Genomic DNA, 57,671 nt, shown 5'->3' with positions numbered 1-57,671 from the left:
GCAGCCCTTGTTTGACAAACTGCGCGAGAAAATAATCGATCGTGTTAAGGCGCTGGATGGTGCCGTAAACAAGTTCGGTCGCCAGCGCCGCATCGGGTCTGGACAACTCGTGTTTTTGCAGCGTCTGGTGCAGCAGCAGGTTGCTGTACGAGCCGTCGCGGTCGACGCGGACGAGCACGTCCAGGGCGATTTGCCGCGCGGACAGCTGCTTGTTTTTGCCTTCGATTACGGTGTTCACGCGGCTGGGACCTCCCACTCGATTACTCACGGCTTCTACCTACCGCCGCTGGCGTCTCGCCAAGCACCGTTCCCGCACTTATGTGGCTGCCCCGCAAAAAGGTGGCGGCGTCCATCGTTTTTTTACCGGATGGCTGCAGCTCCGTGATCCATAACGTGCCTTGCCCGGTCTGCACTTCGATACCCGTCTCCGAGCTTCGCAGCACGGTTCCCGGCGCAGCTCCGGATGGGGATGCCGCCTGCGCATGAACGGCCTTGCCGTCAAGCTGGCAGCCCCATATTTTGAGCACGTCGCCGTTCCACCACGTGTATGCGCCCGGACGCGGATGAAGCGCCCTCACCAGATTGCGGATGCGTACGGCCGGCAGCGACCAATCGATCCGTTCGTCCTCGCGTTTAATCGTCGGCGAATAGACCGCCTCCGCGTCGTTTTGCGGCTGTGGCTCGATACGTCCGGCCAGCAGGTCGGGCAGCGTGCGTTTCAAGAGTGCCGCGCCTTCCGCGGCAAGCGATTCGAACAACGTCCCGGTCGTATCGGAATCGGCGATCGGAACCTCCACCTTGCTGATCATATCCCCGGTATCCATACCTTCGGCCATATACATGATGGTTACGCCCGTTACCGCGTCGCCGTTCATCACCGCGTAATGGATCGGCGCGCCGCCGCGGTATTTGGGCAGCAGCGAAGCATGAATGTTGATACATCCGTGTTGTGGTATGTCCAGCACCGCCTTGGACAATATTTGCCCGTAAGCGGCCGTGACGATCAAGTCCGGCTGCAGTTCGCGCAGCGCTTGAACAGCTTCCGGGCGGCGCATCCGTTCCGGCTGAAGCACGGGAATGCCGTGCCTTTCAGCTTCCGCCTTAACCGGCGTCGGCGTCAGTACCCGCTTGCGGCCCGTAGGACGGTCCGGCTGCGTGATGACGCCAACCACGTTGTAGCCCTCTTCGACAAGCGCGCGCAGCGAAAGTACGGCGAAATCGGGAGTACCCATAAAAACGATACGGACATCCTTGCTCATGCTTGATCGTCCATCTCGGGAGCATCGTTACGATACATTTTTTCCGCTAAGTCCGTAAATAAAACCCCGTTTAAGTGATCGATCTCATGCAAAATGCAGCGGGCCAGCAGCTCCGTGCCTTCAATCACAATTTCATTGCCGTCGCGGTCAAGGCCCTTCGCCGTCACCTTGGCTGCGCGCCGCACATCGCCGGACATTCCCGGAATGCTGAGGCAGCCTTCCGGCCCGAATTGTTCGCCTTCCTGCGAAACCACTTCGGGGTTGATCATTTCGATCAATCCGTGCTCATCCCCAACATCCATCACGATCACCCGCTTCAAAATGCCGATTTGCGGAGCAGCGAGGCCGACGCCCTGCGCGTCGTACATCGTATCGGCCATATCCTTGAGCAGTTTGTGGATGCTCGCGTTTAATTTCGTCACCGGCTTTGCTTTCTCTCTGAGCACCGGATCCGGGTCTTTCACAATAATGCGTATCGCCATCGTCCATTCCCTCCATCTATATTCATCTGTATGTATGGATCACATTAATAACTGCGGGTCCACATCCACGCTGATCTGCAATTTGTGTTTGCTCACCGTGTCCTGCAGCGAATCTGCCGTTTGTCGTACAAGGCGGGCTGCATCCGCCCCTCCACGATATTTTATCATGCATTGAAACCGATATCTATCTTTGATTCGCGCAAGCGGCGATGCGACAGGGCCTAACACGTCCATTCCCGGCACATCCCGGCCCGATTCCTTCAGACGCGAAACAAACGTTTCCGCCGTGCGGACCAGCAGCTGCAGCTGCTCGTGCGAGAACGTAACAAGAATCAAGCGGCAATAGGGAGGATACCCGCCCGTACGGCGCATCGCCATTTCTTCGCGCATAAATGCGGCGTAATCGTGATGGCTGGCGCTGATGACGCTGTAATGCTCCGGCGTGTACGTCTGCACGAACACCTCGCCCGGCAGCTCATGACGTCCAGCCCGGCCCGCAACCTGCGTCAGCAGTTGAAACGTCCGCTCGGCGGAGCGAAAATCCGGCAAGTTGAGCACGGAATCGGCAGCCAGCGCCCCGACAAGGGTCACATAAGGAAAATCCAGCCCTTTGGCGACCATTTGCGTGCCGAGCAGCACGTCGGCTTGACGGTTTTTAAACATGTTCAGCCATTTTTCGTGCGAGCCTTTCTCCGTTGTCGTATCCATATCCATCCGAATGACCCGGATGCCGGGAAACAGCTTGCTCAGCTCTTCCTCCACCCGCTGCGTTCCGGTTCCGAAATGCCGGATATGTTCGCTTTGACAGCTCGGACAAACGACGGGCTCCCGCTCTGCATAACCGCAGTAATGGCACCTGACCGAATGGGCTTGCTGATGATAAGTCAGCGAAATGTCGCAATGCGGGCAGCTTGCCACATATCCGCAAGTGCGGCACATCACAAACGTAGAGTACCCTCTGCGGTTGAGCAGCAAAACGATCTGTTCTTTCTTGTGTAACCGTTCTTCAATCGCTTTATACAACGGTCTGCTGAACATGGAGCGATTACCCGCCTTCAGCTGGTCGCGCATGTCGACGATATTCACCTTTGGCAGCGGCCGGTTCTCCACCCGCGACTTCATGGAAAGCAGCCGGAAATAACCGCCTTCCTCGGTTGTCCGGTACACGCTTTCGAGCGACGGCGTGGCCGAACCAAGCACTACGGCCGCCCGGTGCTTCCGCGCTCTGGCGATCGCCGCATCCCTCGCGTGGTATTTGGGGCTCTCTTCCTGCTTATACGACGTCTCGTGCTCCTCGTCGATAATGATCAACCCGATATTGGAAAAAGGGGCAAAAATCGCCGAACGGGCGCCAATCGCCACCTTGGCTTGCTTCAGCATGATTTTGCGCCATTCGTCGTACCGTTCGCCTTGCGACAAACGGCTGTGCATGACCGCCACCTCGTCACCGAACCGGCCCTTAAACCGTTCGACCATCTGCGGCGTGAGCGAAATTTCCGGCACCAGCACAATCGCCTCGCGCTGCATGTCCAAACATTGCTGAATGGCCTGCAGATACACTTCGGTTTTGCCGCTGCCGGTTACGCCCTGCAGCAAAAATACAGCATGGCGCTGATCCGCAACGCTTTCCTTGATTTCGCCGAACACGGCCTGCTGTTCGTCTGTCAAAGACAGCGGCGACGTTTTCTGAAAATGACGTCCCGCATAGGGATCGCGGAATATTTCAACTTCCTTGATGGCGACGATGCCTTTTTCCGCCAGCCCTTTGACAGTGCTTGCGCTGATCTTCAACTGCGCCACCAATTCAGACAATTTAACGGGACCCGGATGATCGGCAAAATAATGAAGCACATCTCTTTGTTTCGGGGAACGCGCGGGTATTTGCTCCACATATTGCAGCGGCTGTTCCGGGGGGAAAACGGTCAAGGCGGTTTTTGCAGGCGCGCTGCCTTTTATAAATTGGAATTCGACAAGTGTTCCTGAAGACAACATGTCTTTCACGGCCGCTCCGGATGAACGGTATTTTTCAAGCAGGGCGTTTAATTCGACGGAACCTTTCGACTGGACAAAAGCGATAATTTCGTCGTACACCGGCAGCCGGAACAAGCCGTCATCATACGAAGGGTCGCCGGATAACTTCACATGGCGCTCGTACTTCGACTTCAGCGCTCCGGGAACCATCGCTTGAAGCGCGATAATATAAGGGCATAAATACGTTTCGCTGAGCCAGCGCCCTAGCTCGACCAACTCCGGTGTCAACGGCGGATATAAGTCCAGCACTTGTTCGATCGGTTTCAGCTTAGCGGCGGATAAATCGCTGCTTTCCTGCAGCTCCACCACAAAACCTTGCAAAACTCTCGGACCAAACGGCACCCCGACACGCGAGCCGACCGCAACCCAATCCCGCAGCGGCTCCGGCACGATATAATCGAAAGGACGGTCCGTCTGTTTAGCCGGCACGTCCACGATGACTTTTGCGTACATTCAGCCAGCCCCTTTGTTTGAGCCCAAACGCGAGGCCACCAATGTTAAAATGCGTGTCGCCACGTCCGTTTTGCTCATGATCGGCAGCTGCAGGGCAAGACCTTGCGCGTCATAGATGCGGACAATATTCGTATCCGTGCCGAATCCTGCTCCGTCTGCGCTCACATCGTTGGCCACCACCAAATCGCAGTTTTTTTTGCGCAGCTTGCCCATGGCATATTCTTCGACACGTTCGGTTTCCGCGGCGAAGCCGACCAGAAACTGTCCGTGCTTTTTTTGACCGAGCGTCTGCAAAATATCCGGGTTTTTCACAAAAGTGATCGTCAGCTCGTCATTGTTTTTTTTCAGCTTTTGCGGCGCTTGTTCCGCAGGACGGTAATCCGCGACGGCAGCCGCCTTGATTACGATATCCGTCTGCTCGAACCGGCTCAGCACCGCTTCGTACATATCCAGCGCCGATTCTACAGTTACAAACTCGACCCCATCGGGAACGCGCTCCGTCGTTTTGCCGCTTACCAGCACTACGTCCGCTCCCATACGCTTCGCTTGAGCCGCAATGGCATAGCCCATTTTACCGGAGGAATCGTTGGTCAAATAACGCACCGGATCAATCCGTTCCACCGTCCCGCCGGCGGTCACCAGCACTTTCTTCCCCTGCAGCAGCTTTTTCTCGGCAAAAAAGCCGGATACTTCCAGCATAATTTGCTCAGGTTCGGCCAAACGGCCTTTGCCGACATAACCGCAGGCTAATTGGCCCGTACCCGGCTCGATGAAACGAACGCCGCGCTGCGCCAATATGTTCATATTGTGTTGAACGGCCGGATGCGCGTACATATGGACATTCATCGCCGGGGCCAGAAAAATGGGGGCTTCCGTAGCAAGCAGCGTGGTGCTGAGCATATCGTCGCCGAGTCCCAATGCCATTTTGGCGATCATATTCGCCGTAGCCGGGGCCACGATTACCAGATCCGCGCTGTCGGCAAGATTAATATGCGATACCACCGAGGCATCTTTCTCGTCGAACGTATCTACTGCGACATCATGACGAGACAACGTTTGAAATGTGAGCGGAGCGACAAACTTCACCGCGGATTCCGTCATAATCACCCTGACATTCGCCCCGGCCTGCGCCAGCTTACTGCATAACGCCGCCGCTTTGTAAGCGGCGATTCCTCCGCAAACGCCCAACACTACCGTCTTTCCTTTCAACATGCTGCTTCCCCCCGATTCTTGTAAAGTGCAATTTCAAAAAGTCGGCTTTTCAGCACCAAGGCTGGTCGTTCGCCTGACGGCGAACTGCTCGCCCATGCAACCAGGAAGGTTGCGAGAACCTGAAGAAGGAGGAGCGGAGTGTAGGCAAAACCTGCATGTGCACCTGACTTCGAAGGTGAACGCAAGATTCAATGATGGTTCGCTTCCTCACTTGCTTCGTGATCAAATGGCGACTTTTTGAACAACCTCTAATGGATATAGCGGCCGATACAGAAAAAAATAACAACCTCGAAGGGTTGTTTTTTCTTGTTACTTGGTGTTTTCTTTATTTTGCAGCTTTTCGTATCTGATATGGTCTTCATATATCTCTTCAAGCGCAAGACCTACATATTTGCTCGACCTGCGGTCGCGCACTTCCGATTTCGCTCCGTCGCGAAGCAGTCTGGCCCGGCGTGCCGCAGCCACTACTAATGAATATTTGCTGTCTACTTTATCCAATAATTTATCGATTGAAGGGTATAACATAATATCTCACCTTTCCAGCCATTGTTTGATCTTCGAATATACTTTATCTTTACGGCAATGCTCGGCGGTTAAAATCGCTTGAATCCGCGAGCACGCATAATCGACGCGATCGTTGACAAGCGCGTAATCGTAATGCTCCATCAACTTAATTTCATCGATGGCTACAGACATTCTGCTGCGAATCACATCTTCGGATTCGGTGCCTCTGCCCGTGATGCGGTTTTCCAGCTCATCCAGCGACGGCGGCAGCAGAAAAATAAACACACCTTCGGGAAACTTCTGCTTCACCTGCAAAGCGCCTTGAACTTCGATCTCCAGTATAACATCTTTGCCGGAGTTCAGCGTGTTCTCTACGAATTTACGCGGCGTGCCGTAGTAGTTGCCGACATATTCAGCCCATTCCAACATCTCGTCGTTCTCGATGAGATGCTGAAATTGTTCCCTCGTCTTAAAAAAATAATTCACGCCGTCCACTTCGCCTTGCCGCGGAGAACGTGTCGTTGCCGAGACGGAATAAATGAGGTCGGTTCCCGAACATTCGCGCAGGGCACTGCATACTGTTCCTTTTCCGACGCCGGATGGGCCGGACAGTACAATTAATATGCCTTTATCCTGCGAAGCGGGATACCCGTTCTTGCTACTCGTCATGATCATCGTCCTTATTGGAAAGTCGATGCGCCACCGTCTCAGGTTGAACCGCAGATAAAATAACATGATCGCTGTCCGTAATGATGACGGCACGTGTCCGTCTTCCGTAGGTCGCATCGATCAGCATATGGCGGTCGCGCGCTTCTTGGATAATTCTTTTGATCGGCGCGGACTCCGGGCTAACGATGGAAATAATACGGTTTGCCGAAACGATATTGCCGAAACCGATGTTGATTAATTTGATTGCCATTTTGGTTCCCCCTAAAAGCTTTCCGTATGGAAAGCTTGCGTCGAAAGCGTTACTTCGGGCTTTCCTATGGAAAGCCTTCATCGAAAGCGTTACTTTGGGCTTTCCTATGGAAAGCCTACATCGAAAACATATATCCGAAAACGTCGCTTGATTCCGCCTATATCATAGTCGGCAAAAACAAAGCCGGGCATACTTTTTGGGTAAGCCATTATTATAAAAATTCACTTACCCTCATAATTCCACGTTTATCGTTAAAGTATCATTAAATCATTCTATATTTTGCACTTGCTCGCGAATTTTTTCAAGCTCCGCTTTCATTCTCACGACACTAGCCGTGAGCTCGACATGGCTTGCTTTGGAACCGATCGTATTCACCTCGCGGTTCATTTCCTGCACCAGAAAATCAAGCTTGCGGCCGGCGGGTTCGCCGCTTTGCAGCAGTTCGCCGCACTGGCGAAAATGACTTTCGAGCCTTGTCAGCTCCTCATCGATGCTTGCCCTGTCGGCAAAAACCGCAACTTCCATGGCAAGCCGCTGCTCGTCGATAGAAACTGCCTGCCCGGCCAACAGATCTTGAATCCGCTGGCGAAGCTTCGAAGCGTAATCATCGACCACAAGCGGAGCGAACCGCTTGATTTCCAGCCGTTCCTGCTCAAGCGCCGCGATTTTGAAGGACAAATCCTCGCTTAGATGGCGGCCCTCCGAATGCCTCATTACGCCAAGCTGAGCAAGCGCCTCTTCCGCACATTCCTGCAGCTGCGGGAGGAAAGTATCATCCGCTTGCGACCCGCTATCGGTAAACCGAAGCACATCCGGCATTTGCAGAATCTCCTGCAGGCCAAGCTGTCCGTCGATCCCCAGACGTTCATTGATTTGCCGGGCGGCTTGACGCAGCCCTTCAACCAAATCCCAATCCACCTGAACGGTCTTTCCGCTGGAAGCATCCCGCTCGATCGAAACAAATACGTCAACACGTCCGCGCCTTACCGATTGCTGAACCGTTTTTTTGAGCGGTTCTTCCAAGGACAACCACTCTCGCGGCAACCGGACAACCACCTCGCAATAACGATGGTTGACCGATTTCATATCGATTTGCACCCGATATCCGCCGATCTGGCGGGAAGCCTGTCCGAAACCGGTCATACTGCGGATCATGCCTGCTCACATCCATTACTGTATTTTAATTCATTTTGTTAGTGGGTACAAGTGGAAATCACGGCGATTCGCCTTTTCCCATACATACCGGGTAAGCTGAACCGTCATATCGTACGACAGAAACGGCGTCATAAAATAGATGCCGTTAAAATATTTCATCGCCACGTCAAGCAGCTCTTTGGCGATCTGCACGCCCATCGCCCTGCCCTCTTCCCCCTTCAGTCCCGCCATGCGGGCGCGAACTTCGTCGGAAAGCTGAATGCCGGGCACCTCATTGTGCAGATACTCTGCATTATTGCCGCTGGCCAGCGGCATGATACCGATAAAAATCGGCGTATCGATATGTTTTGTCGCTTCGTGAATTTTGACGATCAGCTCAGGATCGTAAACCGGCTGCGTCATGATATAGTCTGCCCCGGCTTCGACCTTGCGTTCCAAACGCTGCACCGCTTTCTCCAAATATTTAACATTGGGGTTAAAAGCGGCTCCGACAATAAAATTCGCTTTCTTCTTAAGCGCCTTGCCGGAAAAAGCGATCCCTTCGTTCAACTGCTTTATCATACGGATGATTTCGAACGACGTCAAATCGTACACCGAGCTGGAACCGGGCAAATCGCCGAACCTTGCCGGATCGCCGGTCACGGCAAGCACGTGGTCGATGCCCAGCGCATGCAGCCCCATCATATGCGACTGTGTGCCGATCATATTACGGTCGCGGCAAGCGATATGGATCAGCGGGCGCAAATCGTGCTGCTCCTTCACCAAATAACCTAGCGCCAAATTGCTCATTCGGGTTACGGCGAGCGAATTGTCGGCCATCGTAAGCGCATCGACATGAACTTCCTTCAGCGCCTTCGCACCTTCCATAAATTTCCCGATATCCAGATCGCGCGGCGGGTCAAGTTCGACAATGACCGTATGCCGCTGCTTCACCAAATCGACCAGCGTAGGTTCCGCTTTCGGCGCGGGCACGGGTTGTTCGTGCTCCGCATCCTTTTCGATCAGGCGCAGCGGCGCAAACCCGGCTTGCTCTGGCTGATCTCCCGCCTGCGTGCCGCTTGGCACATATCCGGCAATCGCTTTGGACATTTCGGCGATATGCTCAGGCGTCGTACCACAGCAGCCGCCGATAATACGCGCCCCGAGATCGGCAAACTTGAGCGCACTTTCGGCAAAATATTGCGGCGTCGCCGCATAGCGGTATTGCCCGTCTACATAATCCGGGATCCCGGCGTTCGGGAAGATCGAAAACGGGATATCCTGCATTCCCGCTACTTTCTCCAGCGAGCGCAGGAGGCCGTTCGGGCCGCTGCGGCAGTTGAAGCCGATCACATCCGCGCCGGCATGCTGCAGTTTGGCAAAGGCGTCCGGAAGGGTAAATCCGTCCTGCGTTGTACCCGTCCCTTCGGTGGCGAACTGGCAAATCACCGGAATCATGCTCGTTTTGCGGACAATTTTGACCGCCAGCAGCAGTTCCTCCAGGTCGTAAAACGATTCGAACAGCAGCCCGTCCACCTTAGCGTCGATCAAAATATCGATCTGCTGCTTCAAATCTTCCTTTACTTTGGCGGTGCGAATATTTTTACGTTTCCCCGCGCGAATGGAGCCGATCGAGCCGATCACATAAGCGTCGTCGCCGACCGCCTTGCGGGCAAGCTCCACTCCGGCCCGGTTGATGGCCTCCACTTCGTTCTCCAGGCCGTACTTGGACAATTTTTCGCGGTTGGCCGAGAATGTATTGGTTTCGATAAATCGCGCACCCGCCTCGTAGTACCTGCGGTGCACCTCAGCAATCACTTCGGGTTTCAGCAGGTTCAGCTCTTCGTAGGAAATGCCGACGGGAAAACCCATTTGATACAAATATGTCCCCATAGCTCCATCGCCGATGAGAATCCGGCTTTGCAGCGCTTCGCGCAGATCGGGTTTCATGTCCAGACTCCTCTCTCTATTTAAACAGTTAACACGACCCTTGAAAAACTTCTTCCGCCGGTCCGGTCATATAAACGTGGTTATCCTCAGGACTCCACTCGATCAGCAGATCGCCGCCTTTCAACGAAACGACCGCACGCCGATCGGAAAGCCCGTTGATCACGGAGGAAACAAGCGTCGCACAGGCGCCTGTGCCGCAAGCCAGCGTTGGACCTGCCCCTCTTTCCCATACTCTCATATCGATACGTTCAGGAGACTGAACGGTTGCGAATTCGACATTGATTTTTTTCGGAAATAAAGGATGTACCTCCAGCTTTGGCCCCCATGTATGCAGATCAAAATGAACGGCATCGTCCACATAAATGACACAATGCGGGTTGCCCATCGACACGGCGGTAAAGCGGAACTTGCGCCCGTCCACCTCAAGCGGATGTTCCTTCACGATCTCCAGATCGACGGTTGTCGGCACTTTAAGCCCTTCCAGCACCGGCTCGCCCATATCCACGCGAACCGTCCCCACTTTGCCGTCCTCCAGCTGCAGCTGCACCGACTGGACTCCGGCGCCAATCGTTTCAATGGCCAGTTCGGTCTTGCCGGGATCGATCAAGCCATGATCATATATATATTTAGCCGCACAACGAATCGCGTTGCCGCACTGCTCCGCTTCGGAACCGTCCGAATTGATAATCCGCATCCGGTAGTCGGCGCGCTCGGAAGGAAGTATATACACCAGCCCGTCCGCCCCGATACCGAAGAAGCGGCTGCAGAGCTTAACCGCTTGGGATGACGCATCGGCCGGAAGCTCGCGTTCCCCCGCTATGACGATAAAGTCGTTGCCTAAGCCGTGCATTTTGGTAAAATTCATCGTTTATCGCACTCCATGCCTGATTTTCGTCTATATTTTTTCATTTAGCCTATCATAACGCAAAAAACATGTCATGCCTAGCCGTATTTTCGATATGCGGCGGCCAAGCAAACAGGCCAGCCTGAAAATCCGGCTGACCTTGAGTTTACGAAAAATGATGCCTTATTGCTACCTTACGGCAGGTTTTGTGCGAGTGTAATTGACCGGAGGTTTGCGTTTGGACGGATTTTGCAGCACGCTGCCCACACCCATCAGGAAGGTCGGAATGCCGGCAAAGATCAGCACGATGATCCAATCGTGAAGGTTAAGCGGAACCGTTTTAAATATCGGCTGCAGCTGTTCGATGTAAAGCACGGCCAACATCAGCAGCAGCGAAGATATTACGGAAATGACCAGGTAGCGGTTCTGCAGCGGGTTCCTGTGAAAAATCGAACGCGAGCTGCGGCAATCAAACACGTGGATCAATTGCGCCATCACCAGCGTAGCAAACGCTACGGTTTGCGCTCTTGTCAAATTCTCCTGGCTGTCGGGATTGCCTTGCAGCACAAGCCAGAAAGCCGCAAGCGTGCAGACGCCGATCAAAATACCGCGGCTGATGATTTTCCAGCCAAGGCGCCTTGCAAAAATGTTCTCTTTAGCTCCGCGCGGGCGCTGCTGCATCAAATCCTTTTCCGCCTGATCGACACCCAGCGCCATGGCCGGCAGCCCGTCGGTCACCAGATTGACCCACAAAATCTGAATCGGCACCAGCGGCAGCGGCAGTCCGGCCATCATCGCCAAAAACATCGTTAAAATTTCGCCGACGTTGGAAGCGAGCAAATAACGGATAAACTTGCGGATGTTTTCGTAAATGCCGCGCCCTTCCTCGATCGCAGAAACGATGGTGGCAAAGTTGTCGTCGCTGAGCACCAGCGCGGAAGCTTCTTTGGATACGTCGGTGCCGCTGATGCCCATCGCAATGCCGATATCGGCGGCTTTGATCGCGGGGGCGTCGTTCACGCCGTCGCCGGTCATGGCCACGACATGACCGCCCCTCTGCAGCGATTTTACGATACGCAGCTTATGTTCCGGAGAAACGCGGGCGTATACGTGCACATCATCCACCACCGCGTCAAGCTGCTCATCGGTCAGCTGGTTCAGCTGCTGTCCGTTTAACACTTGTCCGCCGGCAGAAATAATGCCGAGCTGGCCCGCAATCGCTTCGGCCGTCGTCTGATGATCGCCGGTAATCATCACCGTTTTGATGCCCGCCTTCTTGCATTTGATAATCGCGTCGCGCGCCTCCCGGCGCGGCGGATCGATCATGCCCGTCAAACCGACAAACACCAGCCCGGCTTCCGCGTCTTCTTGCGTTTCGCTGCGTTCCCCCGGCTTAATATCCCGGTAAGCCAGTCCCAAAACACGCAGCGCGTTTTTCGCCATTCCTTCGTTGGCGGCCATAACCTTTTGCCTCATGGTTGGTGTAAAGGGGATGATTTTATCATCCCAGAGCATATAACTGCAATGGGCAAGCAGCACGTCCGGCGCGCCTTTGGTGCATATCATCCGGCCGCCCTGATGCTCCACGACCACGGACATCCGTTTCCGCTCGGAGTCAAACGGCATTTCCGCCACTCTATTGTAGAGGCTGTCCAGCGACTTTTGGGTGACCCCGCCCTTCGCCCCCAAAACGACCAAAGCGCCTTCCGTCGGGTCTCCTTTAATATTCCAAGACGAGAGCTCATTTTCGTGTGAAGCCTTCTTTTTCGGCTCTCCCGCTTCTTCAACCAAGCTGGCATTGTTGCACAATACGGATATTTGCAGTAACCGCCGCAGCATCTGATTTTGCCGGATATTCACCTGCTCGCCGCGGTACACGATGTCCCCCTGCGGATTATATCCTTCGCCGGATACTTCCATTAAGCTGCCGCCCAGCCACAAATGGGTCACCGTCATTTTATTTTGCGTCAGCGTCCCGGTTTTATCGGAGCAGATGACGGATGCGCAGCCAAGCGTCTCGACGGAAGGCAGCTTGCGCACAATCGCCTTGCGCTGGATCATCCGCTGCACGCCAAGCGCAAGCGCGATCGTTACGATCGCCGGAAGCCCTTCGGGAATCGCCGCTACCGCCAAACTGACGCCAGCCAGAAACATGCCGTAAGGAGGCTGTCCATGTAAAATGCCGGCTGCGACAACCATCACCGTCAGACCGATTGCGACCATAATCAGAATTTTGCCAAGCTGCTCAAGACGATGCTGCAGCGGCGTCTCCATCGCCTCGGTGTTCTGGATCAAATCGGCGATTTTGCCCATTTCCGTGTCCATTCCCGTACGCACCACAATGCCTTTCGCCGTCCCCCGGGTCATCATCGTTCCCATGAAACCCAAGTTGCGCTGGTCGCCCAGCGGTATTTCCGCCGCGGCCAGTTTCTCCGTCAGCTTGGCAACAGGCACCGATTCGCCGGTCAAGGCCGACTCTTCAATGTAAACGCCATTGGTTTCAATAAACCGGATATCCGCCGGAATCCGGTCGCCGCTCTCCAGCAGCACGATATCGCCGGGCACCAGCTCGCGCGCCGGTATTTGCGTAAGGCTGGCGCCGCGGATCACCTTGGCGTGCGGCGCAGAAAGCTCTTTTAACGCCCGCAGCGAACGTTCCGCGCGAAACTCCTGGATAAAACCGAGCACTCCGTTCATCACAATGATCGCGACAATGGTAATCGCATCCAAATATTCGCCGAGCAGTCCTGAAATCAGCGTTGCCCCCATTAAAACCAGCACCATAAAGTCTTTAAACTGGTTCAGAAAGAGGGTGACCGGCGACACTTTATCCCCCTCGGACAATTCGTTTAAACCGTGCTGCTCTTGACGCCGCAGCCCTTCCTCCACGGATAGCCCTTGGGACGGATGCGATTGGCATTCCTTTAGCACCTCTTCCGGCGACATTTGATACCATGGCTTCTGACTCATCTGATTTTTACCTCCTCCTCACAACCAAGGGGTTGTCTAGGGTAAATGTATTCAGACAAGCTCAAAAATATCCCATATCTTCACATAAATCCTTAAATTCTCTGTGCCAGCCCGCCTTCCGCCTGCGGATCCGCAAGAAAATCGCCTTTGCCCCTTAAGTTTTTGCACAAATTATGGCATGATAGAGGATACAGCTTAAAAAGAAATGGAGTTGTCAGCAATGTCATTCGACGGCATCGTCGTCCGCAGCCTTGTGCACGAGTTGCAGACATGCGTAGGCGGCCGCATCAATAAGATTCACCAACCGACAGACCAGGATCTTATTTTTCAAATCCGGGCCGGAGGCAGCAACTATAAACTGCTGCTGTCCGCCAATCCGACATATCCGCGTTTCTCGCTAACCGGAGCCAATTATCCGAACCCGCTGGAAGCGCCGATGTTCTGCATGCTGCTGCGCAAGCATTGCGAGAACGGTATTATTGAAGCGATCGAACAAGAAGGAATGGAACGGATCATTCACTTTCACATTCGTCAAAGGGACGAGCTCGGCGATATCAGCCAAAAAACGATTATTGTCGAGATTATGGGCAGACACAGCAACATTATTTTGGTCGACCCCGCCACCCAGACGATATTGGACAGCATTCATCACGTAACACCGGCGATCAGCAGCTACCGGATCGTCATGCCGGGCAGCAAATACGTCGCCCCTCCCCAGCAGCATAAGCTCAATCCGCTTAAGGTGACAAAAGAGCAATTTCTTGCGGCGATGCAGGAGCAAGCCGAAGCGGGCGGCGAGACGTTCGAGCAGCGGCTCGTCGGCGCTTTCAGCGGCATCAGCCCGCTGGCCGCCAAAGAGATCGTTTTCCGCAGCGAAGCAAGCCGGGCCGATTCCGGCGACAAGGCTCTTTCCCAGCTGTGGAATACGTTTGCGGAACTCGCCGGGACATGGAACCGGGATCTGTACACCCCGGTCATCCGGGAGCAAGAAACAAACGGAAAAACGTATTTCTCCGTCTTCGATCTAACTCATATTTCCGGGGAAGCGCAGTATTTTACCTCCCCCAGCGAATGTGTGGAGGCCTATTATGGAGACAAGGCCGAGCGCGACACGATCAAGCAGCGCGTTTCCGACTTACTGAAGCTGCTGCAGAACGAAAAAAACAAAAACGAAAAAAAACTGGACAAACTTCACGATACGCTGGAAGAAGCAAAGGATGCGGACAAATACCGGATCCAAGGAGAACTGCTGACCGCCTCCATGCATTTGTTTCAGAAAGGCAGCACCTCCGTCGAGGTCGTCAATTATTACGACGAAGCGCAAAACACAGTGTCCATTGCGCTTGATCCGCTGCTTACGCCATCGGAAAACGCCCAGCGTTATTTCCGCAAATACACCAAAAGCAAAAACAGCCTAATCGCCGTTCAGGAGCAGCTTGCCAGCACACACGAGGAAATCCGTTACCTCGAAAGCTTGCAGCAGCAGCTCGAAACCGCCTCCCTCGGCGACATCGAGGAAATCCGCGACGAACTCGTCGAGCAAGGTTATGTGCGGGACCGGAACAAAAAAGCGCGGCGCAAAAAGAAACCAAGCAAACCGCTGCTCGCCTGCTACACCTCCAGCGAAGGCATCCCGATCTACGTAGGCAAAAACAATACGCAAAACGAATATTTGACCAACCGGCTCGCCCAATCCGGCGATACGTGGCTGCACACCAAGGACATCCCCGGTTCCCACGTGGTAATTCGGGCTCATCAGTTCTCGGACGCCACCTTAAACGAAGCGGCCCAACTGGCCGCCAGCTTCAGCCAAGCCCGCTCCTCCAGCCAGGTGCCGGTCGATTACACGCTGATCCGCCATGTGCGCAAGCCAAGCGGCGCCAAACCCGGCTTTGTGATTTATGATCATCAAAAAACATTATTTATTACGCCGGACGAACCGCTGATCAAAAGCCTTCCCGTATCCGTAAAATAGCCGTTAACCAAAAACCTGCGTCCTTGAAGCTTACCGCTTCAAAGCGCAGGTTTTTTCGGTTGATCCATATTTCGTCATCAAATGGTCTTAACGCAATGGATGCCGGAGGTCGAGCATATTTGTGCCGAACATGCGACGGAACAAGGGTTGCCGACCCCAGTTCAGCATTACATCGTGCGGATTCATATATAACCAGCAACAACACAGAGTCTCCTAACAACAAAGCAGGCTGCCGATAAACGGGAGCCTGCTTTGTCAGCATCAAAACATATATAAACGAAAAAAAGACCTACATACCTACTGGGTCTCAATATACAAAATATTAAAATTTTTTCGAAATCGGCGTCGATTCAAATAATTTTAAAGCCGATCTTCGCTTTAAATGTTTTTTTGAATATTCAACTGAATTATAGATGTCCTCGACCTCTATAATATTATTATAACTGATCCCGAAATATAAGTCTATACTTTTTTTCGAAATTTGGATATATTTTTTCAGTATCTTTTTTAAGGAGGGTTTAGGCGAATGATCGAGCTAAACGGCATCAACAAATCATTTAAAGTAGCCAAACGATCGGCAGGATTACGGCAGGCGGTCAAAGCTTTGTTTGTCCGCGAGCACAAAATTGTGGAGGCGCTTCATAACATCTCGTTTTCGATTCAAGAAGGAGACATCGTCGGGTACATCGGCCCCAATGGAGCCGGCAAGTCCACCACCATTAAAGTGATGAGCGGCATCTTGGTGCCCGACTGCGGGTCGTGTTCCATTATGGGCTACACACCTTGGCTGGAAAGAACATCCTACGTCCGGCACATCGGTGTCGTTTTCGGACAACGCACCCAGTTATGGTGGGACGTTCCTGTCATCGATTCCTTCGAGCTGCTGCGCGACATTTATAAAATTCCGGAAGCGCTCTACAAATCAAATTTGACGATGCTGGCCGATCATTTGGCACTGGGCGAACTGCTCTATACACCGGTCAGACAGCTGAGCTTGGGACAGCGGATGCGGTGCGAATTAGCGGCCTCGCTTCTCCATGACCCTAAAATTTTATTTTTGGATGAACCGACCATCGGCCTTGATGCTGTCAGTAAAATCGCTGTCCGGCAATTTATTAAAACGATCAATCAAGAAAAAGGCGTGACCGTGATATTGACCACCCACGATATGAACGATATCGAAGCGCTCGCAAACCGAATCCTGATGATCGGCAAAGGTACGCTGCTGTATGACGGCACGCTTGACGACCTTCGCGGGCGCTTCGGAACGGAGCGGATTGTGACCGCCGATTACGCGGTTCATGAAAAAGCCGTCGATATCCCGGGTGCAGTACGTCTGTCATGGTCGCCGGAAAGAGCTGTTTTCAGCGTAAATACGGACCGGATGCCCATCGCAAAAGTGATAGCTGGCTTATCCGAGCAAGTTGATCTCAAAGATGTCAGTATCGAAACGAAGCCGGTGGAAGAACTCATCATTCAACTGTATAAGGAGCATCAAATATGACGACTTATTTGTCCGTGTGGAAGCTAAGGTTTCTGACCGGCCTGCAGTATCGGACAGCCGCACTGGCCGGCTTGGCGACACAGCTGTTTTTCGGCTTCATTTTCATAATGATTTACGTGGCCTTTTACAGCCAAAGCACTGTGAACCCCTCGATCTCTTTACAGCAGCTGGCTGCGTATGTGTGGCTTCAGCAAATATTTCTTACCTTTGTGATGCTTTGGTTCCGCGACAACGAATTGTTTCAACTCATTACGAGCGGCAATATCGCTTACGAATTGTGCAGGCCCTGCGGCATATATTCGTTCTGGTACGCCAAGCTGCTCGCGCAGCGGCTGTCGAGCGCGGCCTTGCGGTGTGTGCCGATTCTGATCGTCGCCGTCCTGATCCCTGCTCCTTACCGCTTGACTTTGCCTCCTTCCCCGCTTGCTTTGCTACTGTTTATTGTCACGCTGCTGCTTGGACTGCTGCTTATCGTTTCGATCTCGATGATGATTTATATTTCGGTTTTTTGGACGATGTCGCCGACAGGTTCGACTTTGATGATTGCGGTAACCGGTGAATTTTTCTCCGGCATGGTTATCCCCGTGCCGTTAATGCCTGTCTGGATGCAATATATCACCTATGCTCTGCCGTTTCGCTGGACCTCGGATTTCCCCTTCCGCGTGTATTCGGGGCAAATCCCCGAGACAGAGGCGCTGTGGGGCATTCTCATCCAATTACTCTGGCTTGCTTTGATGCTTACGGTAGGAAAATGGTGGCTAAATAAAGCGCTGCGTCAAGTCGTAGTGCAGGGAGGTTAAGTCGTATGCTCAGCCTGTACTTCAAATATGTGGCGATGCTGTTCAAATCCCAGGTGCAGTACCGGGCCTCATTTTGGCTTATGGCCGTGGGCCAGGCGCTCACTCCGCTCACCGTCTTTGCCGGGCTTTATTTTATGTTCGAGCGGTTCGGGCATTTAAAAGACTGGAGCTTTTTTGAGGTCGCATTGTGTTACGGCATTATCGGCGTAAGTTATTCGCTGAGCGAAGCGCTTGTGCGGGGTTTTGATATGTTTTCAATCTTGGTTGTGTCCGGCGACTTCGACCGCCTGCTGGTGCGTCCGCGCAGCACGGTGCTGCAGGTGCTCGGTTCCAAGTTCGAATTCGCCCGTCTCGGCCGGCTGGTGCAAAGCATCGTTATTTTCATCTGGTCCTTGAACAATCTTCCCATTGAGTTTACGGTGATGAAAAGCGTTACGTTGACGCTGATGATTGTGTGCGGGCTGCTCATATTCAGCGGGATTTTTATAGCTGCCGCCGCGTTATGCTTTTGGACTGTACAAGGGCTTGAAATCGTCAATGTGTTCACCGACGGCGGGAGAGAAATGGCGAAATATCCGCTGAATATTTATGAGAAATGGGTAACACTGTTCTTCACGTTCATCATCCCGTTCAGCTGCGTCAACTACATGCCGCTGCTTTATATTCTCGGCAAGACCAACGGGAATGATATCCTCTACATGCTGACCCCGCTTGCCGGTATGATTTTCTTCGCTCCTTGCATGCTGTTGTGGCATATCGGCGTCCGTCATTACCGGTCCACAGGTTCATAATTGCATAAACAAGCGCCGCTGCATCTCCAATCGCAAGATCGGAACGCCGCGGCGCTTGTTTGTTTTCTTCAGCGGTTATCTTCCATTTGTTCATTTACCGGTTTTGCAGCTGCGATCATGCTCGTTTTATGGAAATTTAACGTTGCGGCGGAAAGTTCGCCACCATGTTCCGCAAATAAGCTTGCAGTTCATCTTTTAACTCCGGACGCTCCAGCGCAAATTCGATGGTGGCTTCGATAAATCCAAGTTTGTCGCCGACATCGTATCGTTTCCCCTGCAGCGGATAAGCGATCATCGGCTGCTCGCCGTTTAGAATGCGCAGCGCGTCCGTCAGCTGAATTTCACCGCCGCGGCCAGGCTGGCAATTTTCCAAAATTTCAAAAATGTCCGGGGTCAGGCAGTACCGGCCAACAACGGCCATATTGGAAGGCGCTTGACCGCGGTCCGGTTTTTCAACAAGATCCTCGATATAACGGTATGTACTCCCATTGTCCTTCGGAGAAACGATGCCGTATTTATCGACATCGTCCCACGGCACCTCCGTTACGGCAATAACCGATGTCCCCGTCTCCTCGTGAACATCCATCATTTGCTGTAAAAAAGGCGGCTCCGCGATCATGATGTCATCCCCCAGCAGAACTGCAAACGGTTCGTTGCCGATGAATTTGCGTGCGGTCAACACCGCATGGCCAAGCCCAAGCGGCTGTTTTTGCCGTATGTAATGAACATCCGCAAGCGTCGATACTTCCTGCACGATACGCAGCAGCTCTTTGCTGCCCTTTTCCTCGAGCATCGCTTCAAGCTCCACTGACTTGTCGAAATGGTCTTCTATCGCCCTTTTATTGCGGCCGGTTACGATCATAATGTCCTCGATACCCGAAGCGATCGCTTCCTCCACAATATATTGAATAGCCGGTTTATCTACGATCGGCAGCATTTCTTTCGGTTGTGCTTTGGTCGCGGGTAAAAACCGGGTTCCAAGCCCCGCCGCGGGAATAATCGCTTTACGAATTCTCATCTGCGCGTTCGCCTCTCTTGTTTAATTTAGTCAACACGGCGGAATCGATCTTCCGCGAACCCATCATGGCGTGAATCATCTCTCCGCCCCGCTCTCCGTGAAAATCAGAGCCGGCCGTGACGATCAAGTTCAATCCTTCGGCAATCCGGGCGTATTTCAACTCCTGCTCGGGTGTATGGTCGGAATGATACACCTCAAGTCCTTCAAGTCCGGCGCCAGCCAGTTCCGGGATCAACTCGTCAGCGCCGTATAAACCGGGATGCGCCAGAACCGGGGTACCGCCGGCCTCCCGAATCCACTCTATCGCGGTTCGCGGATGAATACGCGGCGGATTTATGTAGGCTGCCCCGGATTTGCCCAAATATTTCTCAAAAGCCTCACTGATCGCAGCGACATATCCTTTACTCATCAAAGCCGCGGCAATATGCGGGCGGCCGATGGTTTCATCTCCGCCGGAAAGCTCCTTCTGGGCCAATACGTCCTCCATGGTAATGTGCATCCCGAGCTCAGCCAACTTGCCAAGCATCAGCTCGTTCCGCCGATCGCGTACCTCCCGCAGCTCGGCCAAGCGGGCTAGCAGCACCGGATCGGTGTGATCGATATATAAACCCAAAACATGTATATCTTGCCCCAAAGCGACCGTACTGATTTCAACACCGGGTACTACGTGAATGCCGATGGTTTTTCCTTCCGCCAGCGCTTCCTCCACACCCGCAACCGTATCGTGATCGGTGATGGCGATCGCCGCCAGCCCGACCGCTTGGGCCAATCTTACATTCGCCGCGGGAGACTGGGTCCCGTCGGAGGCCGTTGTATGCGAATGCAAGTCCGCATAAGATCTTTCCATGTACGTCCCTCTTTTCTATACGCTTTACCGCTTACAGCCACTGGCTCAGTTCCCGCTGCCTTAAAAACGTCATAAAGGTAACCGCGGAGATCGGCAAAATCGTAGAATTCAAATAAATAGCATAAAAGCTGCGGGAAAAGCGGATATTCTCCACTTCTTTTATATGTATCACTCCAAGCTTCACCTCATGCTTCAATGAAGACTTCGAGATGATGGACAATCCGAGTCCCGCCTCCACTGCGGATTTGATCGCCCCCGTGCTGCCAAGCTCCATCACGATGTTCATATCGCCCGGATCGATGCCCGCCTTTCGCAGCTCATCTTCCATCACGCTGCGCGTGCCCGATCCTTTTTCCCTCAGTACAAAAGGATACTGCAGCATATCGGCGGCCGTCACGATCTCCCGTGCAGCAAGCGGATGCTGATCGGGGACGATCAGCACGAGCTCATCGCTGAGCAGCGCTTCCGTATGCACATCGGGATGCCTCACCTCAGCTTCCACCAACCCGAAATTAAGCTGATGATTAAGCACTTCATCCAATATTTGCGTTGTATTGATGACCTTCATGCTGACGGAAATGCTCGGATAGTCTTTACTGAACGGCCCAAGCAGTCTGGGCAGGATGTATTCCCCGATCGTTAGACTGGCGCCTAAATGCAGACGCCCTTCCAGCTTATGCGTAAACCGCGACATGCTCACATCGGTTTCTTTAATCAGCTCGATGCTTCGCTTGGCGAAAGGCAGCAGCGTCTTGCCCGCTTCCGACAGCTCGATTTTTTTCGTGGAGCGATGGAACAGCTTGGTTCCAAAATATTCCTCTAACGCTTGAACCTGCATCGTAACCGCCGGTTGGGTCATATGCAGCGCATGGGCCGCTTGGGAGAAGCTCCCTTTTTCCGCTACCGTAAAAAAGATATGCAGCTGGTGAAAATTAAGCGCCATCACCGCAGGCCCCCTTTCTGTTCATTTCTTGATTATACCAGTTCTGCCATCGCCGATAAACAAAAAGGAACGCCCGCCGAATCCATTGGACGCTCCGTCTTATTCTTAAGCTATATCATATTCGAAAAATTCGAATAAAATAATCCATACCTTCGATTACAACGAGTAAAATCGCGTCTTATCAGGCACATTACTCGTATACTCGGTCTTAATTTCATTGCGGAACGATTTTTCAACCTTTTTGACAAAATGCAGCCGGCTGATCTGCTTCATCGTTTCATCAACCCGGTCAGCGTTTAAATAAATAACGACATAATGCATTTTTTTCGAGAGATAATGAATGCTGCCGAACCTCTCCAACTGCTTGCCGGCCGCCTTTAAGTCGTTGACCCAAACAATTAATCCGGATCTTTGCGTTAACATGAGTGTACCTTCTTTCAAATATGGTGGATATACGGAGGAATAACGATGAATCGTTCCGAAATTGTCGCTCACGTCGTGCGCGGCCCCATCGTCGAAAGCAAACACCACGGGCATCTGGCCGTGGTCGACCACCGAGGACACGTGAAGTATGCGGTCGGCCAGCCGGACGTGTTTACCTTTATCCGTTCAACGGCAAAACCGCTGCAAGCAATCTCCGTCGTGGAATCGGGCGCAGCGCGCGGACTCGCGCAGCAACAAATCGCGCTGTTGTGCGCGTCGCACGGCGGCGAACCCGGCCATACCGAAGCCGCACACGCTATCCTCGCCAGTCTCGGGCTCACGGCCGAAGCGCTCACCTGCGGCGCTCATGAACCGTTTCACGCGCCGACAGCCGCTGCCATGCGCGCCCGTGGGGAATGCCCCACTGCGCTGCATAACAATTGCTCCGGCAAACATGCCGGCATGCTGGCATTAGCCGCCATGTATGAAGCGGATATAGGAAGTTACGCTTCCCCCAATCATCCCGTCCAGCTCCAAATGCGGAAAACCGTAGCCGATATGTGCGAATTTCCGGAAGACCGGCTTGCGCTTGGTACCGACGGATGCGGCGTTCCCGTATTTGGCATGCCGCTTGACCGCTTGGCCCGCGCTTATGCCCGGTTTGGCCAACCGGACGATCTCGGTTCCTCGCGGGTTAAGGCCATTAACCTCATCAAAGATGCGATATGCAATTATCCTTATTTTATCGCCGGAACCGGACGTTTCGATACGAAGCTGATCGAAGTAACTCAAGGGCGTATCATTGGCAAAATGGGCGCAGAAGGCGTGTTTGCTCTTACCTGTCCCGATGCCAACCTTGGCTTAGCCGTAAAAATAGAAGATGGCTCCGAACGCGCGTTATATCCTGTCGTCATGGAAGCGCTTATTCAATTAGACATGCTAAAAGCTGCGGAAATCGCCGAATTGCAGGCGTTCCACACTCCGAAGGTTACGAATTGGAAAGGAACAGAGGTCGGCGCCATACTGCCGCAATTTCAATTGAGGCAGTATGCGCCGTAAGATTTCAGTTTCTAGTTCAGCCGCATTTACCGCTGCATGAACCGCCGCTGGAGCATCCGCCGCCGGTAATCAGCTTGTTGCCTGGCACCTTGATCGTATCGGATACGGATTTGGCGATCATGTCGGATATGGTGTACAACATATCGTCAAGACGTTCCTCGGCCTCTTTAAAGCGGCGCACCGATTCGATCATATCAAGCTGTGCCAAGATGGCATTAACATCGTCCAACGCCTCGTGATAGTTGGGATGAAAATGCCCGAACCGCTCGGTTTCTTCAAGCAGCTCCTTTTTTTTGTTCAAAAGCCGAACAAGCGGCTCGACCTGCGGGTCGCTTTCTTTCCGGCTTTTCCAATATAAGTAATCCGCCATCTCGGCGGAATTGTTGACCATGTCCCCCATGGAGTACGCCTGCATAAGAATGGCAGACATATCCAAAGTGTCCGTTATGTCGGCTTCCAGTAAATTCACAGCCGCACCACCTCTCTTTAAGTGCAAGTTCAAAAAATCGGCTTTTTGAACTGCCTCTTTAAGTACAAGCTTGTCATTCACCTATTATCATATCACACTTAGGCTCCTGTTGTCGTTGTATTATTATTTATCATTTATGCCAGGAACGATCAATTTCATTTCTTCCCACTCTTCCGGAACAAGCATCATTTCCTGTCCTTGCTCCTGCCGGGCTTCGCCGCCAAACGGCAAACCAAACAGATGCCAGGTCCCCCGCGTTTCCTGGACCCGGCTTGGCATAAAGGTCGTATCCGCCCCTTGCCTGCGAAGCTGCAGCGCTGTCCTCCATTCGATTGCTTGCCGCGCAAGCTCCTTTCTCGTGGAAGAATGGTAAGAGCGGTAATCCTTCCACCACATGGGAGGAACATCGCGCAAGTTCGGGTACAAATCGTGAATATCCGGCAAATGTGGATCCATTTTATAAAAAGCAGGAAGCTGAGATATCAATATTCCTTGGCGTTCAGTCAGCTCGTCTTCGTTGGAATCCACGGAAATGCGGCTTACGGCACTGGGCATTCCGCCGGAAGTGGATTTTGGCGGAGCATATCCGGCTTCGCCTAAACACGTGCGAAGTTCTTCCAGCTTGTCCGCGGCGACGATAAAATCGCATTCCCCAAGCTGCTCGACAATATATCCGGCAATTTTCGGATGATCGGCCAGCTGCCCGGCAACTGTTGGATCGCTGCACCTCAGCAAGGTTACATGGGAAAACGCAACCTTGCCAAACTGCCGTTCCCACTGTTTCAAAGCTTCCTCAATATGCTCGGGCACGCCATGAATCGCGAATCTGGCAAGAAACTGAAGTATACCGTCCGCCGTTTTCCCCCGCTCCAAAGCGGACAAGACGCTCTCTTTTGATATTTTGTACACTGACGCTACATCGTCCTTGTGCAATTCCGCGAACAACTCAAGCTCCCAAAGCGGCTCATACGACTCGGCCGGAGGCACGATGACTTCAAAATCCGGCTGCACGAAAAAAGCGCCGTCCGCTTCCCGGTCCTCATCGGCAACCTGCTTGTTCTTGTCAGGCAATGGGCGCACAAGCCAGCTGACAGACGTTTCCGAGCATTCCAGCCAGCCAAAAGCTGCACAAGGCGCAGCCCAGCTCCGGATCCATTCCTGCCAAATATGCTCCATCTGCTCCGTGTTAAGCGCAACTCCCGAAGCGGCAAGCCACTTCATAACTTCCTTCAAGGTTAGCGGCTCATATTCGCTCCTCTGCTCCAGCGCATAGACCAGATGGCGCATGATCGCGGTCCTTCCCGCAGCCTGCTGCTTCCACAGCTGATAAAGCCGCTCATTCTGAACGGCGACCGGCAAGCTCATCCATTGATCGGCAGCTGAATCGCACAATACGTAACGCCCGTCCGCCGCGGCAATCAGACCAAGCTTTAAAGCACAGTCAAGCGCAACCGCCAGCGGCGGATCATATTGATCGGCGAACGTATAACTTAACCCGGCAGCGGACAACGGCTGCATATTAACACTCATCCGTTCGCTCAGCTTTTGCAAATGACGCTTATGAAGCGCCCCTTTCTGGGTTAAAGTCACTTCGTTTCTTCGCACATAACAAAGAAGCCGGAATAAATCGGCCGTCAGCGGCGGTACCCCGACCGTTTCCCGCGTATCCGCGCCGGCTGCCGCCGCAGGCAGCTTGTCCAGCAGAAGGTTCTGCCAAATGTCCATCATATCTTCGGGAATGGCGTAAACGTGTTCTCCCCATGTTTTTTTCATGCTGACTACAAAACCTTTGCGTAACAGCAGGACAAAACCGACTTTGGCTTGCGAGGCGAACAATGCCGGAGAACAGCACTTCTCCAAATCCGCCCAGCCAAACGGTTCGCAGCCGAGCTGCTTGACAATCGACTCCAACACAAGCCTTTCGTAACGCGACATCACTTGCAAGATGGAGGATAAAATCGGCTCTTGGGTATAGATTTGCTCCAATGTATAACCCTTCTGCAGCCAATCAGCCAGCGATTCATTCGCTTCTATGGCGGCACGCAGTTGCTTGGGCATCTGTGCCAGCATCCAGCTGGTATTCATACAGTGGCCTCCTCCGGTGCGGATTTGCCGCTGTCTTGTTCGATACGATAACTGTAGCCCTGCTCTACCAAAAACAACTGACGTTTCATCGAAAACTCCATTTCCTTAGTATCATCCGAGACGACCGAATAAAAAAACGCTTCGTTCCGCCCCGGTTTTGGCCTCAAAATACGCCCCAATCGCTGAGCTTCTTCTTGTCTTGAGCCATAGCTGCCGGATATTTGGATCGCTACGGCGGCGTCCGGCAAATCAACGGCGAAATTAGCGACTTTGGATACGACAAGCACCTGCAGCATGCCGGAGCGATACTGCGTGTACAGCCGCTCACGTTCGTCATGAGGCACTTCGCCGCATATGAGCGGAGCGCTTAGTTCCTCTGCAATCCGCTTCAACTGGTCTACGTATTGGCCAATAATGATGACCTGCTCATGCGGGTGCTTGCCCAAAAGCCGTTGAATAACTCCCAGCTTTGCCGGGTTCTCTGCGGCAATCCGCATCTTTTGCTTTGGCTCCGCAAGCGTATACCGGTGACGGTTCGCCTCATCCAAAGGGATGCGGATTTCCGTGCAGCTGACCGACGCGATCCAGCCTTTGTTCTCAAGTTCTTTCCATGGCATCTCATATCTTTTGGGACCAACCAAAGAGAATACATCCGCTTCTCTGCCGTCCTCGCGCACCAGCGTTGCCGTCAAACCGAGTCTGCGTGTCGCCTGAATGCCTGCGGTTACGCGGAACACGGGCGCCGGCAGCAGATGCACCTCGTCGTATACGATCAAACCCCAATCTCTTTTACGGAACAAATCCATATGTACAAAATCGTCCGCCTCCGACCGACGGTATGTTAAAATTTGATATGTCGCAATCGTAATGGGTCTTACTTCTCTCAGCTCGCCGCAATATTCCCCGACAAGATGATCGGGCACATCGGTTTTGTCCAATATCTCCCGCTTCCACTGCCGAACCGAAGTCGTATTGGTGGTCAAAATCAATGTCGCACAGTTGAGCTGCCCCATCGCCGCTATGCCCACTACGGTTTTTCCGGCGCCGCAGGGCAGCACCAGAACGCCGCTGCCGCCATGGAGACTGCCTTCCTTATAAAACGACTCCACCGCCGAGCGCTGATAATCCCTTAAGATAAAGGTGCAGTCCTCATCTTCGTCTTTCAGCTTGATCGGCAGCGCTTCGCCCTGATGATAACCGGCCACGTCTTCCACAGGCAGTCCGAGCTTCAGCAGCTCTTGCTTCAGAATGCCGCGATAGGCGGCGGAAAATCGCAGCGTCCTTTCATCGTGCTGGCATAAACCGTAAGATTGAAGAGACTTGTATCTGACCATTTCTTTGATGACTTCCACATCATCGGATATAAGCAGCAGCTCCTCTCCCACACTCTCCATGCGGACAAGCCCATATCGGTCGACAAACCGCGTAATTTCCTCTTTAATGTGAACAGGTACGCCGAATTTGGCGTTGCTTTCCAAAAACTCGATGATCGGAGCCGCATGGATACCTGAAGCTGCAGCATTCCATAAAGAGATGGACGACATGCGATATGTATGCAGATGCTCGGGCATTTTCACCAAATCGGCGAATTGCGCCAGCCTTGACCTGATTTCTTCAAACCGTGTATGCCGTGTCTCCAGCAAAATGGAAAAATCGCTTTGCACGATAAGCGCCTTTTGCGGATCATATTTCATCGTTGAATGCACCCTTCCCGGTAACAGTCTGACTTTGAGAACTCGCATTTTCTAGTATGAAGGGATTAAGCGTTATTTAAACATCCGGGGAAGTCCCCCTTTACTTCAGCTGCCGCTGCCCATACAATGGAAAAAGGCAAACATACATTCGAATTCGGAGGAAAAAAAATGAGAAAATGGTTTATCCTACTGGCGCTGATGTTACTGGCAGGCTGTTCCAGTCAAAGCGCAATGGCCGGAGATTCTTACGCCAAAGAAATAATCAAACAATATCCGGAGCTTAAAGATCATAAATTTACGGTCACCAGCGTCAAAAGAGTCGTTGACGGGGATACGTTTCAAACCGAAGAAGGAGATAAGGTACGGCTGATCGGGGTCAATACTCCGGAGACGGTCAAACCGAACAGTCCGGTCGAAACCTACGGGAAAGAAGCCAGCGATTTTACAAAAAAACAGCTCAGCGGCAAAACCGTCTATATGTTCAGCGATGCGGGCGATAAGGATAAATACAGCAGGCTGCTGAGGTACGTCTTTATTCAAGGCGAGCAAAAGATGTTTAACGAAGTGCTTATCAGCGAGGGGTATGCCAATACGATGACAATTCCCCCAAACGTGCTGTACGCGGACAAATTCGTCAAATTGGAAAAAACGGCACGTGACAATAACAAAGGATTATGGGGCATCGATAGCGGATCAAAGAAAAGCAAGAAATAACTCCGGAGGTTTTGAGAGGTTTGGGGGCAGCCCAACGAAAAAGCAACCGGGGAACCGAGCGCACTGTGGAACTCGAAAGACAATGACGCCCATGCTGGGCGTACCAAATAAAGCCTTGGCTCCTGCGCGGAACCAAGGCTTTATTAGCATTGCAGCATGAAGCGGGCACTTGGCATTAGTGAGTGCCGGCTACATCCATGTTGATTTGTTTTACATCTTTTTGGGCCGTGGAGTTTTTGATCTGCTCCTGCAGCTTCGAGTAATACAGATCTTCGTCGATCGGCAAGTTAACCCAGTTGTCGGTCCAAGTGGACAAGTGAATGGCGTTGGAAATCGTCAAACCTTTGATTCCTTCTTCACCTGGAGCAAGCAGTTTATCGCCTTTCAGGATCGCATTGACGAAGTTTTGGGTAATGCCCAGATGCTGCGAGCCTTCCGACGTGCCGACCGGAATGTCGCTGACCCAGCATTCCGGCTGGCCGAAGCCGCCTTTAAATTCGCGGTTAAATTGGGATTCCGGCACACGCAGACGGTGGAATGTCATTTTGCCGTTTTCAATCGTAATTTTGCCGCGGTCTCCGGACACTTCATACCGGTTTGTGCCAGGCGCTTCGCCTGTCGTTGTAATAAACACGCCGGTAGCGCCATTCTCGTATTCAACATATGCGGTTACGTCATCTTCTACCTCAATGTTGCGCCATTTGCCGAATTGGCAAAATGCGCGTACGCGTTTAGGCATAAGGCCGGTCGTCCATTGCCATAAATCAAGCTGATGCGGATCCTGGTTGATCAGCACGCCGCCGCCTTCGCCGGCCCACGTTGCGCGCCAGCCGCCGGAGTCGTAATAGCTCTGCGAGCGGTACCAGTTGGTAATGATCCAGTTGGTGCGTTTGATTTCCCCGAGTTCGCCGGAGGAAATCAGGTCTTTGAGCTTCTGATACAGCGGGTTGGTCCGTTGGTTGTACATAATTCCGAACAATTTGTCCGATTTGGCCGCAGCTTCGTTCATTTCACGCACTTGCTTTGTGTATACGCCGGCCGGTTTCTCAACCAGCACATGATATCCGTGTTGAAACGCTTCAATGGCCAACGTCGGATGATCATAGTGAGGAGTTGCGATCAGCACCACGTCAAACGCTTTGGATGCAAAAAAGCTTTCCACCGAATCAAACAGCTGAATTTTGTCGCCGTAATTTTCTTTTACCCATTCCAGCTTCGTCCGGTCGATATCGCAAATAGCGGATAAGACCCCGCCTTTGACTTCGCCGTTCATTAAATATTTCGTATGGCCTTTGCCCATGTTGCCAATTCCGAGAATCCCGATTTTCACTTGGCTCACGACAACTCCTGCCTTTCCCATTTTAATAATGCACACGTGTTCAACACCTATATTATCATAGAGAGACCATGCCCTCTTTATCTTCATTAATCAATCGAGCTCGAAATTTAACTTTGATTGCTATGTTCGCATCTGCTTGCGAAACTTTTCCGGCGTATTACCGACCTGTGTTTTGAACATGCGGCTGAAATGGGCCAAATGTTTAAAGCCAACCTGGTAGCATACTTCCGTTACCGACATATCTTTGTAAAGCAAAAACAATATTTTGGCTTGATTAATGCGAAGCTGGTACAAATAATCAAAAATCGTTACGCCCGTGACGTCCTTGAAAATTTTCGACAAGTAATATTTGCTTAAATGCAGCTCCCGCTCCAACTGCTCCATATGCAAATCTTCGCCGTAATGACTTTCTACGAAAGAAATGATGTCCTGAACGTGTTTTTCTTTATCGGTCGGAAATTCCTGCTTTTCTTCAAGCGGCTTCTGGCAAAACTGGTATATAAAATAAAGCAGATCGACGAATGCAAGCCGGAACCGGTTAAAATCAATCAAATCCTTGCGGCGGTTAAAGCCGCTTAAGTTAAGCAGCAGCCGTTCGGCCTCCTCTTTATCTTGCCCTCTTAATTGAATACGGTAATTACGCAAATCCTGGAACGGCTTAAGCACATTGACGGCACCGGTCAATTCCAGGAAAGGCCGTATATATACGGGATCAAAATGGATCGTCGAACGCCGGTATTCATAGTCGGGGTCGACATTGGCACAGTGCAGCGTCATTCCGTTCAGAATAATTAAATCCCCAGGGGCCAGCACATAAATTTTGTCGCCGATCAAATAATTGCATTTGCCGCCATGAAAATAATAAACCTCGTATTGATTATGCGAATGAAATACGCCTTGAATCGGCCTGTTGATATTGTACCCGAATGAAAACGGATCCTTTGGAAACAAGCTTGTTTCCATAGTATCCCCCCTTTACACCTTAACTATAGAACATAAAAAATCCACTGTCTAGGAAAATCCCCCTTCAATTTCCCGCCGTCGCTTAAGCGCCGCGCTCTTGATTTGATATGTAGTAATAAAAAAAGAAAAAAACCGTTCCTCGGCATGCGAAGAACGGTTTGACTTGCAAGCAATTGGGATTAGACGTGGGCAAATTGCTTGTCTTTGGAAATTTTGCTCAAAGCTTCGCCGGCTTCATCTTCGTATTTGTCACGTACGGCCAAATCCCCCAGCGAGACGATACCCACAAAGTTCCCATTGTCGCAAACGCAAAGACGGCGGATTTGCTTCTGCGCCATCAGTTTGGCCGCTTCATCGACGGTCGTTTCCGGAGTTGCGCAAACGACGTCTTTACTCATCACCTTCTCGACAGCGGCGGAGCCTTCGTTTTTCTCGGCGTACCCGCGGAGCACAAGGTCGCGGTCCGTTACGCAGCCGATTAATTTATTGCCTTCGACTACGGGAATAAAACCGGTGTCCTCCTGCTTCATTTTTACCGCAATCTCATATACGTTATCTTTAAGTGTTACCGTTGCACAGTCGGTGGTCATGATTTCCTTTAACGTTCTAGCCAAATGAAATCCCTCCTCATCAATTTTATGAACGGCAGAAGAAACGAATTGACGAATCTGCGCCTACATTAGATTCTCCTGCATGAGGGGCAGCCATACGGCTGTTCGATTAGCATTTACCGGAATGCTTCATGTAATCAAGCGCCATCGAGATCAGCAGCTTGGCGCTGCCGCGCATCGCATTTTCATCGATATCGAATTTCGGATGATGGTGGGGATAGACGGCCTCCGTTTGCGGATTGCCCGCGCCTACAAACATAAAGCAGCCCGGACGCTCCCGAAGATAATAAGCAAAATCTTCACCGGCCATAATCAGCGGACTTTCAAATACTGCATCGTCTCCCAATACGGCAGCCCCTACCCGGAAAAATCTTTCGGCTTCCGCCGGGTCGTTGACAACGGGCGGATATCCCCATTTGTAGTCAACCGTGCAGGTAGCCCCGAACATGGCGCCAGTATGGGCGGAGATCTGCTCTAGCCTTTCTTTGACCTGCCGGCGGAGATCCTCGTTAAAAGTTCGCACCGTGCCGATAATTCTTGTTGTTTCGGCTATCACGTTAAAGCTTGTGCCGCCGTGAAGCGAACCCACCGATACAACGCAAGCTTCCGTCGGATCGGCCGAGCGGCTGACGATCGTTTGCAAGTTAACGACAAGATGCGAAGCAACGATAATGCTGTCCACCGTTTGGTGAGGCAAACCGCCATGGCCGCCTTTTCCTTTGACGTCGATAATAAATTCGTCTGCAGCGGCCATCAGCGGGCCGGCTTTGGAGGCGATTTTTCCGACCGGGAACGGGGTCCACAAATGAACGCCATATATGGCGTCCACTCCGTCCAACGCGCCGTCTTGAATCATCGGCACCGCACCGCCGGGACTGATTTCTTCAGCAGGCTGAAACAGGAAAACAACGTTGCCTTCCAGCTCGTCCCGGTGCTCCGCTAAAGCGGCCGCCGCTCCAAACAATGTCGCCGTATGCGCGTCGTGGCCGCAGGCATGCATGACGCCGGATGTGCGCGAAGCATAACTGCACGCTTTCTCATCCTGAATCGGTAAGGCGTCGATATCGGCCCGCAGCGCAACGGTCGGGCCCGGCTTGCCTCCTTGTAAATATCCGAGCACTCCGTGACCGCCAACCCCGGTTCTTACAGAGATGCCCAAAGCATCAAGCTGCTTTGCGATGAAAGCGGCGGTTTCCGCTTCATGAAACGACAATTCCGGATGCTGATGCAAATAACGCCGCCATTCGACCATTTGAGTGTACAGGCGGTCTACCGTTTCCTCTATTGCAGCCATCTCAGGAACCCCTCCGCTTTTTCCATATAATAATGTAGCTTAACATTACTAATTAGATTTATTTTAACAAATCCCTCGCTTTGTTTCATCCCGGTGTCACAGGAATTTCATAATTGTAACCAGTTCAAAGCCTTGTATGAGGGTTGCACAACTTTGGGAAACATACTATCATGAATAAAGGAATCGGTACATATCGATGAAAACTACACAGCTGATACGAATTTTAGGAGGTCTTTCCGTGATTATTGAAAATAGCGCTGTCAAAGGCTTAAAAAGCGACTTGGCTCATCTGGACCATGCGTCCGAAAAATTAGGTTTTGTGCGTTGGCAATGGGAGTACTACCGCGCTACCTACGATTTGAAAATCGTGGACAAACCGGCTAACCAAGAATACTTCTTGCGGATCAATACACGCGCCGAATCGGGAAAATTGGAATCTCCTCATGCCATTCTTGCCGTTGAAGACGTGTATATGGGACGCACTACTTTCCCTCATGGCTTGGATTATGAAGCGCCAATCCCTGACCAAGTGATGAAAATCGCTCAGCAGAAGCTGGCCGAATTAAAAAAAGAGCTTGCTGTATAACGGAGAGATTGCGGTATGAGCCCTCCACGCAGAGGAACTCCCGATTTTCTTTTATTATTTTTAACTTTCCTGCTAGTGTGCTTCGGACTTGCCATGGTATTCAGCGCTAGCTCGATGACGCAAAGCTACATACGGGACGACCCATGGTATTATACCGTGAGACAAGCTGAGTTCATTGCAATGGGTACAGTAGGCATGTTTGTTTGCATGAACATGCATTACCTCAGCTTAAAAAAATGGGTCATCCCGTTTTTTTTATTCGTTGTAGCCCTGCTGTTTCTCGTGCCGATTATCGGCAGAGAGGTCAACGGAGCCAAGAGCTGGTTTTACATCGGTCCCTTCGGCATTCAGCCTTCCGAATTCGCCAAGCTCGCGGTTATTATGTACCTGGCTGTGCTGATCAGCAAAAAAGACGAGAAATTCCGCAGCTTTCGCAACGGTCTGCTGCCCGCGCTTGTCGTATTGGCATTTGTTTCCGGTTTAATCATGCTGCAGCCGGATGCCGGATCAACTATGGTCCTGCTGATGGGGGCCAGTGTCATTATTTTCGTAGGCGGTTCCAATCTCAAGCATATCTTTTTCTTGGGAACAGCTGCCGCATCCGCCGCTTGCTTGCTGCTTTCCTTCTATTTGCTGACCAATCACCAAAGTTACCGGATCGACAGGTTTACCACCTTCCTCGACCCGTTTGCGGACAAGCTTGGCAAAGGTTACCACCTGGTCCAATCGCTGTACGCCTTTGGACATGGCGGCGTATTCGGAGCCGGGTTCGGACAAAGCATTCAAAAGCTGCATTATTTGCCTGCCGCGCATAATGACTTTATTTTCGCCATTATCGGCGAGGAACTTGGTTTTATCGGCAGTTCATTGTTTTTGATCGTCTATTTGCTGTTTATATGGCGCGGTTTGATCGTGGCGCTGCGCAGCACCGATATGTTTGCTACGCTGGCTGGGGTCGGCATCGTTTCGATGCTTGGCATCCAAGCGCTGATTAACATCGGGGGTGTCACAGGAAGTATACCGCTGACCGGGGTTACCCTTCCTCTGATCTCCTACGGGGGATCTTCGATTATTACGACGCTGGTCAGTCTCGGCATACTGCTCAGCATTTCGCGCGAGCAGAATAAACCCGATAAAGAAACGACAAAGAGAGCCTAAAAGGCTCTCTTTTTTTAACGATAAACAACTGTATGCGTTATTTAACCCGGTGTGCTTCCTCGTAGGAAATCGCGGCTTCTTCTTCTTTGAACGTAACGCCTTCAACCTTGACGTTCACTTCAACGACGGTAAGACCGGTCATATTCTCCACTGCATCGCGGACATTCTCCTGCAGCTGACGGCATACCTCTTGAATTCGGCTGCCGTAATTGACGATAATCCGCAAATCGATGGCCGCTTCAACTTGACCTACTTCAACGGAAACGCCCTTCTGCACATTTTTCCCGCTTAAGCGTTTGGCTAATCCTTCCGAAATACCGCCTGACATTGCAGCTACCCCAGGAGTTTCCAGCGCTGCCAAACCAGCGATGGTTGAGACTACATCATCTGAAATGCGGATAATTCCTGAATCTAATTGCTCGGACATTCGGATCAACTCCTTTTGGGTTATATTTCATATTGTACCGGGTCGGCAATCGGAACGCAACTTAAGGCAAGCTATTTATGCCAAAATTCAGCATTTCTTAAGAATTAAAGCGATCTTACCATGCCGCCGTCCACGTAAAAGACCGAACCCGTCATATAGCTGTTAAGCGGCGACAATAAAAAAGCGGATATGGCCGCAAGCTCCTCCGGTTTTCCGTATCGGCCAAGCGGGATTTCACCGGCCAGTTCCGCTTGCACCTGCTCGATGCCACGTCCTTCTCTCGCCGCCTTTGCCGAGTCGAGCTCAAGCAGACGGTCCGTCTGGATGCGTCCGGGGCATACGGTGTTCAGCAGTATGCCGTTTGGCGCCAACTCCGAAGCCAGCGTCTTCATAAGGCCAAGCACTCCGGTTCGGAATACGTTGGAGAGGATCAGGCCCGGAATCGGCGTTTTGATCGAGGTGGAAGCAATCGTAACCACCTTCCCCCCATTCTCCTGCATCAGCGGGTAAAAACCTCTGATTAGCCTCACAACACTCATCAGGGTGGTCTGAAACGCCTTTTCCCATGCCTCATCGTCGAATTGCAGGAATCCTCCCCCCGGCGGGCCTCCAGCATTACATACCAGCGCGTCCACTTGGCCAAAACGCTTTTGAGCCGTCTCCACTAATCTCTGGATGTCCGGTTTGCTGCTGACGTCCGCTTCAATTGCTTCCACCTGCACGCGATAAGTTTGCGAGATGGATTCAGCCACGGCTTGGATTCGCGATAGTTCCCGGCTGCATAACAGCAAATTAGCCCCTTCCGCTGCGAGCTGCTCCGCGATGGCCCGCCCCAAACCTTTGCTGGAAGCGGTAACAACCGCCGTTTTACCTTGCAATTTTAAATCCATTTGATATCCTCCCTTTCTCTTAACCACAAACGTATGTTCATAGAAAAATTTCGATCCGAACAATTTCTTGCTTTATTAGAAATAAACGGTATATTACAATAGATTTGCAGCAAAAATAGGAAAAAGCTCGGTCAACTTAAATATAGCATACGGGGTGCCTCAAATGAAATTAAACGGATTTACCATAGGCTTGCTGGTCAGCTTCATCTTAAGTGCTGTCGCGCATTACATAAAAGCTCCGTTTTTTACGACGACGGTGCAATTCATCATATCGTGTATCGCCATTATTTTTGTCGCCGGTTTTCTGGGCAAAGCGACGGAAAGCGTGGCTCATTATTCGGGTGAACGGCTGGGAGGCTTTCTGAATGCAACCTTCGGCAATGCAGCCGAGCTGATCATCTCGATTTTTCTGGTCAAAGACGGCATGTTTGGCATCGTCAAGGCCAGCATCACGGGCTCCATTATCGGCAACCTGCTGCTGGTGCTGGGCCTCAGCCTGTTTTTGGGAGGACTCAAGTTCAAGGAGCAGAAGTTCAATCAGAACTTGGCCAGCTACAACTCTTCGCTGATGCTGCTTGCCTGTATCGCTTTATTTGTGCCGGCGATTTTTGCAAGCAGTTTGACCAGCCACGAAAACAGCCGATTCAGCCTGATCGTTTCCGTCCTGCTGATCGTCGCTTATTTACTATGGCTGCTTTTCTCCATGGTCACTCACAAAAATGAACTCGCCGACGAGGTGGTGGAGCATGGCGAACCGGCCTGGTCCAAAGGCACTTCCATCCTGATGTTGTTTGTCGCCACCGTCATGGTCGCTTTCGAAAGCGAATGGCTTGTCAGCACGATCGAATCGGTGGCCCACCAATTCGGGCTGTCCGAACTGTTTATCGGGGCGTTTCTGATCGCGATCATCGGCAATGCGGCCGAACATAGCGCAGCCGTATTAATGGCGAGGAAAAACAGAATCGGGGCGGCCGTGGAAATCGCGGTCGGCAGCAGCCTGCAGATTGCCTTGTTTGTGTCCCCCGTGCTGGTGCTGGTCAGCTTTTTGTTTGGCAATCCGATGAATCTTGTGTTCACCACATTCGAAATCGCCGCGATCGGCGTCGCCGCGTTGATTGCCAAGTCCATTTCCCAGGACGGCCGCACCAATTGGTACGAAGGTGTGCTGCTGATCGTCGTTTATTTAATTTTGGGCATCGCGTTTTTTCTGGTGTGACAGGCAAAAAAAAGAGCAACCTTCGGGGAAGGTTACCCTTTAATATTTAAAGCCTCGTACAACTTGGCTAAATTGCGCTCCAACTTCGCTAGCAATTGCTTACCCGCCGCTTCCGAAATCAGTTCGGCCCGAATGGCAAAATCGATTTCCCGGGACAGTCCGTACATTTGCGTGTCCAACACTTCTTCGTAAAGGGGACACTTCCGGGTCGTCAAATTTTCCATTTGGACTTCGATCAGCTTTTCGATTTTATTGGCATCTTCCTGGAGAAGATTTAACGCTTTTTGCGATAATGTAAGCATAAGATCAGGCGATGACATCAAACTTCCCCCCTCTATGTAAAATCATCCACTGTTCTGTTGTCCTATTCACTATATTAGACGAAAATGAAGCTTTACACAAGAGAAAAGCATCCCCCATTCGGAGGATGCTGCAAAAAAAGCGATTAGTCTTGGATGCTGTTGATTTGCAAATTGTGCTTGGCAAATACTTCAGCCATTGCTTTCTTCGCTTCATCAGCGTCCGGACCATGCACGTGCAGATCGTAACTGCTTGTAGTCAGCAGTGTTGTAAACAATCCGAGAATACTTTTCACATCGATATACTTGTTATCATACTGCAGTACGATCGAAGATCTAAACTTATTGGCAGTTTGAGAAATTTCTACGATTGCAGCATTGTTAGCATTAGGCATTATAAATCCCTCCAATATTTACCATCCAGGCTTGTCGCCATTTGCTTATTATCATACATTGGAAAACGCTAACACGCAATAACCTTTATAAAGTTTTTTACAACCAGGCGTTGATTACACAGTGCTCTATTTCAAATTTTCCGGATTCAGCGGGAACAGCTCGGGAATCATAAACCGGCCGTCTTTCCGGATCAGCACATCGTCAAAATAAATTTCGCCGCCGCCGAATTCCGGCCTTTGAATAAGCACCAGATCCCAATGCACGGAAGAGCGATTGCCGTTGTCGGCCGCTTCGTACGCCTGGCCCGGCGTAAAATGCAAGCTGCCGTCAATTTTTTCGTCAAACAACGTATCTTTCATCGGATATAAAATATACGGGTTAAAGCCAAGGCTGAATTCGCCGATATACCTCGCCCCTTCATCCGTATTCAGCACCTCGTTCAGCCGTGCGGTGTCGTTACAGGTTGCCTCCACGATTTTCCCGTTCTCGAAGCGGAAGCTGATTTGTTCGAAGGTGAAACCCGATTGCAGAGACGGCGTATTATACGTAATCGTTCCGTTGACCGAATCGCGCACCGGCGCGGAATACACTTCCCCGTCGGGGATATTGCGGCGGCCGCAGCACTTAACCGAACCGATGCCTTTGATCGAAAAACGGATGTCCGTACCCGGTCCTACGATCCGCACTTTGTCGGTACGGTTCATCAGTTCCTGCAACGGGTCCATGGCCGCCGACATCTTGGAATAATCCAGGTTGCACACTTGAAAATAAAAATCTTCGAACTTGGATGTGCTCATATTGGCCGACTGGGCCATGGACGGGTTCGGGTAACGCATGACGACCCAGCGGGTTCGCTTCACCCGCTGCTCCAGATGAACCGGCTTGCGGTAATACAAGTTGTACAGCTTCGTCTGCTCTTCCGGTACGTCGGCCAGCTCGTTGGCATTCTCCCCGGCTCGAATCGCCACATAACAATCCATATCCTGCATCCGTTTCAGATCGATTTGCGCCCAATATTCAATCTGCTCTTTGGTCGCGGACTGCAGCAAGCTTGCCAGCACGGAGCGGTCCGCCAAATCGATAAACGGCTGTCCTCCCCTGGCGTAGACTTCCTCAATTAAACAACGGACAATTTCCCGCTCGGAGCCGATCATTTCAATCAATACTTTCTCGCCTGGCTGCACATCAAGGGAATAGCCGACTATATTGCGGGCCAACTGCTGAAGACGCGGATCTCTCATGGGAACATCCTCCTTATTTTTTAGTGCCGGACAGCTTTTTCTTGAACAAGCTTCCTAAATAAATCAGCACAACAAACACGATAAGCAAAATGAGCAGTCTGTCTTTATTTTGCCGGAAATGAAATAAATCGTGCCCGATCATCGTTTCCAAATATATCATCGGAAACTTGCCGATAATCGTGCCGAAAATGAAATTTTGCACGGAAACTTTCATCACGCCGGCGCCCAAATTGATCGCAAACGATGGCAAGACGGGAATGACGCGGCTGACCGCGATATAGAAAAAGCCGTTTTTCTCAAGCCGCTTGTTGAACTCGCCCACAAGCGCATTACCCTCGAGTTTGCGGTTAACCCAGTTGTAGGCGTAATAACGCGCAACCAGAAAAGCGGAAATAGCTCCTAAACAGGACATGACATAGTTGATGATAAATCCTTCCCAAAAGCCGAACAGCACCACGTTGGCAGCCGCTACGACGACAAAAGGCACAAAAGGAAAGATTGTCTGCACATAAACGAGCAAAACCCCGATCAGCTTGCCCGGAGTGCCCAAGTCCTTCAGCGTGTCGCTTAAATGCTCGATGTTCATATGTGTGATCCGGACTCCGTGCCGCGTAAAAAATATCTTATAGATTAAAAAGCAGGCGACGACGGCAATCAGTATGTACAACAGCGCTCTTACAAGCTTATGTTTGTCTAAAGTGGACAATCCCTATTCCCTCCTTGCCGATATCTAACTTATTGTAACACAAAAAAACCCTCATTGCTGAGGGATGAACGGTTGTTTTTCGTAATCTTTAAAATCGTAACTGGCCGTCACCTTCTCTTGTTTGGCAGCTCCTTGCAGGTTGTAGACCAGGTTGGTTTCGATGACCAGCTTGCTTGGCAGCTTGCTGCTGCGGTTAACCCACAAGTAATAGCTACCGTCCGCTGTAAGCGTCGTTAGCATCTGTTCAAATTCCGCCTGCGAAGCCTGCAGCGTCTCCGTCAGCTTCTTGCGCAGCGTCTCCAAGGCGGCATCGCTCAGTGCGCCTCCCGCTTGCGCTTGCTTGATTTGCTCCTCCACGCTGATACGACTTTGCTGTTCTCGCAAATCGTCGGCGATGAACCGTTTCATATCTTCAGGAGCCAACGTGATTTGCAGCACCGTTTCGCCGGCCTGGGCCGCGTGTGTCGTATCCCTTTTTACCGTTTTATTCGATTGATTAAGCTGCTCAAGCTTGTTCAGAGGATTCCACTGCTTTAATAACGTGGATTGCAGTCCGGGAGCGTTTTTGGCCTCCACCCATTGGTTCTCCGCCCTGCTGTACATGATTCCTGTAGCTCCGCTTGCACCCGCGGCGGCAATTCCTGTCCCGGCTCCGGAATCGGTTTGTCTTATGTAAAGCTGGTTCTGCCCCGCTAAGACGCCTTCAAAACTTAACGTTTTGGTGGCCGGGCTGCCTTGCGTGCTGACTTCCGAAACGCCGCTGAAAGCAAAGTTGCTCTTGCCGGTTAGCGCGGCTACGGATGTTTGCAGCAGCTGCTCGCCGTTTTGCCCGCCATCGTAGCTGCAGCCCGGGCAGAAGGCCATTAGCCCCATTCCCAGCCACCCTGCAGCAACAAACCGTCGTATGTTCATGTCATGTCCCCGCCCTTTCTGTGGTTAGGGTTTCCGGGGTGCGGAACGGTTATGCAGAAGCATATCTTTTGCAAAAACGGCATAAAAAAACGAACGTCGCCTAGCCCGTCCGTCAGCCTACTTTGATTTGATTGCGCCCGCTGTTTTTCGCTTCGTACAAAGCCATATCGGCCTTGTAAAACAACGTTTCCACGCTGATCTTGTCGTCCTGCCAATTCCACTCGGAGACGCCGCAGGATACGGTCACCTGAGGATCGGTTTCCGTATGAACCCGGGTCCGGATGCGTTCTGCAATACGGACCGTCTGTTCGATTGTCACGCCCGGCAAATAAATCGCCAGCTCTTCCCCGCCCCACCTGGCGGCAATATCGCTTTCGCGAATGCTCGACTTCATGATTTGACTCACCTGAATCAAAATTTTGTCGCCGATCTGATGACCGTACGTATCGTTGACGCGTTTAAAATGATCGATGTCGACAAGGATCAACGATCCGCAGAAATCTTTTTTCTGATGCACGCTGACTTGCTCGTCTAAATAATGCCTTACATACATGCCGGTCAAATTGTCGGTGATGACCATACGCCGCACTTCGGCATGCAGCGAAGCGTTTGTGATGGCCAGACCTACATGACCGCTCAGCACCTGAAGCAGCTTGTAGTTATCGTACGAGAAGAAATGCGGCTTGCTGTGAGCGACCAGCACGACACCCACTACGTCGCCGTTCACCATAATCGGGGAAGCCAGCAGCGAGCGGGCGTTGGTTACCTCCATCAGTTTGGAAGTGACCTTCGGATTGGTCCAATAATCCGATATGATAATCGGCTCCTTGGTGGCATAAACGATGCCGGAGAAGCCATAGTCCATCTTGAAAATCTCGTTGAACAACGCCGGAAGATTGCTGGCTTGTACGACCAGCCTTTCATTTTCCTTGTCCAGCTGCAAAATACAGCAAAAATCCGCCCCGAATATTTGAATAAGCTCGGACATCGCGAAATTAAAAATTTCGTTTAACCTCAAGCTCTGGTTCAGGCGTTTGGTTATTTCGTTAATCAGCCGCAACTCGCCGACAAGCAGGTTCGATTGCTCGTAAAGAATCGCATTCTCAAATGCGGTTCCCGCCGTATCCGCCAGCATCGAAATCAGCTGAATGTCCGTCGAATCGAGCATGTCCGTGGTTAACCCAAGACGCAATACGCCGTACACCCCCTGCTTCCCTGTCAGCGGTGCGGCGATGGTGGCGGCAACAGCGCTCCCTCCGGCGATTCCTCCCGCCTCGCTCATTTCGTAAAGAAGCTGCCCTTCCATAAAAGAGCGGGTGCAGATGTCGTCCCCCGCTCTGGAGAAATTAAGCGGCTTCACCGGAAGCTTGGAGTTATGTTTATCTTGCGTCAGAAACAAATCGACCTGCGCGGAAGGGTACAGCTTTTTCACATTGTCGATCATTTCCGTCAGCACGTGATCCACATCAATCAGGGAAAGCAGTTTTTTGGCAGTCTGAAACAGCAAATCGCGTTTGCCGGCATCCAAATAACTCGACTCATGAAGCGTTGTCAGCTCACGGCTGCGCTTTCGTTCCTGAGCGAGTTCCAAACAGCATAAAAACAGCGCTTTAACATTCTCCAGCCCGCCGATCAGCTGCTCCCGCCCGGTCTTCTTATGCGTTATTATCAATAACACGGCTTCAAGTGTGCCGTTTTGGACGATAGGCGCTGCACACGATTGCATATTCGCGAGACGTTCCGATCCGTGCTCATGAAATGCAACAACGGCCGGTTCGGCCGTTTCCAAACTCACCGATGCGGCGTTCCGGCCGATTGTCGCGACGCCCCAATCTTCGCATCTCAGCAGCACGGAATCATCATGGGAATTATTGACCAGGTGATAAACAAGTCGCTTACCAGCGGAATCGCATAAGATCAACATGCTGTAATCGTGCACAAGCATATCCGGCAGTTTGGTGATGCACAATTCAAACGCTTCAACCGCCATCTCAGGCTGCAGCCCGTTTAAGACCTCTGTTGCTAAAGTGTCCTGGATTTGGGAGCGGTCCTCATGTTTATTAAAAATCGATCGCTCGAGTTCGCCCATCCGGCAGCCTCTTTTCAACATCAAAAATTTACGCCCAAAATATGTTAATATTAATGATACTATGAAACTATAAAAGTTGCACTATAATTATCGTATTCAAACATACTTAAAATATTCATGATCACAGAACTTCACTCGTCCAAAAAAGCATTTAATCATTGGAGCATTTTACTTGACAATGCCTAAGTTCATCTTATAAAATTAGAAGTCGAGAATAAACATCCTCCAAAGCATTATGCAGGAGTATGTTTGGTGGAAGCCTGTGTCACCCTCACTGATTTGTCCGCACCGGGACAGCGGCTGAACTTTCCCGGATGATCGGCTAAGCCGTTGGACAATCGAGCACATGCTTCACCCGAGTCATTACAAAACCAAAACCAACTAAAAAGGAGCAAGTTTATACATGGCACGCTACACAGGTCCTAAATTTAAGTTAAGCCGCCGCCTCGGCATTTCCCTGAGCGGAAACGGCAAAGATTTGAAACGTCCTTTCCCTCCAGGACAACACGGTCCAGGACAACGCAAAAAATTGAGCGGCTACGGCGTTCAATTGCAAGAAAAACAAAAACTTCGCCATATGTACGGCTTGAACGAAAAACAATTCCGCAACCTGTTCGACAAAGCTTCCCATATGCAAGGTATCGCCGGCGAAAACTTCATGATTTTGCTTGAAAGCCGTCTGGACAACCTTGTATACCGTTTGGGTCTGGCTAACTCCCGTGCGGGCGCTCGTCAGCTCGTAGCTCACGGTCACGTGACTGTTAACGGTAAAAAAGTGGATATCGCTTCTTACCTTGTTAGCACAGGCGACGTTATCAGCTTGCGCGAAAGAAGCCGCAACCAAGGTTCCGTTAAAGAAGCTCTTGCTAACCGCAACTACTTGCCGGCTTACCTGGAATTCTCCGACAGCTCCATGGAAGGCAAATTCATCCGTTTGCCGGAGCGCGCTGAGCTTCCTCAAGAAATCGACGAAAAACAAATCGTCGAGTTTTACAGCCGTTAATATTAAAAAGCCTTGGCCCGCTGAAAAGCGAAGCCAAGGCTTTTTTGTTGGTTGTAGTTTTGGGTGTACTTTTGAGTAAGTATGCGCTCGTGCGAACAAAAGGCGCGGGTGAGCCCAATGCTAAGCGAAGCGACAGCAAGGGCTCACCATTCGCGCGAGCCCGAGGCACACAGCCGCTCCACGCATCACCCCGCCCACCGTTAAGCGCGGAGTGCCAGCTTAAGCGTCAGCGATAAGCGGCACGACTGGCGCGGGCTCGAGGCACATAGCCGCTCCACCGTGCGGGGTCCCGGGGTGCCTGAACGCCCGGGAGTCCCCCTTGGGGGATTGAGGGGGCTGCATACCCACGAACAAAAGGCGCGGGTGAGCCCAATGCTAAGCGAAGCGACAGCAAGGGCTCACCATTCGCGCGAGCCCGAGGCACACAGCCGCTCCACGCATCACTCCGCCCACCGTTAAGCGCGGAGTGCCAGCTTAAGCGTCAGCGATAAGCGGCACGACTGGCGCGGGCTCGAGGCACATAGCCGCTCTACCGTGCGGGGTCCCGGGGTGCCTGAACGCCCGGGAGTCCCCCTTGGGGGATTGAGGGGGATCAATCAAACTTAGCCAAATAATAATTTTTCTTGCCGCGGCGGACGACCACGTATTTACCATGAAGGCGATCCGCTTCGGTAATAACTTTATCCAAGCCGCTGGTCCGCTCCCCATTGATATAGACGGCCCCGCTTTCGATATCCTGGCGCGCCTGGCGCTTCGAAGGCGCCGCCTTCACTTCCAACAGCAAATCGATCAGCGGAATCTCGCTTTGCTGCACTTCCACGGACAAAACGTCCTTGAACGCTTCCTCCATCTCCTGCTGGGTCAATTGCGTCACGTCGCCGCTGAATAACGCCGCAGTAATATTTTCCGCGCTAATTCTCGCCTCGGTTCCGTGTACGAGCTCGGTCACTTCTTTGGCGAGCTGGCGCTGCGCCTCCCGTTTTTCCGGCTGATCCTTCAGCTTCTGTTCCAATTCGGCGATTTCCGCCTCATTTAAGAATGTAAAATATTTCAGGAACTTGACGGCATCGCTGTCATCCGTATTAATCCAGAATTGATAGAACTGGTACGGCGATGTTTTGGCGGCGTCCAGCCAGATCGTACCGGACTCGGTTTTGCCGAACTTCGTTCCGTCGCTTTTGGTAACCAGCGGCAAGGTCAATCCGTACGCTTTCGCCCCGTTCGTACGACCCATCAACTCCAGGCCCGCGGTAATGTTGCCCCACTGATCGCTTCCGCCGAGCTGCAGCGAACAACCTCTTTCTTGGTTAAGCTTGTAGAAATCATATGCTTGCAAAATCAGATAGCTAAACTCCGTAAACGAGATCCCCTTCTCCAGCCGGGAATCAACCGAATCTTTGGCCAGCATATAGTTCACGGAGAAATATTTGCCAACATCGCGGAGAAAATCGATGACGTTTAACGAACCGATCCAATCGTAGTTGTTGGCCGTTTGCGCCGGGTTTCCCGCAGCATCAAAATCGAGAAAACGCGATAACTGCTTTCTCAGCTTCTCCGTCCACTCGTCGACGATGTCTTTCGAATTCAGCGTCCGTTCGTTGGCTTTCCCGCTCGGATCACCGATTAAGCCGGTACCGCCGCCCACCAGCGCAATCGGAATATGCCCCGCCTGCTGGAACCTTCTTAAGCACAAGATGGGCAGCAGGCTGCCGATATGCAAGCTGTCTGCGGTCGGGTCGAATCCGACATACAAGGTCACGCGTTCTTCGCTCAGCTTTTTTTCGAGACCTTCCCTGTCCGTCGCTTGATGAATCAAGCCGCGAAATTCAAGATCCTGCAAAATGTTCATTGTGTTCATCTTCTCCTTCAGTTTAAAAATTGCAGCAAAAAAGCCTTCCGTCACAAAGGGACGAGAAGGCCTCACTCGCGGTACCACCCTAATTAAAACAGCAATCCGCCGCGTAAACGGGGAAATGTGCATGTTTTCACTTCATTGCTCGTAACGGGCTGCTCCCGGCAAAAAGCTACTTGCTGCGGTTCATACCGCGAATAACGCTTTCGCTTTCGCTGCTCCGGACGGTAATTCACCCTTCAAGCTTGTACCGGCTTGCACCCTCCGCCGGCTCTCTGCAACAATCGTCTTGCGGGTTACTGATGTCCATCAACGCTTTAATCCATATGAGATTAGAATCCAAAACGTTTATACCATACCGGACCAAAGTTGTCAAACAAGTGACGCAACGCAAATCTTCTTGCCGCAAGCGGGAACGCACATGTGCATCAAACGGGCTTTATGTTATAATGGGAGCGGATGGGAGGAACTTTTGGGAATGGAAAAACAGGAAAATCAGGAGAATCAGAAAAAACGGTCAAAAACCAAAAAACAGATTGCCCTGCTGCTTCTAAGGTATACATACCATAGTATCAAATGGCTGATTATTGCCGGATTCGTCGCTGCAGTACTTGGAGGAGGGGTCGCCGCCGGATATGTAGCATCCATGGTAAAGGACGAGCCGGTCCGTACGAAAGAAGAAATGGTTGCCAAAATGAACGAAAACGCCATTACCGGATTCGTATATTTTAACGATGATACTGTCGTGGGCCAGCTTCGCTCGGAGGAAGACCGCCGTCTGGCCGATCTTCAGGATATCCCGCAGTCGATCATCGACGCCGTCTTTTCCATTGAAGACAACGATTTCTACACTCACCACGGCATCGACATGAAGGCAACGCTGCGTGCCGTTTATCAAAAAATCTTGCACAAGCCGATACAAACCGGCGGCAGCACGATTACACAACAGCTCGCGCGAAGAGTGTATCTGACGCTGGACAAGGAAGACAGCCGTAAAGCCAAAGAGCTGTTTCTTGCCTTGCGGATGGAACGCCTGATGTCCAAGGACGAAATTTTGCTGGCCTACTTAAATAAGATTCCTTATGGAAACGGTTCATCCGGATATAACTTGTATGGCATTAAAGCGGCAGCAAAAGGGATTTTCAACATTGACGATCTGAAGGAGCTGAACACCGCCCAAGCCGCTTATTTGGCCGGACTGCCGCAGCAGCCGAGCAATTACTCCGCTTTTACGAGCAAAGGCGAATTTGACGGAGCCGCTTTTAAGCGGGCCTCCACAAGGCAGCAGCTCGTACTGAGACGGATGTTGGAAGAAGGCAGAATCAATCAGCAGCAGTATCAGGACGCGCTTCAATTCGATTTAAAGCAATCGCTTGCCCCGTCGGAGGAAAAAGCATACTCGACGTATCCTTATCTGATGATGGAAGTGGAGAAAGAAGCCTCCAAAGCACTGCTTAAAGCTCAGGATCCCAAGCTTGATCCACAAGCTTCTCCGGAGAAGTATAACGAAGCGCTCAAAAATGCCCAAGCGCAATTGCTGCGTGGCGGTTACCGGATCTATACGACAATCGATAAGCCGATTTACGATTCGTTCAGAGAAATTGCCGATAATTCCAAGTTATTCTCGCCTGACGACCCGAAAAACCCTGCCAAGGGCCCGGAACAGGTCGGCGGAATTATGATCGACAGTAAAACCGGCGCCATTCTGGGCATGATCGAAGGCCGCAACTTCTATCAGCAGCAGTTGAATCACGCGACGCAATCGCTGCGGCAGCCCGGCTCGACCATGAAGCCGATTGCAGCGTATCTCCCGGCAATCGATAAGGGAGCAATCGGCCCGGCCTCGATTATCGACGATGTGCCCGTCATTTTAAAAGATGGGACAAAGGTTGGATACCATATCCCCGAAAACTGGGATGAAGGGTTTCACGGCCTCATTACGGCAAGACGCGCATTAAACCAATCCTACAACATTCCGGCGATCAAGCTGTTTTTGGATGTTGTGGGCATTAAGGAAGCATGGGAATTCGCCAAAAAACTCGGCATCACTTCCATTACCAAAGACGATTATGTTGCACAAACGGGTGTTATCGGCGGTCTGAAGTATGGGGTTTCGGTAAAAGAGCTCACTGGCGCGTATGCTGCCATCTCCAATAAAGGCGTCTTTAACGAACCTTATATCATCCGCAAAATAACGGACACCAACGGAAAAATCGTATACGAACACGACAATAAGCCGACCATCGCTTTCTCCGAAGAAACGGCTTACATCATGACCGATATGATGAGAACCGTCATTACATCCGGTACGGCGACCGACATCATGAGCAAATTTAAACATTACGGGAAAGTTCCTGTCGTCGGCAAGACCGGTTCGACGCAAGATGACGCCGATGCTTGGTTTATGGGCTACTCGCCGGATATTACGATGGGCGTATGGATCGGATATGATTCTCCGGTCTACAAGCTGAGCAAAGCAACCGGAGGCACCAACCGCGCCAAAGACATTTGGGCGCTCGCGATGGATGCCGCCATCAATAAGCAGCCGGATTTGTTCGAAACTAAGAAATTTGTGCGGCCTCCCGGTATCGTGGACATGACAGTGTCCAGCGTATCCGGCAAGCTGCCAAGCGAAGCAACAACCAAAGCCCGCAAGCTGGTGACGGATATCTTCAATAAAAACTTCATTCCTACGGAAGAAGACAATATGTACGTGAAGCTGCCAATCATTAGCTACAATGACATCAACTATATCGCCAAGCAGACAACTCCTGCGGAATTTGTTGATGAAAGAACCGTCGTGCGCCGTGAGAAGTCCGTCAGTTCACTGCTGAAAGAAATATCTGAAATTCAAGGCAAACTGCCTCCGGACCGCCGCCGTTCGATCGACCGCTACAAACCGACCGATTACGAAGACGATGCGCCTACAGAGGAAGATCCGCGTACAGACGACGGCAAACCTCCGGCGCCTCCGACAACTGTGGTCGTTACCCGCAGCGGCAACAGCAATACGCTGACCTTTCAGGCCAGCGGAAGCGAAGATGTAGTTGGTTACCGGATCTATCGTTCAAGCAACCACGAGAACTTCCAAGTATTGACGGGCCAATCTATTAAAGCCGATCAGGAAGCGAAACTAACCGATCCAATTTCCGGCGCGGGAATATACGGATATTATGTAACTGCAGTTGATGTAGCCGGCAATGAATCCGTGCCAAGCAAGGCATCTTATACGGACGGTTCTTCCGTCGATCCGTTGTTCTTAACACCTGGGGATACGCCAGCTATTCCGGGCAAACCAGGTGATCCGAGCAATCCGAACAACAATGGCAGCACCGGCAATAATGGAATTAACGGAAACAACGGAACCACAGGAAATAACGGCACCGATAAGAAGGATGGACTGCCTACGCCGGTTCAACCGTCTGCCGTCGACAAAGAACCGCCTAAAGCGCCTCCCGCAGCACCGGCGGGGTTCAGCGTACATGCTGTAGGCGCAGGCATACAGCTCACCTGGAACCCTAATGAAGCTAAAGACAAGGTAAAGAAATACGTCGTCTATTTTAACGACAAAGATACGGGTGCCTTTACGAAGTTAGGTGAAGCTACGGAAGCCCTTGAGTTCAATTATTATTCCGTCTCGTATAACGGCTTCTATCAAGTGACGGCCGTCAACGATGCGGGAGAATCCAAGCCTTCTTCCGTCGTTAAATTCACGAAGTAACTAACGGGAATCAGCCAGCTTACAAAGGAACAGATATTAATAACCAGACATATAAAGAACCTTGAAGTCAGCTTCACAGCAGACTTTAAGGTTCTTTTGCGTACTGTAAGGAATTGCAATAAAACTATATAAATTGAACAAAAGAACTTCCAGAAAGAACAGAGTGCAGTGGAGAAAGGGAATTGTTTTGCCGGCGAGTTTTGACTTTGAATTCCTGCAATCCGCAGACCTATTCAATAAAAGGAATTCAAAACAAGCTGTCTGAAGCGGCAAAATAATCCCTTTCGGAACGGAACGGGCTTCCAAGTCATTTATTCAATTTATATAGATGGCATTCACATAACATCTCTTAACGATTCAAAAAAGAGCTGCCCTCGTTGGAAGGCAGCCCTCGTTCCGTGCGCTATTATGTGCTTCTGTTGCTACTTCATCTTCAGCAGATTAATCTTCCGTTGATTAATCTTCGATGGTCGACAAGTCGCCCGTCGGTAAGTTCAGTTCCCACGCTTTCAGGACACGGCGCATGATTTTACCGCTGCGTGTTTTTGGCAGTTTATCTTTAAATTCGATTTCCCGCGGCGCGGCATGAGCCGACAAGCCGACTTTGACGAATTTGGCGATATCCGCTTTAAGCTCCTCGGACGCGGTGTAGCCTTCGCGCAAAGCGATGAAAGCTTTAATGATTTCGCCGCGCATCGGATCCGGTTTACCGATGACTCCCGCTTCCGCAACGGCCGGATGTTCGACCAGCTTGCTTTCCACTTCAAAAGGACCAACCCGTTCGCCCGCCGTATTAATGACATCGTCCACGCGGCCTTGGAACCAGAAATAACCGTCTTCGTCCATGTAGGCGGAGTCCCCTGAAACGTACCAGCCCGGAATACGCATATATTCTTCGTATTTAGCCGGATTATTCCAGATTTTGCGCATCATCGAAGGCCAAGGGGTCTTGATCGCCAAGTTGCCCATACGATACGGCGGCAGCACATTGCCTGCATCATCAAGAATCGCCGCTTCCACACCGGGAATCGGCTTGCCCATCGAACCCGGGCGGATCGTCATCGCCGGATAATTACAGATCAGATGGCCCCCGGTCTCCGTCATCCACCATGTATCGTGAATGCGCTGGCCGTACACTTTGTGCCCCCAACGAATGACTTCCGGATTCAGCGGTTCGCCGACGCTTAGCACATGGCGCAGCGAAGTAAGATCGAACTGCTTCACCGTGTCGTCCCCCGCCCCCATCAGCATGCGGAATGCCGTCGGAGCGCTGTACCATACCGTTACTTTATATTTTTGAATCGTGTTATACCAGTCCTGCGGGCTAAATCTGCCGCCGCGAACCACATTTGTAGCCCCATTCAGCCATGGCGCAAAAATACCGTACGATGTTCCGGTTACCCAGCCCGGATCGGCCGTACACCAGTACACATCGCTTTCTTTCAAATCAAGAACGACTTTGCCCGTATAATAATGCTGAATCATTGCGTTATGAACATGGAAAACGCCCTTCGGTTTGCCGGTTGAACCGGAAGTGTAATGAAGGATCAAACCGTCCTCGCGATCCACCCACTCGACATCCAGCTGATCGGAGGCGCTTGCCATCTCTTTATGGAAGTCAACGATCGCTCCCTGCGCTTCGACATTTTCGCCAACAACGATAATGTGCTTTAAGTCGGGCAGTTCGTTAACGGGAATACGCGGCAGCAGCGCCGGGGTCGTAATGATGGCTGACGCCGAGCTGTCCTGAAGGCGATCCCTTACCGCCGTCTCCATAAACGCTTCGAACAACGGTCCTACGATCGCGCCTACCTTGATCGCTCCGAGCAATGCAAAATAAAGTTCAGGGGTACGCGGCATAAAAATAAACATCCGCTCGCCTTTTCCGACTCCGAGCTTACGCAAAACATTGCCGAACTTGTTCGAGTTCAGCTTCATGTCCAAAAACGTATATTGTTCATCACGGCGGTCATCGCTGTAGTATAACGCAACTTTATCGCGGAGGTCGGAATCCGCATGACGGTCTATCGCCTCATAAGCCATATTGACGTTTCCCGTTGAGACCCAAGAAAATTGCTTTTCGACATCGGCCCATTGAAAACCAGCGCGTTCTTCTTCATAACTTTTCATGTTGGGTGTAGCGGCTACGGGTGGAATCGTTTCAATATTATTGTGATCCATGGAAAAAAACCTCCTGCGGGATAATGCGGCGGCGGCATAAGCAAGCCGCACCGATGCTAAAACGCTTTCACTTCGTTCATAGGAACAGCTATCTCGTATTTTTACCAACATTATTATAACATAGTCGCTGGTGTTCGACTATCGCTTTTCTCGCTGCCCTATATTTGATAAAGTAGTATAGTAATGGCTAGGAAGGGGGCCCTGTTTATGGAACATTTGAAAATTTACCACCTTGAAGCCGTACCGTATCAGCAGACCGAGATTGTAGTTGAGGGACCTGTTGCCGCCGCTCACTTGAAAACGCTCGACATGCACCCCGATTTGGATGCCTTTCGTCGGCCTCGCGAACAATTGCAAGCACTTGTGGAAATTTCCGAGCTTCCCGAGGGCCGCATTATTTTATCACGGCTTGGCAATCAGATTATCGGTTATGTCACGTTTCATTATCCGGACGAACTGGAACGCTGGTCGGAAGGCGGAATGCTGGATTTGGTCGAATTGGGCGCTATCGAAGTTGCTGACGACTACAGAGGGCTTGGCTTGGGAAAACGTATGATTCAGCTTGCATTTACAGACGACCAGATGGAGAATTATATTATATTTACGACGGAATATTACTGGCACTGGGATTTGGAGAAAAGCGGTCTCAACGTATGGGATTACCGTAAAATGATGGAGAAGCTGATGAAATGCGTAGATATGGTCTGGTTTGCCACCGACGATCCTGAAATATGCTCCCATCCGGCCAACTGCCTGATGGTGAAGATCGGCAAGCGCGTCCCGCTGTCTTCCGTCGAACAGTTCGATCGGGTGAGGTTCCGCCAGCGTTTCATGTACTAAGGAACAGCACCGCAGGAGGTTATGATGAAGAAGCCATTATTTATATACGACGGCCAAGAAACTACATACAAGTTTAACGACGATCATCCGTTTAATCAAAAACGTCTGGTCATGACGGTCGACTTGCTGCAGCGCGTCGGGGCTTTGCCGGAAAGCGCCGTCATGGCTCCCGTTGCAGCCGCTGAAACCCAATTGCTGCGGATTCATGGCGACGCTTACGTTCAGGCTGTGAAGGCGCTAAGCAGCCCGTCCCCGGACCCGCTTTGGATCGCCCAAGCCGGCAAATTCGGACTGGATACCGAAGATACGCCTTTTTTCCCAAATATGCATGAAGCGACTTCCTTGGTCGTCGGCGGCTCGATCGCCGCTGCCGAGGCGGTCATGTCCGGCCGAACCGATCATGCCTTGCATTTGGGAGGCGGGCTGCATCATGCGATGCAGAGCAAAGGCTCCGGTTTTTGCGTATACAACGACGCAGCTGCGGCAATCGCCCATATTCACGACAAATATGATGTGAGAGTGCTTTATGTCGATACGGACGTGCATCACGGAGACGGCGTGCAGTGGCTGTTTTATTCCGAGCCGAAGGTATGTACGTTCTCAATCCATGAGACGGGCAAATACTTATTTCCGGGGACCGGCAGTGTAGCCGAACGGGGCGAAGGCACCGCATTTGGCACTTCGATCAATATGCCCGTGGAGCCTTATACCGAAGACGCTTCATGGCTGGACTGCTTTGACGAAATGCTGGAACGAGTCGTGCGCCACTTCAAGCCGGACATTATAGTGTCCCAGCATGGCTGTGACGCTCATGCGCTGGATCCGCTTGCGCATATTCACTGCAGCATGGATATTTATAAAGCGATGCCTGCGGCCATTCACCGCTTGGCGCACGAACACTGTGGCGGACGCTGGGTCGCCTTAGGCGGCGGCGGATACGATATATGGCGTGTCGTCCCGCGCGCCTGGAGTTTGCTGTGGCTGGAAATGAACAACGATCCGATGATTGCCCGGCTTAGCAGCGATCCGCAGCTGCAGCTGCCTGCAGACTGGCTTGAACGCTGGCAAAGCGAAAGTCCCGTCCCTTTGCCAGCTACCTGGCTGGATGACAAAAACGCCTGGACACCGATGCCCAGACGTCAGGTTATAACCGAAACAAACAACCAAATTAAAGAAGTGGCGCTGCTTTATGTGAAATAAGCGGCGCCGCTTTCTGCAAGCGTTACAATTTCTGAACCATGTCTTCGACGATCTGATACGAATTGTCCGCGGCAAGCACGGTGAACTCGGCAAAGTTCACATGCGCCGAACCGTCGGCCTTGTCCGACATGGAACGGATGACGACATAAGGCACGCCGTTCATTACACATGCCTGTGCGACTGCGGCTCCTTCCATTTCGGTACAGCTGCCTCCAAGCTCTTCATAAAGGCGGCTTACGATTCCGCGGTCAGCAATGAATTGATCCCCCGACAGCACCCTCCCCCGCAGCGCCTTGCCTACGGCAAGCTTTTCCGCCGATGCAAACGCCAGATCCGCCAATTGGCGGTCTGCAGCGAAAACCGATGTTGCTTCGTAAGGTATCGTTCCTCTCGGAAAACCAAGCGCCGTCACATCCATGTCGTGGTGCATGCATTCCGTGGAGACCACGATGTCGCCAATATTCAGCGACGGATCAAGCGCTCCGGCTACGCCGGTAAACAAGACGGCATCGACTTGGAACGTATCGATCAAAATTTGCGTAGTCACCGCTGCATTTACTTTGCCGACTCCGGACTTGCAAAGCACGACGTTTTTGCCGTAAAACAGCCCTTCCGTAAACGCAATGCCCGCTTTGGTCGTTTCAACGGTCTCGGTCAACTTGTTGTGAAACATTTCGATTTCTTCTTTCATCGCGCCGATCAGGCCGATTTTACGCAAAGCCATAACCCGAACCCCCCTCTCGTCTGAAGTAAGCCCCATTATGCATACCATGACCCAGCACGCCGGAAACGGACTTCCAAATCATTGGTTCTACTTATAGGGTCAATAAAAAGAAAAAAGGCTCATTATACATGAGCCACCGAATTTCTTTGAATAACTTCGTGCGGCAAAATGACTTGCGTCAAATCGCCTTCCTTGGTTTCTTTGTTCATCAGCTTCGTGAGCAATCTCATCGAAACCGCTCCGATGTCGTACATCGGCTGAGCGACTGTCGTCAATGTCGGGCGTACCATCGACGCCATGCGAATATTGTCCACGCTGATGACGGAAACATCTTCCGGCACACGCAAACCGTTGTCCTGCAGCGTATGGATCGCTCCGATTGCCATTTCGTCGGTCGCTGCAAAAATAGCCGATGGCCTTTGCGGCAATTCGAGGAAATATTTCGTCGCTTCGCTGCCTGATTCGTAACGGTAGTTGCCGACTCTGACCAAATCTTCGGAAAGCGCAATGCCCGCTTCTTCCAAAGCTTTTTTGTATCCTTGATAACGCGCGTATCCGTTGGCCGGATCCTGCAGCGAGCCGCTGATCATCGCAATGCTGCGGTGGCCGTTTTGAATCAGCACCTGCACGGCGTCGTAAGCGGCCTTCTCATGATCGATGTCGACCGATGGAATTGTGTTATTCTCATCCGCCGTCGCGCATAATACGATCGGTACGGAGGAGGTTTTGAACGCCTGAATATGTTCTTCCGTCACAGCCCCGCCCATAAAGAGCAGTCCGTCCACTTGCTTCTCCAGCAGTGTGTTGATAACTCTAATTTCCTTTTCTTTCCTCTTGTCGGCGTTGCATAAAATAATGTTGTAATGGTACATGTTGGCGATATCTTCAATCCCTCTGGCAACTTCAGAAAAGATGGAATTGGAAATATCGGGGATAACGACTCCTACAGTTGTCGTCTTCTTGCTGGCAAGTCCCCGTGCCACCGCATTCGGACGGTACCCAAGACGCTCGATAGCTTCGAATACTTTCTTCCGGGTTTGCGGTTTGACGTTCGGGTTGTTGTTGACAACACGCGAAACGGTTGCCATGGAAACTCCTGCTTCTCGGGCTACATCATAAATGGTAACGGTCACGGTCATTCTCTCCAATATATTAAAATGCGAACTTGTGTGCCTTGGTTTCATCATACGACATATGAGCCGCCTTTTCAATGAAAACAAGTTTTCATAACCTTATAGTATCAAATATAAACCAAAAAAGCCAACCCCCGCGAGAGAGTTGGCCTGCGCTTTTGAATCCGCGGCGTTACGAGAAATCGTTTACAGAGATGTGATTTTTCGCCAGCTGCGATAATCTCCCGCGCACATCGGCGATCCACGCCTCGTCATCCAGCGATTTTGCAATCAACAGCAGATCGAGCAGTTCATTAATACGTTCCTGGATGATCGATTCGAGAGACGAGGCCAGGAGCTTCTTGTCCGACGCTCTCATCATCAGATGCGCAATTTCGCTATATTCGTCAAATAACAGCTGCCGCTTGTCCGGTTTGCTCCCGAGCTTGCCGATCAGGCTCGTAAGCTCCGGCTTCACCTCTGCGAACACCTCGCTTTTTTGACATGAATTGCACGAAAAAATCGGCACATTCTCAATCTCCACATTACTTTGATAAATGACGGTCCGCAGCCGGAACATCATTTTCCCCCCACACTTACAAGCCTTCTGCAATTCTGTCAGCTCCTTTAACCAACGCCCACGGCCTTCTATCCTTCAATAGTGTAAGTATTCTGCTTTTGGGGGCAAACTCCTGCCGCTAGCAGACTAGTAATATTTAGCACCGGACAGTCTATGATAAAGCCGGCTTACCGCAGGAATAGACAGGAAAAGCATAGCCAGCGCCGCGCCGATTCCATCATTAAGGAGATCCATAATATCTGCGGTGCGGCCGGGTACAAACCACTGGTGAAATTCGTCCGTTAGCCCATACAGCACACACAGCGTCACCGACAACAGCTTCCACCCGAAGCCAAGCGTCCTTGGCCCGCGCAGCCAGGCGAACGTCAAAGCAAGCACAAAATACAAAATAAAATGTCCGAAGTCAAAGCTCTGAATCCACGGAATGTATTGCTGTAAAAAAGGCAGCCAGTTATCCAGATCGTCTCCCGTCCGCGAGGATAAAGCGAAGATAATCCCCATCCAGATCAAACAAGGAAGCAAACGGAGAAAACCGGATTTCCGTGTCCGTCTCAATTTGAAAACACCCACTCTCTTAAAGTATTCAGGCCATTTTCCTCGGAAATCGCACAATTTGTGGAGATATCCGCGATATAAGCCTTTGCACCGCTTGTGCAGCAATGCATTTTTTTCATATTTTAAGCTTGATAGAGCGGCAAATGCAAGTTTTCCCCGCTGCTTATTCCTGCCATGCCGGCAATAGCTCGACAAACCGTGCTGCATTGTATAGACTCAACATGAATGCCACGTTGAGAAGGAGCGAAAGAAATGAGACTGAGCGGCAAACGGGTGCTTTGTTTTATTGATGAAGAATTCGAGGATTTGGAGCTTTGGTATCCGGTATACCGCGTTCGGGAAGAAGGCGCCGAAGTCGTTCTGGCAGGCGCTAAGAAGGGCGCCGTTTACCACGGCAAATACGGCGTGCCCGCACAAGCGGACGGAGCGTTTGGCGACTATGATGCGGGCGACTTCGACGGCGTTCTGGTGCCCGGAGGTTGGGCTCCCGACAAGCTGCGACGTTACCCGGAGGTACTTGATTTTGTCAGACGGATGAACGAAGCAAACAAACCGATCGGGCAAATTTGCCATGCCGGCTGGGTGCTGATTTCCGCCAAAATTTTAGCGGGCCGCACCGTCACTTCGACCCCTGGCATTCGCGACGATATGGAAAATGCCGGGGCCACTTGGCTCGACGAGGCAGTTGTGATCGACGGCAACCTTGTGTCAAGCCGCCGGCCGCCGGATCTGCCCCCATACGCCAAAGCGTTTTGCGACGTGCTCGCAGCGCGTTAAGAGACATTTTGACAAAAGACACCTTAACAAAAGACACCGATACGGTGTCTTTTGTCAGCATTAAAGGGACGTTTTTACGGCTCCCATACCGATAATGTCATACAGCTTCGCCATATCCACATGGGCGCGGACATGGTCGGCCAAACGGTCGAACGCAGCCGTCTTGCGGCTGTGAAACGAAACAACCTCGGTTACCGGGGGCAATCCTTTGGCGCTGCGCACTTCGTTCAGCCAGCTGCGGCGAAATGCATCGTTATGAAAAACGCCGTGCAAGTAGGTTCCCCACACCAGCCCGTCCTCCGAGATCGCACCGTCCGTGCCGCCGTTCAGTTCAAACAGCGGAGCGGCCTGCGGCGTTAGCCAGGTTGTCTGCCCCATATGAATTTCGTATCCTTCAATCGGAGCACCCTGCCATTCCTGCCAGCGCCGATGGCGGCTGACCGACGTGCCTGCGGCCCGCACCGTCTTTTTGTGGCGGTAAAACGTCGTTTCCAGCGGGAGAAGCCCAAGACCATCAACTTCCTCCAGCAGCGATTCCACCTGCTCAGGATCCTTTAACCGGACGCCGAGCATTTGATACCCTCCGCATATGCCGACCAGTCTGCTGCCGCCCGCTACAGCCTCTGTAATCGCTCTGGCAAGCCCAGAGTCGTACAGGTGGGCTAAATCCTCCAACGTGTTTTTGGAGCCCGGCAATACGACGATATCGGGTTCTCCGAGGTCGGACGCCTCCTGCACGAACCGGACGCCGACATCCGGCTCGGATTCCAGCGGATCGAAATCCGTAAAATTGGATATCCGCGGCAAGCGGATGACGGCTACATCCAGTTCTTTGCCGGCGCTGCGCGCATTATGACCGCGGCTTCTTTTATCAAGCACAACCGAATCTTCGGCTTCGATATCCAGTCCGGCCAAATGC

52 protein-coding genes and 1 other annotated feature (2 of these 53 running past the window's edge) are annotated in these 57,671 nt (G+C 51.6%); of the genes, 14 read left to right on the top strand and 38 right to left on the bottom strand.

Translation table 11 applies throughout. The features are described 5' to 3' along the window. The 12 genes from rsmB to EYB31_RS15815 form a co-directional block, all read right to left on the bottom strand. A protein-coding gene (rsmB, locus tag EYB31_RS15870) for a 16S rRNA (cytosine(967)-C(5))-methyltransferase RsmB (protein ID WP_240762464.1) crosses the window boundary here: on the bottom strand, nt 1-238 show its start. Its footprint begins 1,178 nt before the window's first position; only the first 238 of its 1,416 coding nucleotides appear in the window; its start codon is at nt 236-238; its stop codon lies beyond the left edge, outside the window. Nucleotides 239-260: 22 nt separating this feature from the next. Further along, nucleotides 261-1,259: a methionyl-tRNA formyltransferase gene (gene fmt / locus EYB31_RS15865; protein WP_170318238.1), complete on the bottom strand. Its 999-nt coding sequence runs from the start codon at nt 1,257-1,259 to the stop codon at nt 261-263. Next, nucleotides 1,256-1,741, bottom strand: a complete 486-nt coding sequence (gene def / locus EYB31_RS15860) for a peptide deformylase (RefSeq protein WP_131014317.1) — start codon at nt 1,739-1,741, stop codon at nt 1,256-1,258. Before def ends, fmt begins: the two co-directional genes overlap by 4 nt. A 39-nt stretch (nt 1,742-1,780) precedes the next feature. After that, nucleotides 1,781-4,225, bottom strand: a complete 2,445-nt coding sequence (priA, locus tag EYB31_RS15855) for a primosomal protein N' (RefSeq protein ID WP_131014316.1) — start codon at nt 4,223-4,225, stop codon at nt 1,781-1,783. Continuing rightward, nucleotides 4,226-5,437 carry a bifunctional phosphopantothenoylcysteine decarboxylase/phosphopantothenate--cysteine ligase CoaBC gene (coaBC, locus tag EYB31_RS15850; protein WP_131014315.1) on the bottom strand — a complete coding sequence of 404 codons (1,212 nt, stop codon included), beginning with the start codon at nt 5,435-5,437 and terminating at the stop codon, nt 4,226-4,228. A gap of 309 nt (nt 5,438-5,746) precedes the next feature. After that, nucleotides 5,747-5,962 (bottom strand): DNA-directed RNA polymerase subunit omega, encoded by a 216-nt coding sequence (gene rpoZ / locus EYB31_RS15845; protein ID WP_131014314.1) that lies wholly within the window; start codon nt 5,960-5,962, stop codon nt 5,747-5,749. Between the two features lie 6 nt (nt 5,963-5,968). After that, nucleotides 5,969-6,610, bottom strand: coding sequence for a guanylate kinase (gmk, locus tag EYB31_RS15840; protein WP_131014313.1), 642 nt, complete (start codon nt 6,608-6,610; stop codon nt 5,969-5,971). Then, a complete protein-coding gene (gene remA, locus EYB31_RS15835; RefSeq protein WP_009672664.1) occupies nt 6,600-6,860 on the bottom strand; it encodes an extracellular matrix/biofilm regulator RemA in 261 nt (86 codons plus the stop codon). The genes gmk and remA overlap by 11 nt, the downstream gene beginning before the upstream one ends. Before the next feature lie 267 nt (nt 6,861-7,127). Continuing rightward, nucleotides 7,128-8,015 (bottom strand): YicC/YloC family endoribonuclease, encoded by an 888-nt coding sequence (locus EYB31_RS15830; protein WP_131014312.1) that lies wholly within the window; start codon nt 8,013-8,015, stop codon nt 7,128-7,130. Nucleotides 8,016-8,045: 30 nt separating this feature from the next. Continuing rightward, nucleotides 8,046-9,944, bottom strand: a complete 1,899-nt coding sequence (locus EYB31_RS15825) for a bifunctional homocysteine S-methyltransferase/methylenetetrahydrofolate reductase (protein WP_131014311.1) — start codon at nt 9,942-9,944, stop codon at nt 8,046-8,048. 28 nt (nt 9,945-9,972) lie between these two features. After that, nucleotides 9,973-10,809 carry a diaminopimelate epimerase gene (gene dapF / locus EYB31_RS15820; RefSeq protein ID WP_131014310.1) on the bottom strand — a complete coding sequence of 279 codons (837 nt, stop codon included), beginning with the start codon at nt 10,807-10,809 and terminating at the stop codon, nt 9,973-9,975. Between the two features lie 168 nt (nt 10,810-10,977). Next, nucleotides 10,978-13,758 carry a calcium-translocating P-type ATPase, SERCA-type gene (locus tag EYB31_RS15815; protein WP_131014309.1) on the bottom strand — a complete coding sequence of 927 codons (2,781 nt, stop codon included), beginning with the start codon at nt 13,756-13,758 and terminating at the stop codon, nt 10,978-10,980. A 220-nt stretch (nt 13,759-13,978) separates the two neighbouring features. On the opposite strand from EYB31_RS15815, the gene EYB31_RS15810 reads away from it, so the two are divergent. From EYB31_RS15810 to EYB31_RS15795, 4 genes are all read left to right on the top strand, one after another. Then, nucleotides 13,979-15,733: an Rqc2 family fibronectin-binding protein gene (locus tag EYB31_RS15810; RefSeq protein ID WP_131014308.1), complete on the top strand. Its 1,755-nt coding sequence runs from the start codon at nt 13,979-13,981 to the stop codon at nt 15,731-15,733. Between the two features lie 526 nt (nt 15,734-16,259). After that, nucleotides 16,260-17,237 carry an ABC transporter ATP-binding protein gene (locus EYB31_RS15805; protein WP_131014307.1) on the top strand — a complete coding sequence of 326 codons (978 nt, stop codon included), beginning with the start codon at nt 16,260-16,262 and terminating at the stop codon, nt 17,235-17,237. Beyond that, the gene (locus EYB31_RS15800; RefSeq protein WP_131014306.1) at nt 17,234-18,037 is read left to right on the top strand and encodes an ABC transporter permease; all 804 of its coding nucleotides are present in this window, start codon (nt 17,234-17,236) and stop codon (nt 18,035-18,037) included. Before EYB31_RS15805 ends, EYB31_RS15800 begins: the two co-directional genes overlap by 4 nt. A 5-nt stretch (nt 18,038-18,042) precedes the next feature. Further along, on the top strand, nt 18,043-18,828 hold the full coding sequence (locus tag EYB31_RS15795) for an ABC transporter permease (RefSeq protein ID WP_131014305.1): 786 nt from the start codon (nt 18,043-18,045) through the stop codon (nt 18,826-18,828). A gap of 136 nt (nt 18,829-18,964) precedes the next feature. Here the strand turns inward: EYB31_RS15795 and galU are convergent, their stop codons facing one another. The 4 genes from galU to EYB31_RS15775 form a co-directional block, all read right to left on the bottom strand. Next, nucleotides 18,965-19,846 (bottom strand): UTP--glucose-1-phosphate uridylyltransferase GalU, encoded by an 882-nt coding sequence (gene galU / locus EYB31_RS15790; RefSeq protein ID WP_131014304.1) that lies wholly within the window; start codon nt 19,844-19,846, stop codon nt 18,965-18,967. After that, the gene (locus EYB31_RS15785; RefSeq protein ID WP_131014303.1) at nt 19,833-20,693 is read right to left on the bottom strand and encodes a PHP domain-containing protein; all 861 of its coding nucleotides are present in this window, start codon (nt 20,691-20,693) and stop codon (nt 19,833-19,835) included. Before EYB31_RS15785 ends, galU begins: the two co-directional genes overlap by 14 nt. 31 nt (nt 20,694-20,724) lie before the next feature. Further along, nucleotides 20,725-21,636, bottom strand: a complete 912-nt coding sequence (locus EYB31_RS15780) for a selenium metabolism-associated LysR family transcriptional regulator (RefSeq protein ID WP_131014302.1) — start codon at nt 21,634-21,636, stop codon at nt 20,725-20,727. Between the two features lie 156 nt (nt 21,637-21,792). Beyond that, nucleotides 21,793-22,059 (bottom strand): YlbG family protein, encoded by a 267-nt coding sequence (locus EYB31_RS15775; RefSeq protein ID WP_131014301.1) that lies wholly within the window; start codon nt 22,057-22,059, stop codon nt 21,793-21,795. Nucleotides 22,060-22,104: 45 nt separating this feature from the next. On the opposite strand from EYB31_RS15775, the gene EYB31_RS15770 reads away from it, so the two are divergent. Further along, nucleotides 22,105-23,118, top strand: a complete 1,014-nt coding sequence (locus tag EYB31_RS15770) for an asparaginase (protein WP_131014300.1) — start codon at nt 22,105-22,107, stop codon at nt 23,116-23,118. 16 nt (nt 23,119-23,134) lie between these two features. On the opposite strand, the gene EYB31_RS15765 is transcribed toward EYB31_RS15770, so the two are convergent. The 3 genes from EYB31_RS15765 to EYB31_RS15755 form a co-directional block, all read right to left on the bottom strand. Beyond that, the gene (locus EYB31_RS15765; RefSeq protein ID WP_420819444.1) at nt 23,135-23,578 is read right to left on the bottom strand and encodes a YlbF/YmcA family competence regulator; all 444 of its coding nucleotides are present in this window, start codon (nt 23,576-23,578) and stop codon (nt 23,135-23,137) included. A gap of 132 nt (nt 23,579-23,710) precedes the next feature. After that, nucleotides 23,711-25,672: a helicase-associated domain-containing protein gene (locus EYB31_RS15760; RefSeq protein WP_131014299.1), complete on the bottom strand. Its 1,962-nt coding sequence runs from the start codon at nt 25,670-25,672 to the stop codon at nt 23,711-23,713. Then, nucleotides 25,669-27,366, bottom strand: coding sequence for a DNA repair helicase XPB (locus EYB31_RS15755; RefSeq protein WP_131014298.1), 1,698 nt, complete (start codon nt 27,364-27,366; stop codon nt 25,669-25,671). Before EYB31_RS15755 ends, EYB31_RS15760 begins: the two co-directional genes overlap by 4 nt. Before the next feature lie 168 nt (nt 27,367-27,534). Between EYB31_RS15755 and EYB31_RS15750 the strand changes: the two genes are divergently transcribed. Further along, on the top strand, nt 27,535-28,080 hold the full coding sequence (locus EYB31_RS15750) for a thermonuclease family protein (RefSeq protein WP_131014297.1): 546 nt from the start codon (nt 27,535-27,537) through the stop codon (nt 28,078-28,080). 175 nt (nt 28,081-28,255) lie between these two features. On the opposite strand, the gene EYB31_RS15745 is transcribed toward EYB31_RS15750, so the two are convergent. The 4 genes from EYB31_RS15745 to EYB31_RS15730 form a co-directional block, all read right to left on the bottom strand. Next, entirely contained in the window at nt 28,256-29,419 is a 1,164-nt protein-coding gene (locus EYB31_RS15745; RefSeq protein ID WP_131014296.1) for a Gfo/Idh/MocA family protein, read from the bottom strand. A 120-nt stretch (nt 29,420-29,539) separates the two neighbouring features. Further along, entirely contained in the window at nt 29,540-30,382 is an 843-nt protein-coding gene (locus EYB31_RS15740) for an AraC family transcriptional regulator (RefSeq protein ID WP_131014295.1), read from the bottom strand. Between the two features lie 179 nt (nt 30,383-30,561). Further along, entirely contained in the window at nt 30,562-30,972 is a 411-nt protein-coding gene (locus EYB31_RS15735) for a CBS domain-containing protein (protein WP_165452443.1), read from the bottom strand. A 130-nt stretch (nt 30,973-31,102) separates the two neighbouring features. Further along, nucleotides 31,103-32,287 (bottom strand): M20 metallopeptidase family protein, encoded by a 1,185-nt coding sequence (locus EYB31_RS15730; protein WP_131014293.1) that lies wholly within the window; start codon nt 32,285-32,287, stop codon nt 31,103-31,105. A gap of 238 nt (nt 32,288-32,525) precedes the next feature. Between EYB31_RS15730 and EYB31_RS15725 the strand changes: the two genes are divergently transcribed. Then, nucleotides 32,526-32,873 carry a YugN family protein gene (locus EYB31_RS15725; RefSeq protein ID WP_131014292.1) on the top strand — a complete coding sequence of 116 codons (348 nt, stop codon included), beginning with the start codon at nt 32,526-32,528 and terminating at the stop codon, nt 32,871-32,873. Between the two features lie 15 nt (nt 32,874-32,888). Beyond that, nucleotides 32,889-34,031, top strand: coding sequence for a putative lipid II flippase FtsW (gene ftsW / locus EYB31_RS15720; protein WP_131014291.1), 1,143 nt, complete (start codon nt 32,889-32,891; stop codon nt 34,029-34,031). Nucleotides 34,032-34,068: 37 nt separating this feature from the next. On the opposite strand, the gene EYB31_RS15715 is transcribed toward ftsW, so the two are convergent. Together EYB31_RS15715 and EYB31_RS15710 are read right to left on the bottom strand one after the other, a co-directional pair. Continuing rightward, entirely contained in the window at nt 34,069-34,458 is a 390-nt protein-coding gene (locus EYB31_RS15715; protein ID WP_131014290.1) for an Asp23/Gls24 family envelope stress response protein, read from the bottom strand. Between the two features lie 104 nt (nt 34,459-34,562). After that, nucleotides 34,563-35,348, bottom strand: coding sequence for an SDR family oxidoreductase (locus EYB31_RS15710; protein ID WP_131014289.1), 786 nt, complete (start codon nt 35,346-35,348; stop codon nt 34,563-34,565). Nucleotides 35,349-35,511: 163 nt separating this feature from the next. Here EYB31_RS15710 and cax point away from each other — a divergent pair, with 163 nt between their 5' ends. After that, the gene (cax, locus tag EYB31_RS15705) at nt 35,512-36,564 is read left to right on the top strand and encodes a calcium/proton exchanger (RefSeq protein ID WP_131014288.1); all 1,053 of its coding nucleotides are present in this window, start codon (nt 35,512-35,514) and stop codon (nt 36,562-36,564) included. Nucleotides 36,565-36,596: 32 nt separating this feature from the next. Here cax and EYB31_RS15700 read toward each other — a convergent pair whose 3' ends face one another. From EYB31_RS15700 to EYB31_RS15675, 6 genes are all read right to left on the bottom strand, one after another. After that, nucleotides 36,597-36,884 (bottom strand): Fpa/YlaN family protein, encoded by a 288-nt coding sequence (locus EYB31_RS15700; RefSeq protein WP_131014287.1) that lies wholly within the window; start codon nt 36,882-36,884, stop codon nt 36,597-36,599. 125 nt (nt 36,885-37,009) lie between these two features. Next, the gene (locus EYB31_RS15695; protein WP_131014286.1) at nt 37,010-37,258 is read right to left on the bottom strand and encodes an HPr family phosphocarrier protein; all 249 of its coding nucleotides are present in this window, start codon (nt 37,256-37,258) and stop codon (nt 37,010-37,012) included. A 126-nt stretch (nt 37,259-37,384) separates the two neighbouring features. After that, nucleotides 37,385-38,500, bottom strand: a complete 1,116-nt coding sequence (locus tag EYB31_RS15690; protein WP_131014285.1) for an aminopeptidase — start codon at nt 38,498-38,500, stop codon at nt 37,385-37,387. Nucleotides 38,501-38,513: 13 nt separating this feature from the next. Beyond that, the gene (locus EYB31_RS15685; protein WP_240762462.1) at nt 38,514-39,206 is read right to left on the bottom strand and encodes a TVP38/TMEM64 family protein; all 693 of its coding nucleotides are present in this window, start codon (nt 39,204-39,206) and stop codon (nt 38,514-38,516) included. Nucleotides 39,207-39,257: 51 nt separating this feature from the next. Further along, on the bottom strand, nt 39,258-40,118 hold the full coding sequence (locus tag EYB31_RS15680) for a hypothetical protein (protein WP_131014284.1): 861 nt from the start codon (nt 40,116-40,118) through the stop codon (nt 39,258-39,260). A 112-nt stretch (nt 40,119-40,230) separates the two neighbouring features. After that, nucleotides 40,231-42,207: a sensor domain-containing diguanylate cyclase gene (locus tag EYB31_RS15675; RefSeq protein ID WP_170318237.1), complete on the bottom strand. Its 1,977-nt coding sequence runs from the start codon at nt 42,205-42,207 to the stop codon at nt 40,231-40,233. A gap of 403 nt (nt 42,208-42,610) precedes the next feature. On the opposite strand from EYB31_RS15675, the gene rpsD reads away from it, so the two are divergent. Next, nucleotides 42,611-43,210, top strand: a complete 600-nt coding sequence (gene rpsD, locus EYB31_RS15670; RefSeq protein ID WP_131014282.1) for a 30S ribosomal protein S4 — start codon at nt 42,611-42,613, stop codon at nt 43,208-43,210. A 592-nt stretch (nt 43,211-43,802) separates the two neighbouring features. Here rpsD and tyrS read toward each other — a convergent pair. Then, nucleotides 43,803-45,059, bottom strand: coding sequence for a tyrosine--tRNA ligase (gene tyrS / locus EYB31_RS15665; RefSeq protein ID WP_131014281.1), 1,257 nt, complete (start codon nt 45,057-45,059; stop codon nt 43,803-43,805). A 53-nt stretch (nt 45,060-45,112) separates the two neighbouring features. Then, nucleotides 45,113-45,384: a binding site (T-box leader), on the bottom strand. A gap of 156 nt (nt 45,385-45,540) precedes the next feature. Between tyrS and EYB31_RS15660 the strand changes: the two genes are divergently transcribed. Beyond that, nucleotides 45,541-48,783, top strand: coding sequence for a transglycosylase domain-containing protein (locus EYB31_RS15660; protein ID WP_131014280.1), 3,243 nt, complete (start codon nt 45,541-45,543; stop codon nt 48,781-48,783). A 456-nt stretch (nt 48,784-49,239) separates the two neighbouring features. On the opposite strand, the gene acsA is transcribed toward EYB31_RS15660, so the two are convergent. Continuing rightward, nucleotides 49,240-50,964 (bottom strand): acetate--CoA ligase, encoded by a 1,725-nt coding sequence (gene acsA, locus EYB31_RS15655; RefSeq protein ID WP_131014279.1) that lies wholly within the window; start codon nt 50,962-50,964, stop codon nt 49,240-49,242. Nucleotides 50,965-51,171: 207 nt separating this feature from the next. On the opposite strand from acsA, the gene EYB31_RS15650 reads away from it, so the two are divergent. Next, a complete protein-coding gene (locus tag EYB31_RS15650; RefSeq protein ID WP_131014278.1) occupies nt 51,172-51,804 on the top strand; it encodes a GNAT family N-acetyltransferase in 633 nt (210 codons plus the stop codon). Nucleotides 51,805-51,825: 21 nt separating this feature from the next. After that, nucleotides 51,826-53,004 carry an acetoin utilization protein AcuC gene (locus tag EYB31_RS15645; RefSeq protein WP_131014277.1) on the top strand — a complete coding sequence of 393 codons (1,179 nt, stop codon included), beginning with the start codon at nt 51,826-51,828 and terminating at the stop codon, nt 53,002-53,004. A gap of 22 nt (nt 53,005-53,026) precedes the next feature. Here the strand turns inward: EYB31_RS15645 and EYB31_RS15640 are convergent, their stop codons facing one another. The 4 genes from EYB31_RS15640 to EYB31_RS40915 form a co-directional block, all read right to left on the bottom strand. Beyond that, nucleotides 53,027-53,728 (bottom strand): 5'-methylthioadenosine/adenosylhomocysteine nucleosidase, encoded by a 702-nt coding sequence (locus EYB31_RS15640; RefSeq protein ID WP_131014276.1) that lies wholly within the window; start codon nt 53,726-53,728, stop codon nt 53,027-53,029. 122 nt (nt 53,729-53,850) lie between these two features. Next, nucleotides 53,851-54,867, bottom strand: coding sequence for a catabolite control protein A (gene ccpA, locus EYB31_RS15635; protein WP_131014351.1), 1,017 nt, complete (start codon nt 54,865-54,867; stop codon nt 53,851-53,853). 166 nt (nt 54,868-55,033) lie between these two features. Beyond that, the gene (locus tag EYB31_RS15630; RefSeq protein WP_240762460.1) at nt 55,034-55,423 is read right to left on the bottom strand and encodes a hypothetical protein; all 390 of its coding nucleotides are present in this window, start codon (nt 55,421-55,423) and stop codon (nt 55,034-55,036) included. A 123-nt stretch (nt 55,424-55,546) separates the two neighbouring features. Then, a complete protein-coding gene (locus EYB31_RS40915; protein ID WP_276322046.1) occupies nt 55,547-55,990 on the bottom strand; it encodes a VanZ family protein in 444 nt (147 codons plus the stop codon). A gap of 237 nt (nt 55,991-56,227) precedes the next feature. Between EYB31_RS40915 and EYB31_RS15620 the strand changes: the two genes are divergently transcribed. Then, nucleotides 56,228-56,752 (top strand): type 1 glutamine amidotransferase domain-containing protein, encoded by a 525-nt coding sequence (locus tag EYB31_RS15620; RefSeq protein WP_131014273.1) that lies wholly within the window; start codon nt 56,228-56,230, stop codon nt 56,750-56,752. 60 nt (nt 56,753-56,812) lie between these two features. On the opposite strand, the gene EYB31_RS15615 is transcribed toward EYB31_RS15620, so the two are convergent. Beyond that, nucleotides 56,813-57,671 carry the 3' portion of a cobyric acid synthase gene (locus EYB31_RS15615; RefSeq protein ID WP_240762456.1) on the bottom strand. Its footprint extends 683 nt past the window's final position, so 859 of the gene's 1,542 nt are visible here — the last part of the coding sequence; the start codon falls outside the window, past its right edge; the stop codon is at nt 56,813-56,815.

The organism is Paenibacillus thalictri, from assembly GCF_004307995.1.
GTDB classification, from domain to species: Bacteria; Bacillota; Bacilli; order Paenibacillales; family NBRC-103111; genus Paenibacillus_AF; species Paenibacillus_AF thalictri.
Note: the sequence above shows the minus strand (reverse complement) of the source record. Positions and strands in the feature narration are given on the sequence as shown.

Bases quoted from the DNA above. Each gene is read 5' to 3' on its own strand.
- EYB31_RS15770 (WP_131014300.1), top strand. From the start codon at position 22,105: ATGAATCGTTCCGAAATTGTCGCTCACGTCGTGCGCGGCCCCATCGTC.
- EYB31_RS15780 (WP_131014302.1), bottom strand. From the start codon at position 21,636: ATGGCGCTTAATTTTCACCAGCTGCATATCTTTTTTACGGTAGCGGAA.
- EYB31_RS15630 (WP_240762460.1), bottom strand. From the start codon at position 55,423: ATGATGTTCCGGCTGCGGACCGTCATTTATCAAAGTAATGTGGAGATT.
- ccpA (WP_131014351.1), bottom strand. From the start codon at position 54,867: ATGACCGTGACCGTTACCATTTATGATGTAGCCCGAGAAGCAGGAGTT.
- EYB31_RS15810 (WP_131014308.1), top strand. From the start codon at position 13,979: ATGTCATTCGACGGCATCGTCGTCCGCAGCCTTGTGCACGAGTTGCAG.
- EYB31_RS15775 (WP_131014301.1), bottom strand. From the start codon at position 22,059: ATGTTAACGCAAAGATCCGGATTAATTGTTTGGGTCAACGACTTAAAG.
- tyrS (WP_131014281.1), bottom strand. From the start codon at position 45,059: ATGAACATTTTGCAGGATCTTGAATTTCGCGGCTTGATTCATCAAGCG.
- EYB31_RS15800 (WP_131014306.1), top strand. From the start codon at position 17,234: ATGACGACTTATTTGTCCGTGTGGAAGCTAAGGTTTCTGACCGGCCTG.
- EYB31_RS15710 (WP_131014289.1), bottom strand. From the start codon at position 35,348: ATGGATTTAAAATTGCAAGGTAAAACGGCGGTTGTTACCGCTTCCAGC.
- EYB31_RS15675 (WP_170318237.1), bottom strand. From the start codon at position 42,207: ATGGGCGAACTCGAGCGATCGATTTTTAATAAACATGAGGACCGCTCC.
- EYB31_RS15650 (WP_131014278.1), top strand. From the start codon at position 51,172: ATGGAACATTTGAAAATTTACCACCTTGAAGCCGTACCGTATCAGCAG.
- EYB31_RS15640 (WP_131014276.1), bottom strand. From the start codon at position 53,728: ATGGCTTTGCGTAAAATCGGCCTGATCGGCGCGATGAAAGAAGAAATC.
- dapF (WP_131014310.1), bottom strand. From the start codon at position 10,809: ATGAATTTTACCAAAATGCACGGCTTAGGCAACGACTTTATCGTCATA.
- fmt (WP_170318238.1), bottom strand. From the start codon at position 1,259: ATGAGCAAGGATGTCCGTATCGTTTTTATGGGTACTCCCGATTTCGCC.
- galU (WP_131014304.1), bottom strand. From the start codon at position 19,846: ATGAGAATTCGTAAAGCGATTATTCCCGCGGCGGGGCTTGGAACCCGG.
- def (WP_131014317.1), bottom strand. From the start codon at position 1,741: ATGGCGATACGCATTATTGTGAAAGACCCGGATCCGGTGCTCAGAGAG.
- EYB31_RS15785 (WP_131014303.1), bottom strand. From the start codon at position 20,693: ATGGAAAGATCTTATGCGGACTTGCATTCGCATACAACGGCCTCCGAC.
- EYB31_RS15695 (WP_131014286.1), bottom strand. From the start codon at position 37,258: ATGCCTAATGCTAACAATGCTGCAATCGTAGAAATTTCTCAAACTGCC.
- EYB31_RS15760 (WP_131014299.1), bottom strand. From the start codon at position 25,672: ATGAATACCAGCTGGATGCTGGCACAGATGCCCAAGCAACTGCGTGCC.
- ftsW (WP_131014291.1), top strand. From the start codon at position 32,889: ATGAGCCCTCCACGCAGAGGAACTCCCGATTTTCTTTTATTATTTTTA.
- cax (WP_131014288.1), top strand. From the start codon at position 35,512: ATGAAATTAAACGGATTTACCATAGGCTTGCTGGTCAGCTTCATCTTA.
- EYB31_RS15815 (WP_131014309.1), bottom strand. From the start codon at position 13,758: ATGAGTCAGAAGCCATGGTATCAAATGTCGCCGGAAGAGGTGCTAAAG.
- EYB31_RS15805 (WP_131014307.1), top strand. From the start codon at position 16,260: ATGATCGAGCTAAACGGCATCAACAAATCATTTAAAGTAGCCAAACGA.
- coaBC (WP_131014315.1), bottom strand. From the start codon at position 5,437: ATGTTGAAAGGAAAGACGGTAGTGTTGGGCGTTTGCGGAGGAATCGCC.
- rpsD (WP_131014282.1), top strand. From the start codon at position 42,611: ATGGCACGCTACACAGGTCCTAAATTTAAGTTAAGCCGCCGCCTCGGC.
- EYB31_RS15740 (WP_131014295.1), bottom strand. From the start codon at position 30,382: ATGGAAACAAGCTTGTTTCCAAAGGATCCGTTTTCATTCGGGTACAAT.
- EYB31_RS15620 (WP_131014273.1), top strand. From the start codon at position 56,228: ATGAGACTGAGCGGCAAACGGGTGCTTTGTTTTATTGATGAAGAATTC.
- EYB31_RS15795 (WP_131014305.1), top strand. From the start codon at position 18,043: ATGCTCAGCCTGTACTTCAAATATGTGGCGATGCTGTTCAAATCCCAG.
- rpoZ (WP_131014314.1), bottom strand. From the start codon at position 5,962: ATGTTATACCCTTCAATCGATAAATTATTGGATAAAGTAGACAGCAAA.
- EYB31_RS15680 (WP_131014284.1), bottom strand. From the start codon at position 40,118: ATGAACATACGACGGTTTGTTGCTGCAGGGTGGCTGGGAATGGGGCTA.
- EYB31_RS15830 (WP_131014312.1), bottom strand. From the start codon at position 8,015: ATGATCCGCAGTATGACCGGTTTCGGACAGGCTTCCCGCCAGATCGGC.
- gmk (WP_131014313.1), bottom strand. From the start codon at position 6,610: ATGACGAGTAGCAAGAACGGGTATCCCGCTTCGCAGGATAAAGGCATA.
- EYB31_RS15730 (WP_131014293.1), bottom strand. From the start codon at position 32,287: ATGGCTGCAATAGAGGAAACGGTAGACCGCCTGTACACTCAAATGGTC.
- EYB31_RS15735 (WP_165452443.1), bottom strand. From the start codon at position 30,972: ATGACCACCGACTGTGCAACGGTAACACTTAAAGATAACGTATATGAG.
- acsA (WP_131014279.1), bottom strand. From the start codon at position 50,964: ATGGATCACAATAATATTGAAACGATTCCACCCGTAGCCGCTACACCC.
- EYB31_RS15715 (WP_131014290.1), bottom strand. From the start codon at position 34,458: ATGTCCGAGCAATTAGATTCAGGAATTATCCGCATTTCAGATGATGTA.
- remA (WP_009672664.1), bottom strand. From the start codon at position 6,860: ATGGCAATCAAATTAATCAACATCGGTTTCGGCAATATCGTTTCGGCA.
- EYB31_RS15755 (WP_131014298.1), bottom strand. From the start codon at position 27,366: ATGAAATATGATCCGCAAAAGGCGCTTATCGTGCAAAGCGATTTTTCC.
- EYB31_RS15700 (WP_131014287.1), bottom strand. From the start codon at position 36,884: ATGTCATCGCCTGATCTTATGCTTACATTATCGCAAAAAGCGTTAAAT.
- priA (WP_131014316.1), bottom strand. From the start codon at position 4,225: ATGTACGCAAAAGTCATCGTGGACGTGCCGGCTAAACAGACGGACCGT.
- EYB31_RS15690 (WP_131014285.1), bottom strand. From the start codon at position 38,500: ATGAGAGATCCGCGTCTTCAGCAGTTGGCCCGCAATATAGTCGGCTAT.
- EYB31_RS15825 (WP_131014311.1), bottom strand. From the start codon at position 9,944: ATGAAACCCGATCTGCGCGAAGCGCTGCAAAGCCGGATTCTCATCGGC.
- EYB31_RS15750 (WP_131014297.1), top strand. From the start codon at position 27,535: ATGAGAAAATGGTTTATCCTACTGGCGCTGATGTTACTGGCAGGCTGT.
- EYB31_RS15660 (WP_131014280.1), top strand. From the start codon at position 45,541: ATGGAAAAACAGGAAAATCAGGAGAATCAGAAAAAACGGTCAAAAACC.
- EYB31_RS15645 (WP_131014277.1), top strand. From the start codon at position 51,826: ATGATGAAGAAGCCATTATTTATATACGACGGCCAAGAAACTACATAC.